Genomic DNA, 55808 nt, shown 5'->3' with positions numbered 1-55808 from the left:
GCCGGCCCCGTACGCCCCGCCGTGGTCGTCGGCGCACGGGACGCGGACGACGTCCGGAAGGCGATCGACCACGCCCGGTCGGCGGGGCTGCGGGTGGCGGTCCAGGCGACCGGCCACGGCCTGTCGGCCTCGGTGGACGGGACCCTGCTGATCAACACCCGCCGGATGACCGGCCTGTCCGTCGACCCCGCCACCCGCACCGCTCGCGTCGGGGCCGGGGTGCGCTGGGGCCAGGTCATCGACGCCGCCGCCGGACACGGCCTCGCCCCGCCGAACGGCTCCTCCCCCCTGGTCGGCGCGGTCGGCTACACGCTGGGCGGCGGCCTGCCCGTGCTCGGCCGCACGTTCGGCTGGGCCGCCGACCGGGTCAGGTCCCTGGAACTGGTCACGGCCGACGGAACCCTGCGCACGGTGAGCCCGTACCAGAACCAGGACCTCTTCTGGGCCCTGCGCGGCGGCCGTCCGGGCGTCGGCGTGGTGACCGCGATGGAGCTGGAGCTGGCCGCCGTCCCGCGCTTCCACGGCGGCATGCTGCGCTTCCCGGCCGAACGGGCGTCCGAGCTGCTGGCCGCCTGGCTGCGCTGGAGCCGCGACCTGCCGGACACGATGAACACCTCCATCGCCCTCCTCCGCCTCCCGAACGCCCGCCTCACCGCCGTCCGCCTCGCCCACGCCACCCCCTGTCCTCCACCCGCCCGCTCCCTCTCGCACCTCACCCGCTCGAACTCGGCCTCCTTGAGCCCCGCCCCCTCGTACCTCACGCCCGAGGAGCTGATCGCCCCTCTCCGCGCCCTGAACCCGGCCGAGGACACCGTCAGGGACCGCCCCTACCCCGAGATCGCCGCCGTCCACGAGGACCCCACGGAACCCGCCGCGTACCGCGAACTCTCCCTGATGCTGCACACCCTCGACGCCGATCTGTTCGACCGCGCCGACCCGGGCTTCGCGATGGTCGAGATCCGCCGCCTCGGCGGCGCGTTAGCCGCCGCCCCGGACGTCCCGAACGCGATCGACCACCGCACGGCCGCCTACAGCCTGACCACGATCGCCTTCGCGGGCACGAACCCGAAACCACCCCTGGACCTCGCCGACCCGTCCAGCACGGGCCTCCGCTTCCGCAACTTCCTGGCCGGCCCGCAGGCCCCGGCCCTGGCCGCCGAGGCGTACACCCCGTCCACCTGGACCAGACTCACCTCCCTCAAAACCACCCACGACCCGCACAACCTGTTCCTCTGATCGTCTGACGTCCGAGCGCCGGTGCCCCGCGTGCTCGCCGGCCGGCTGGTCGAACCGGCCGTCTCCTGCCTGCGGACCAGTTGGGCGAGGGATGGGTTGTCGGCGCTTCCGCCGACGTACCTTCGCAGGTATGAGCGCCGGACATGCGCATGAGGAACTGCATCACCTGGTCGATCGGCTGTCGCCCGACCAGGCGCGGCACCTCCTGCGGCTGGTCAAGACCGACCCCGAACTCGCCGATATGCCGGGCGAAGACGACAAGCCGGTACGTCGTCGGCTCACGATCGCCGGGATCGGTGCCTCCGGTGAGGGCCATCTTTCGGAACATGTCGAAGATCTGATGGTCGAGCGGTTCAACCGTTCAGTGTGACCGCTGTTCTTCTGGATAAAGGCCATTTGATCGCGGTGGTCGACCGCGACCAGCAGAGGCATCCGTTGTCACGATCGCCCGAGCGGCTCTCCATCACCCATATCGCACCCCTTGATCGACGCGACTTCTCGACGGCGCCGGAGGCGCGGGGGTGCGCCGAAGGCGCCTGGGGAAGGGCGCCTGAGCCCGGAGGGCGAAGACCGCTCGGGCCGGGCCCCGCCGCTCGGGACGGGCGGTTCCGGCCGTCCCTCACTCCACGGCGGCCGTGCTTTCCCGGACGATCAGTTCCGTAGCCAGTTCCACCCGTTTCGTGTCCGGCACCTCGCCCTTCCCCATCCCCAGCACCGTACGGGTGGCCAGCGCCGCCATCTCCTGCAACGGCTGGCGCACGGTCGTCAGCGGCGGCCAGGCCGACTTCGACAGCGGCAGGTCGTCGAACCCCACGACGCTCAGGTCCTCCGGAACGCGCAGCCCCCGCTGCCGGGCGGCCTCGAACACGCCGAACGCCATCAGGTCGCACCCGGCGAAGATGGCCGTGGGCGGCTCGTCCAGTGACAGGAGTTCGTGGCCCTGGTCGTGGCCGGAGTCGACGAGGAAGGTGCCGCGCCGGACGAGTTCGGGGGCGAGCGGCACGCCGGCCGTCTCCAGGGCGGCCCGGTAGCCGTCGACGCGGGCCTGGCTGCACAGCATGTCGGCCGGGCCGCTGATCATGCCGATCCGGCGGTGGCCGAGTTCGAGCAGGTGGCGGGTGGCGGCCAGGCCGCCGTTCCAGTTGGTGGCGCCGACCGAGACGATGCCGGGGGCCGGCTCGCCCTCGGGGTCGACCACCACGAACGGCAGCGACCGCGCGCTGAGCTGGGCCTGCACGCCGGTGGACAGGCGCGAGGCGACGATCACCACGCCGTCGGTGCGGCGGGCGGCCAGGCGTTCGAGCCAGTCGCGGCCGGGGCCGGCGTGGGTGTGCAACACCGAGATGACGACGCTGGCTCCGGCCTCGTGGGCCGCGCTCTCCGCGCCGCGCACGATCTCCATGGCCCACGGCGACTCGATCTCGGCGAACACCAGGTCGACCAGGCCGGCGGGGGTGTCGTCCTGGCTGACGCGCCGCTGGTAGCCGTGTTCCTGGAGCAGCCGTTCGACCTTGTGACGGGTCGCCGGCGCGACCTCGGGCCGGCCGTTGATGACTTTGGAGACCGTGGGGATGGAGACCCCGGCCTCTTCTGCGATCAGTGCGATCGTCACGCGCCTCTTAGCTGACACGTTCGGGAGTGTATCCGAAAGTTTCGGACTGGGATCGCTCCCAAGACGGCTATTGACGCCCTCCGCAGCACATACCTATGCTCCGATCAACGAAATTATCGGGGGCTATACGAAACTTTCATACCGCTCGTGCCCGATGAAGGGACCCCTGGATGAAACGCGGTCTGATCCTCATCGCCACCGCCGTGCTCGTCGCCGGATGCGGCAGCGGCGGGAGTGGCGAGAGCGGCGGGCAGCCCGGCGGCTCGCAGCCCGGCCAGAAGCCCGCCAAGGTGACGCTGGAATGGTGGCACCTGTCCACCGCCGAACCGCTGAAGTCCCTGTGGGCGCAGCGGGCCAAGGACTTCGAGGCCGCGCACCCGGACGTCACCATCAAGGCGACGGTGCTGGAGAACGACGCCTACAAGGCCAAGCTGACCACGATCACCCAGTCGGGCAAGGCCCCCGACGTCTTCGTCACGTGGGGCGGCGGCGTGCTCAAGCAGCAGATCGACGCCGGCCTGGTCAAGGACGTCTCCGCCGACGTCGCCCCCGTGCTGGGCACGTTCACCCCCGCGGCGCTGAGCGCGTACCAGTTCGACGGCAAGACGTACGGGCTGCCGACGGACATCGGGCTGGTCGGCTTCTGGTACAACAAGAAACTCTTCGCCAAGGCCGGCATCACGGCCCCGCCCGCCACCTGGGCGGAGTTCCTCGACGACGTCAAGAAGCTGAAGGCGTCCGGCACCACCCCGATCGCGCTGGCCGGCAAGGAGAAGTGGCCGGGCCACTACTACTGGGCCTATCTGGCGATGCGCATCGCCGGCCTGCCCGCGCTCACGCAGGCGGGCGTGGACCACGACTTCACCAAGCCCGACTTCGTGGCCGCCGGACAGCAGGTCAAGGCGCTGGCCGAGCTCCAGCCGTTCCAGAAGGGCTTCCTCGGCGCCGGGTACGGCACCCCCGACGGGCAGGCGGCCACGGTCTCCAACGGCAAGGCCGCCATGGAGCTGATGGGCCAGTGGGCGCCCGCCGTGCAGAAGGACTCCGGCAAGGGCCTCGGCGACGACCTGGGCTTCTTCCCCTTCCCCGCGGTCGAGGGCGGCAAGGGCTCGATCGGCGACGCCTTCGGCGGCGGCAACGGCCTGTCGGTGGGCGCGGACGCGCCCCCGCAGGCCGTGGAGTTCGTGAAGTTCATGACGCGGATGGACCAGCACACCAAGGCCGTGGCGGCGGGCGGCGTGCTGCCGGTGCTCAAGGGCGAGGAGAACGCGGTCAAGGACGCCAACCTCAAGCAGGTCGCGACCCTGCTGGCCGGGGCCTCCGGCTACCAGCTCTACCTGGACCAGGCCTACCCGCCGGCCGTCGGCCAGCAGGTCAACGACAGCGTGGCCGAGCTGATCGCCGGGACCAAGACGCCGGAGCAGATCGGCCAGGACATCAGCGAAGTGGCCAAGAGCGAATGACGACGCTGACCCGAGGGCCGGCGGCGGTCGCGCCGCCGGCCCCCGCCCCGCCGGGCCGGCGGCGCGGTCGCGCGGTGACGATCGCGCTGTTCCTGCTGCCCGCGCTGGTGCTCTTCCTGCTGCTGGTGGTGGCGCCGATCCTGGTGGCGGTCTACGCCAGCGCGTTCAAGTGGAACGGGTTCGGCGGGCTGCCCACCGAGTTCGTCGGGCCGGCCAACTTCACCAGGCTGCTGTCGTCCGGCATCTTCGCCACCGACCTGTGGCACCTGGCGGTCCTGGTGCTGCTGTCGGTGCTGGTCCAGCTGCCGTTCTCGCTGGCCGTGGCGATGCTGCTGAACCAGCGCATCCGGGGGCGGGCGGTCTACCGGCTGGTGTTCTTCGCCCCGTACGTGCTGTCCGAGGTGATCACCGGCGTGCTGTTCTCGCTGATCCTCGCGCCGGACGGCGGGATGGCGAACCAGCTGCTGTCGGTGTTCGGGCTGGAGTCGGAGTTCCTGGCCGATCCGGACACCGTGATGCCCGCGCTCTTCCTGGTCATGACGTGGAAGTACTTCGGCTTCCACATGATGATCTACCTGGCCGGACGGCAGGGCATCCCGAACGAGCTGATCGAGGCCGCGCAGATCGACGGCGCGACGCCCTGGAAGACGTTCCGGCACATCACGCTGCCGCTGCTCGGGCCGACGATCAGGATCAGCGTGTTCCTGTCGGTCATCTACACCATCCAGCTGTTTGACCTGGTCTGGATCCTCACCGGCGGCGGCCCGTCGCACTCCTCGGAGACGATGGCCGTCACCATGATGGAGTTCGGCTTCAAGCGCTCCCAGGTGGGTTACGCCAACGCGATCAGCGTCGTGATGTTCGCGCTCAGCCTCGTCTTCGCCCTCGTCTACCAGCGCGTGGTGATGCGCCGGGACCTGGCGGGCGCGACGACGTCCATGGGAGGCCGCCGATGAACCGCGGAAGGCCGCCCGCGCGGCGGCGCCGTCCCACCCTGCCCCTGCACGCCATCGCCTGGATCGTCGGCGCGTTCATCCTGGCGCCGATCGTGTACGCGCTGCTCGGCGGGTTCAAGAGCAACAGCCAGCTCTCCGGCAACCCCTTCGGCCTGCCCGATCCGTGGGTCACCGCGAACTACACCGACGTGCTCGGCTCGGGGTCGTTCTGGCGGCAGGTGTGGAACAGCACGTTCATCGCGGTCGCGACGACCGTGGTGATGGTCGCGCTGGCGGCGCTGGCCGCGTTCGTCTTCGCCAGGTTCGCCTTCCGCGGCAGGGAGGCGCTGTTCACGCTGTTCACCGCGGGGCTGATGTTCCCGTTCGCGGTGGCCATCCTGCCGATCTTCGTGCTGCTGCGCGCGTTCGGGCTGCTGGACGACCCGCTCGGCGTCATCCTGACGCAGGCCGCCTTCGGGCTGCCGCTGACGATCATCATCCTGCGGGGGTTCTTCCGGAGCATCCCGGGCGAGATCGAGGAGGCCGCGATCATCGACGGCTGCTCGCCGTTCGGGTTCTTCTGGCGGATCCTGCTGCCGATGGCCCGCCCGGCCATGGCGACGGTCTCCGTGCTGGCCGTCGTGGGCAGCTGGAACAACTTCATGCTGCCCCTGGTGGTCTTCAGCGACGAGTCGAGCTGGACGCTGCCGCTCGGCATCCAGCAGTTCCAGGGCCAGTACGCCACCGACACCGCCCGCGTCCTCGCCTACCTGATCCTGGCCATGGTGCCGGCGCTCGGGTTCTACGCCATCGCTGAACGTCACCTGGTCGGTGGGCTCACCGCGGGTGCGACGAAAGGGTGAACATGCTCCACGTCTCAGGAAGCCGGCTCCTCACCCCCGAAGGCACGCCCGTCCGGCTCAGGGGGGTGGGCCTCGGGGGCTGGATGAACATGGAGAACTTCATCACCGGCTATCCCGCCAATGAGACCTCGATGCGCGCGGCGGTGACCGGCGTGCTGGGCGAGGAGCGGGCCGAGCTCTTCTTCGACCGGCTGCTCACCTCGTTCTTCACCGGCAGCGACGCCGGGCTGCTGGCCGGGCTGGGCATGAACTGCGTGCGCATCCCGGTCAACTACCACCACTGGGAGTCCGACGACCGGCCCATGGAGATCGACCCGAGGGGCTTCCGGCACCTCGACCGGGTCATCGGCCTGCTGGGCGAGCGCGGTCTCTACAGCGTGATCGACCTGCACGCCCTGCCCGGCTCCCAGAACCAGCACTGGCACAGCGACAACCCGACGCACGTGGCGGCGTTCTGGCAGCACCGGCACTTCCAGGACCGGGCCGTGCACCTGTGGGAGGCGCTGGCCGACCACTACCGCGGGCATCCGTGGGTGGCGGGGTACAACGTGGTGAACGAGCCGGGCGACGTCTCGGGCAAGGTGGTCGGCCCGTTCTACGACCGGCTGGTCAAGGCCGTACGGGCCGCCGACCCGGACCACGTCCTGTTCCTGGACGGCAACACCTACGCCACCGACTTCTCGATGTTCCGGGAGATGTACGAGAACACGGTGTTCGTCATGCACGACTACGCCCTGGCCGGGTTCGCCCACGGCGGCCCGTACCCGGGGCTCACCAGGGGCGAGTGGTGCGACCGCGGCCAGTTGGAGGAGACCTTCGCCCGGCGGTCCCGGTTCCAGCGCGAGACCGGCACGCCGTTGTGGGTGGGCGAGTTCGGCCCGGTCTACACCGGCGACCCGGACCGGGACGCGCAGCGCTACCAGGTCCTGCGCGACCAGCTCGACATCTACGACGCCCACGACGCGGGCTGGTCGCTCTGGACGTACAAGGACGTGGGCCTCCAGGGTCTGGTGCACGCGTCGGGGGCGTACCTGGACCGGTTCGGCGCGTTCATCGGCAAGAAGCGGCGGCTCGGCGCCGACCGGTGGGGCTCGACCATGGAGGAGTGCGCCGACGTGCTCGCCCCGCTGCACCGGCTGGTCGAGACCGAGTTCCCGGACTGGACGCCCTACCCGTGGGGCGCCCGCTACCAGACCGACGACCTGATCAGGCACATCCTCCTCGCCCAGGCCCTGCTGCCCGAGTACGCCGGCCTGTTCAGGGGGCTCGGCGACGACGAGCTGCTGGCCCTGGCCGACTCGTTCACGCTGGAGCAGTGCGTACGGCGCGAGCCGCTGCTCGACCTGCTGGCCGCCAATCTCACCGGGTGACAAACCGCTCATACAGTCGGGTGCGTCACACCACCGGGCAAACTATCGCCATCACTGCTTGCGCTAGGTATGCTTCGGCTGCCCTAATTTAGGTAAGCCTTTCCTCAGCCAGCAGGAGTGACGGTGTTCGCCAGCTACCTCATCGGACTGCGCGAGGGACTGGAGGCGACGCTCGTCGTCTCCGTCCTCATCGCCTTCCTCGTCAAGAGCGACAGGAAGGACAAGCTTCCCCAGGTCTGGACGGGCGTCGCCGCGGCGGTCGCACTGTCCGTCGGCTTCGGCGCGCTGCTGACCTTCACCGCCGCCAACCTCGGGCACATGGGGCAGGAGCTGTTCGACGCGATCACCTCGCTGCTGGCCGTCGCGTTCGTCACCTGGATGATCTTCTGGATGCGGCGCACCGCCCGCGCGCTCTCCGGCGAGCTGCGGGGCAAGCTCTCCGACGCGCTGCAGATGGGCTCGCTCGCGGTGGTCGTGATGGCCTTCCTGGCCGTGGCCCGCGAGGGGCTTGAGACGGCGTTGCTGTTCTTCGCCGCCGTCCAGGGCGCGACCGCCACCATCGACCCCCTGCTCGGCATCGCGCTCGGCCTGCTCACGTCGGTGGTCATCGGCTGGGGGCTGTACAGGAGCGCGCTGAAGATCAACCTCACCAAGTTCTTCACCTGGACGGGCCTGCTGCTCATCCTGGTCGCCGCCGGCATCTTCAAGTACGGCGTGCACGACCTCCAGGAAGCCAACATCCTGCCCGGCCTGAGCTCCTACGCCTTCGACATCAGCGCCGTCCTGCCCGCCGATTCCTGGTACGGCGCGCTGCTTTCCGGCATGCTCAACATCACGCCGCAGCCGAGCATCGCCGAGGCCGTGGCCTGGATCGTCTACCTCGCGCCCACTCTCTTCCTCTTCCTGCTGCCACAGCGGGTGAAGACCACTCCCGCCTCCACCGCACCCGCGGCCTGAACAGGAGCATCATGCGTACCGCCATCAGCCTGTCCTTCGGCGCGCTCGCCCTCGCGGGCCTGACCGCGTGCGGCTCGGGCACCACCGCCACGGAGACCGCCAAGGGTCCGGCCGCCGCGCCCGGCAAGATCACCGTGGCCGCGTCGGACACCGAGTGCAAGGTCGCGGCCGCCGAGATCGCGGCGGGCACGAGCACGTTCACGATCACCAACGGCGGCTCCAAGGTGACCGAGTTCTACGTGTACGCCCCCGGCGACCGGGTGATGGCCGAGGTCGAGAACATCGTGCCCGGCCTGACCAGGGAGCTGGTCGCCGAGCTGCCGGCCGGCGCGTACGAGACCGTCTGCAAGCCCGGCATGGTGGGCAAGGGCATCCGCAACGCGCTGAAGGTGACCGGCGAGCACAAGGCCCTCACCTCCGACGCCCAGCTCGCCGACGCCGTCGCCAGCTACAAGCGCTACATCAAGTCGCAGAGCGACACGCTGCTGGTCAAGACGCAGGAGTTCGTGGACGCCGTCAAGGCCGGCGAGATCGACAAGGCCAAGGAGCTGTACCCGGTCTCGCGGACGTACTGGGAGCGCATCGAGCCGGTCGCGGAGATCTTCGGCGACCTCGACCCGGCCATCGACGCCCGCGAGGCCGACCTGGCCGACGGCGAGGAGTGGACCGGGTTCCACCGGATCGAGAAGGATCTGTGGATCAAGAAGGACATCAGCAAGGACGGCCCGGTCGCCGACAAGCTGATCGCCGACGTCAAGACCATCGTCCAGAAGTCCAACGCCGCCGAGCTCACCCCGCTCAACCTGGCCAACGGCGCCAAGGAGCTGCTCGACGAGGTGGCCTCCGGGAAGATCACCGGCGAGGAGGACATCTGGTCGCACACCGACCTGTGGGACTTCGACGCCAACCTCCAGGGCTCCAAGGCCGCCGTGCAGTCGCTGCGCCCGGTGCTGGAGCAGCGCTCCCCCGACCTGGTCAAGACGCTGGACGAGAAGTTCGCCGCCGCGGAGGCCGCGCTGGGCGCGCACCGGAAGGGCGACGGCTGGAAGCTGCACGACGAGCTGTCCAAGGCCGAGCTGAAGGCGCTGTCCGACGCGATCAACGCGCTGGCCGAGCCGATCAGTAAGATCGCACCGGTCATCGCCAAGTAACGGGAGGTGGGGGCGTTGTCGCAGGCCGGCGGGCGGATGAGCCGCCGCAAGCTGTTCGGGCTGGGCGCCGCGGGCGCGGCCGTGCTCGGGGCGGGGGCGGTGACGACCAGGTCGCTGCTGGAGGAGCCGCCGGTCGCGCACGCCGCATCGACGTCCGATCCGTTCCCGTTCTACGGGCAGCACCAGGCGGGCGTCGTCACGCCTGCCCAGGACCGGCTGCACTTCGTCGCCTTCGACGTCATCACCGACAAGAAGGCCGAGCTGGTCGACCTGCTCCAGGAGTGGACGGCCGCGGCGGCCCGGCTGACGCAGGGCAAGGAGGCCGGGGCGTTCGGCGCGGTGGGCGGGGCGGCCGAGGCGGCGCCCGACGACACCGGCGAGGCGCTGGGGCTGCCCGCCTCGGGGCTGACGCTGACGATCGGGTTCGGCCCGTCGCTGTTCGACGACCGGTTCGGGCTGGCGGGCAAACGACCGGCCGCACTGGCCGACCTGCCGAAGTTCCCCGGCGAACAGCTCATCCCGGAGATCTCGGGCGGGGACATCTGCGTCCAGGCGTGCGCGCACGACCCCCAGGTGGCCGTGCACGCCATCCGCAACCTGGCCAGGATCGGCTTCGGCAAGGTCTCGGTGCGCTGGTCGCAGCTCGGTTTCGGCCGTACGTCGTCCACGTCGCGGGCCCAGGCCACGCCGCGCAACCTCCTGGGCTTCAAGGACGGCACCAACAACATGAAGCTGGAGGACGCCGACCTGCTGCGCGACCACCTGTGGGCGAGCGCCTCGGACGGCCCCGCCTGGATGGCGGGCGGCACGTACATGGTCACCAGGAAGATCCGCATGACGATCGAGACCTGGGACCGCGCCTCGCTCGCCGAGCAGGAGCAGATCTTCGGCCGGGACAAGGGCGAGGGCGCGCCGCTGGGCAGGAAGGCCGAGTTCGACCCCGTGGACTTCGCCGCCAAGGGCCCCGACGGGCAGCCGCTGATCAAGGACGACTCGCACGTCAAGCTGGCGCACCCGAGCAACAACGGCAACGCCCACCTGCTGCGCCGCGGCTACAACTTCGTCGACGGCTCCGACGGCCTCGGCCGCCTGGACGCCGGGCTGTTCTTCATCGCCTACCAGCGCGACCCGCGCAAGCAGTTCGTGCCCGTGCAGATGAACCTGGCCCGGCACGACGCGCTCAACGAGTACATCAAGCACGTCTCCAGCGGCCTGTTCGCCTGCCCGCCCGGCGTCCAGGACGCGGGCGACTACTGGGGCCGCACCCTGTTCGCCTGACCCTGCTCGGCGCCCGCCGTCAGCGGTGGCGGGCGCGCGAGGCCTGGGCGTGGGCGCGGTTGGCGCAGCGGGTCGAGCAGAACTGCCGCTTGCCCGGCCGGCTGCGGTCGACGAAGGCGTCGGTGCACGGCGTGGCCGCGCACTGACGCAGCCGTTCCCAGTCGCCGGCCGCCGCGAGTTCCAGCAGCTCGGTGACGGCCCGCACGGCGAGCCGGCCCGCCGTCGTCGCATCGTCCGGCGCGACCAGCCGCAGCCGGGGCACGCCGCCCGCGTGCTCCACCGCCGCCCGCGCCGGCAGCCGGGCCACCCATTCCGCCAGGACCCCCGCCCGGCCGTCGGGCTCGGCGGCCAGCACCGCCCGCAGCCGCTCGCGCACCTCCCTGACCTCCCGCAGGTCCTCCTCGCCGAGCCCATGGTCGTTCTCAAGCGGTTCGCCCAGTTCGCGGCAGAAGCGGCGCAGCTCCGCCACGTCGGGCAGCCGCTCGGGATCGTCCAGGTACTCGTCCCACGTGTTGGCCAGATCGACGGCCACGAGACCCGTCTCGATGAACTGGCGCATCCCTCACCCTCCTGCTACCGTCACGACTATGAGCACTATAACCCCTGACAGAAAACTGACCGTCCTCGACGCGCCGTCCAACCTCGGCCTGCGTCCACTCGCCGAGGATGTCATCCCCGGCTGCTACAAGGCTCCCTGGGCGTTGCGGGACAACGGGCTGGTCGCCCGGATCGGCGCGGCCGACGCGGGCGCGCTGGTCCCGCCCCGTTACGTGGCCACCTGGAAGCCCGGCGACGGCGTGCGCAACGGCGCGGCCATCGCCGCCTACACCCGGCGGCTGGCCGACCGCGTGGCCGGGATCAGGGCGGACGGCGGCTTCCCCGTCCTGCTCGGCGGCGACTGCTCGATCCTGCTCGGCCCCGCGCTCGCCCTGCGCAGGACGGGCCGCTACGGGGTGGCCTACCTCGACGCCCACACCGACTTCCGCCACCTCGGCAACTCGCCCCACGTCGGCGCGGCGGCCGGCGAGGACCTGGCCCTGGTGACCGGCCGCGGCGACGACTACCTGACCGACATCGACGGCCTGCGCCCGTACGTCCGGGACGAGGACGTCATCGTGCTCGGCGTCCGGGACGACGACGACGTCCAGGAGCTCGCCGCCGACGGCATCGCCTTCGTCGCCGGGGACGACATCCCCCTGGAAGCCGCCGAGCGCGTGCTCGTGCGCGACGACCTGGACGGCTTCTGGATCCATGTGGACGCCGACGTGCTCGACCCGTCCGTGCTGTCGGCCGTCGACTCGCCCACCCCCGGCGGCCTGACCGGCGACCAGCTCGCCGGCCTGCTCCGCGGGCTGCTCGCGCTGCCCGGGGCGGCCGGGATCCAGTTCACCATCTTCGACCCCGACCTCGACGAGGACGGCGGCCAGGCGGCCACCCTGACCGACATCCTCGTCTCAGCCCTGACCTGACCCGTGGCCGTCCGGGGCGGAGCCGTCCGCCCGCAGGATGCGGAAGACGGGATGACCAGCCGCGATCCGGCGGAAACGGTCCAGCGGCGCCTTCGGGCCGAGGCCGAGGTGGGGCCGCGCGCCGGGCGCCACGGCGGCGTAGCGGCGCAGGATCTCGGCGCGGCGTTCGACCGGGACCTCCGCCAGCCTGACCGGCGCCGCCCGCCCGCGACGCCGCAACACGGCCCGGCCACCGGCGGCCCGGACGTTGCGCACCCAGTTCGCCTCCGGCCCGAGCATGGAGACCAGGTACTCGCCGCCGTCGTGCCTGGCGACCGCGACGGGCACCGACGTGAGCGCCCCACTGCGGCGTCCCACCACCTGGAGCACCGCCCCCTGGGGCAGTGGCAGCCACCGGGAGGCGTAGGTCAGCGCGTCGAGCCGGTTCATCGCCCGCGTGAGGGCGTTGGGCCGCCCGCCCCGGTACATCAGGCGCTTGAGCGCCCCCGGCCACCGGGCGACGTGGATCACCGCGCCCTCCTCCACAGCAGCACGACCGCCACCAGCCCCGGGACCAGCGGAAGGACCTGCAGCCAGCCGAGCAACGGCGCCAGGCCGACCTCGCCGTTGCTGTCCCGGACGGTCAGGCCCGCGAGCGCGACGCACGACGCCACCACGAACAGCCCGGCCCCCAGCCACCGGGCCCACCCCCTGCCCGCCCCGGCCGCCCGGACGGTGACGAGCCAGCCGGCCAGCCCGAGCGCCCCCACGACCGAGAGGATCACCGTGTACGCGGTGACCCCCTCGTCGATCTTCACCGGCCCCAGCTCCGGATAGCCCGCCCTGAGGTACTCGGCCAGCCCGGACCGGTAAGCGAAGGCGAAGAGGGTGACGAGCACCGTCAGCGCGGCGCCGCCGTACAGCAGGGCGGAGGCTCCGCGCGGCTTCCCTGTCATGACATGAGTCCCTTCTGGACGACATTCTTACAAAGTATGTTTTGACTATACTTACCACGTAAGAATCGAGAAAGGGCACCATGTCCCCGAAACGCACCCGCGGCCAGAACGCCGGGCTGACCCGGCAGGCCATCCTGCGGGCGGCTCTGGCGCTGGCCGACCGCGAAGGGCTGAAGGCGCTGTCCATGCGCCGCATCGGCCAGGAGCTCGGGGTCGAGGCCATGTCCCTCTACCAGCACGTCGACAGCAAGGACGCGCTGCTCGACGGCCTGGTCGAGCAGGTCGTCACGCAGGCCGCGCCGCTGCTGACCGAGGCCGCCTCATGGCAGGAGGCCCTGCGCGAGTACGCCCACGCGCTGCTGCGGGCGCTGCTCGCGCATCCGAACGTCGTCCCCCTGGTGGTCAGCCGTCCCGCGATCACGCCCGGGAACCTGCGCCTGATGGAGGAGGGGCTGCGCGTGCTGCGCGCGGCGGGGCTGCCGCCGGACCGCGCGCTGGACATGCTCTACGCCGTGACCGGTTTCGTCGTCGGCCACGTCGCCGTCCTGGCCGCCGGTGGGGTCGCCGGTGGGGCCGAACGGGCCGCGCCCGCGATGCGCGACATCCCCGAGCCGGATCTGGTGGAGACCCCGCTGCTGGCCGAGGCCACCCGGGCGCGGCGCGCCCAGCCGTCCTCGGGGACCGACCGCCGTTTCGTCTTCGCGCTCGAAGCCATGCTGCGCGGCTTCGGCGAACCCTGCGAAAACGGCGAACCCTGACGGAAGCGGCGAGCGCTAGCGGAAGACGTACCCGCTCGTGCTGGTGCGGCCGGCGGCGTTCGTGGCGGTGACCGAGGTCCACGGGCCGGGCGGGACGTAGGGGGCCCACGCCGACTCGGGGCGGCCCGGCCCGTGCCACCGCTGAGCCACGCCGACCTCGCGGCCGCCGGGCGAGGTGAAGCGCAGGGTGCCGCCGCGCAGGTTGTAGCCCTCGACGGTGATCCCGGGCCGGCCGTCCCGTTCCGCGCGGTAGGCGTTCACGATGATCGGCTCCCGGCCGCCGTTCGCGATGTCGTCGGCCAGCGAGGGGGTGGCCGGGCTCGCCTGGCAGGTGAAGAAGGGCTCCCAGCCATAGGAGATGATCTTCGCGGCGTGCCCGCCCGTCGCCATGATCTGCTGGTCGAGCCGGGCCTTGCTGGTACGTCCCCGCAACGGCAGCGGCTCGACCCGCCCGCACTCGCCGTCCGCGGGCGCGGGCTCGAAGCCCTCGACGTTGACCCACAGCTCGACCCCGGCGGGCACGCTGCCGGCCGCCGCCTCGATGTAGTCCCTGGTGGGCCCGTAGTAGCCGTCGGCGTTGCGCACCCGGCCGACCACCGGGACGAGCCGGGGGGCGACCATGGACCCGCCCTCCTCGATCCCGTGCACGGGGACCTTGCCCGTGCCCCGCCCGTCCTGCACGGCGACGGCCATGGGCGCGCCGGCGCGGGTGGCGGCGATGTCGGCCAGCCCGCCGGGCACCTGGCCGGGCGGGAAGCCGCGGCCCCTGCGGGCGTCGATGTAGGGGCTGACCAGGATCTTCCGGCCGGGCAGCGCGGCTGCGACCGCCGCGTGCTGGGCCGCGTACAGGGCGAGGACGGGGTCGCGCGGCCCCCGTTCGCGCATGGCCAGCTCGAACGACTGGTAGACCCCGCCGAAGGCGGCCGACCCGCCGAACCGCTCGCGGTAGCCGGCCAGCACCCGCGCGGTGAAGGCGTTCAGCGCGGCGAGGTGCGCGAGGTCGGGCTCCCACGGCTTGCCCCGCCGCTGCGGCGCGGCGGGCAGCCCGGGGAACACCCGCATCCCGTACGCCGCCGCCTCCTCGACCAGGTTGCCCAGCCCGTCGCCGTCGGTGGAGACCAGCACCAGGTCCTGGACGCGCGCGGCGCAGGACGCGGCCAGCGACACGCGATAGAAGACCCGCCCGCCGCTGTCGATCCGCCGGTCGAGCCCCGGGCAGCGCAGCACGGAACGCCCGAACTCCTCGCTGGTCACGTACGTGTAGACGTGCCGGATCCGTTTGCCGGGCACCCGCGCGCAGGGCCGTCCGTCCACCCGGCAGGCGGCGAACTCCGGCTCCATCGGCCCGGCGTCGAACCGCGGCCCGAACGTGACGAGCGTGTCGCCGCCGAGCGAGTGGATCGCCTCCACCGTCCGCCGCGTGACGCACACGTCGGCCCGGGGCATGACCCAGTAGCCGGTGATCGCGTACGGCGAGGTCACCCGCGGGTCCCTGGGCGAGCACCCGTCGTCGCCGACGCCGGGCCCGGCCGGGACCACGACGAGGACGGCGAGGACCGCCATCACGACCAGCCACCGTAACCGGCGCACCCATGCTCCCCTCGACGTACCGACCAGAGTAGGCATCTACCCGATCCGCGGCCGGTAGTGCCCCGGTGCCGGCCGGCCGCGGGGCGGCACGGACAATGGAGTCATGGTGAGCATCGACCTCAGTGGCAGGACGGCGCTGGTCACGGGCTCGACCCAGGGCATCGGGGCGGCCATCGCGACCGGTCTGGCGCGGGCGGGGGCGCGCGTCGGCGTCAACGGCCGCAGCGAACGCTCGGTGGCCGCGGCCATCGAGCGCATGGACCACCGCGGCCTGGTCGCCGCGCCCGGCGACGTCGCCACCGACGAAGGGCTCCAGCGGGTGCTCGGCTCGCTGCCGCAGGTGGACATCCTCGTCAACAACCTGGGCATCTTCGAGGCCAGGCCGGCGCTGGAGATCGACGACGCGGAGTGGCGGCGCTTCTTCGAGGTCAACGTCCTGTCGGCGGTGCGCCTCACGCGCGCCTACCTGCCCGGCATGATCGAGCGCGGCTGGGGCCGGATCCAGTACATCGCCAGCGACTCGGCCATCGTCACGCCCACCGAGATGATCCACTACGGCATGAGCAAGACGGCGCTGCTGGCCGTCTCGCGCGGGTTCGCCAAGGAGGCCGCCGGCAGCGGGGTGACGGTCAACTCGGTGATCGCCGGGCCCACGCACACCGGCGGCGTGGAGGAGTTCGTCTACCAGCTCGTGGACCGGGAGCTGCCGTGGGAGGAGGCGCAGCGGGCGTTCATGCGCGAGCACCGTCCGCAGTCGCTGCTCCAGCGGCTGATCGAGCCCGAGGAGATCGCCAACATGGTCGTCTACCTCAGCTCGCCGCTGGCCTCGGCGACCACCGGCGGCGCCCTGCGCGTGGACGGCGGCTACGTGGACGCCATCCTGCCCTGACCGCCCGCCCGCGCTCAGTACGACTGGAGCTCGATCAGGTTGCCCTCCGGGTCGCGCAGGTGGGCGGTACGCAGGCCGGGCCCCCAGGCGGGCCGGTCCTGCGGCGGCGCGGCGACGGTGGCGCCCAGCCCGACGAGCCGGTCGGCCTCGCCGTCGACGTCGTCGACCCGCATCACCAGCATCACGGTGTCCTGGGCGCCCGCCGCCGGCAGCCCGGACGTGCCGACGACCTCGGCGACGCGGTCGCGGCCGAAGAGCACGAGACCGGCCTGGCCGTCGATGTCCCAGTTGGCGTACGTCGCCTCCGTCAGCACCTTCACCGGCTCCAGCCCGAGGGCGGCCCGGTAGAAGGCGACGCTCGCCGGGAAGTCGCGCACCAGCAGCCGAGGGTAGAGAGCGTCCATCCTGATCCTCCGAAATTAGTGGGTAGTCACCAACTATTGGGAACAACCTACACTTCTCGACGAGATGGAACTGCCACCCACCCTGCTCGGGACGACCACCTTCGTGCTGCACAAGGTCGGCGTCGCGGGCCGGCGCGCCCTGGCCGCGCGACTCACCGCCGACACGGGGCTGAGCCTGTGGGAGTTCGCGGCGCTGGCCACGCTCGACGACTTCGGCCCGGCCGCCCAGCGGGAGGTCGGCGACCGGCTGGGCCTCGACCCGAGCGACATGGTCCGCCTGATGGACGGCCTCATGGCCGAAGGACTGGCCGCCCGGGAGCGCGACCCCGCCGACCGCCGCCGCTACCGGATCTCGCCGACCGCCGCCGGCCGGGACGTCCTGGAACGGGCCCGCGCGGTGGTCGCGGACGTCGAACGCGAGACGCTCGCCCCGCTGACCGACGCCGAGCGCCGCGACCTCCACAGCCTGGTGATGAAACTCTTCTCACCCTGACAAATGCCATAACTCACGTCAACTGGCGAACAACTGTCACAACAACTGCCCTCTTTGCACAAAGAATCAGATCATGTTAGATGGAGGGCAAGCTCCGGGAGAGAGGACCGGGCATTGTGACGCTGATCCTCGATGGCGTCCGCGTACGGCAGCGCGGGGAGACCTGGCTCGACGACATCCACCTGGAACTACCTCACGGACTGACCACCCTCGTCGGCCCGATGAACTCGGGAAAGACCACGCTCATGCGGGTCGCCGCCGGTTTGCAGCCGCCCGATTCGGGGCGGGTGCTGGTCAACGGAAATGACGTCACCTCGATTTCCGTGCGAAAGCGCTCGATCGCCTTCGTCTATCAGCAATTCATCAATTACCCGTCCCTCACCGTTTACGAGAACATCGCCTCGCCGTTGCGGCTGGACCGGTCGTACCGCAAGGACGGCATCGACCGGCGGGTGCGGGAGGTGGCCGCGGTCATGGGCCTCGGCGACCTGCTGGGCCGCAGGCCCGCGGAGCTGTCGGGCGGCCAGCAGCAGCGCACGGCGATCGCCCGCGCGCTGGCCCGGCCCGTGGACGTGCTGCTGCTCGACGAGCCGCTGGCCAACCTCGACTTCAAGCTCCGCGAGCAGTTGCGCGAGGACCTCAGGCGCATGTTCACCGGCTCGCCGGGCGTCGTCCTCTACTCCACCGCCGACCCGAACGAGGCCCTGACCTTCGCCGCGCCCGCCGTGGTGCTCGGCGAGGGCCGGGTGCGGCACGTCGGCGACCCGGCCACCATGTACGCCGAGCCGCCCACGCTCGCCGTCGCGGCCACGCTCAGCGACCCGCCGCTGAACCTGCTGCCCGGCACGGTCAGGGACGGCCGGATCGAGGTCATGGGCACCTCCTTCCCCGCGCCGGGCGCCGCCGCCTCCGGCCAGGCGGTCCTGCTGGGCATCCGCCCCCACCAGGTGACGATCACCAGGACCGGCCCCGGCCTGCTGGAGCTGCCCGCCGAGATCAGGCTGGCCGAGGTGACCGGCGGCGCGACGTTCCTGCACCTGCTGCTGGCGGGACGCCGGCACCTGGTGGCCCACCTGCCGGGCACCCGCCCGTTCACGCCGGGCCAGGCGGCCACCGCGTACGTGGACCCGCGGCACGTCTTCGTGTTCGACGAGGCCGGCGGCCGATTACCGGTCGCCCCGGCGGCGAGGGCGGGGCGGCATGGCTGACATCCGCCTGGAGGGCGTGGGCCACAGCTACGACGGCGGCCGCACGTGGGCGCTCAGGCCGACGACCTGGACCTGGCGCGGCGGCCGGGCCTACGCCCTGCTCGGCCCGAGCGGCTGCGGCAAGACGACGCTGCTGAACATCGTCTCGGGGCTGCTAAAGCCCACGGCGGGCCGGATCTGGTTCGACGACCGCGAGGTCACCGGGGTCCCCACGGCCGGCCGCGACATCGCGCAGGTCTTCCAGTTCCCCGTCCTGTACGAGGAGATGTCCGTCTACGACAACCTGGCCTTCCCGCTGCGCAACAGGAAGGTCCCGGCCGAGGAGGTCCGCCGGCGCGTGCTGCGCGTCTCGGCCATGCTGGGCCTGGACGACGTGCTGCGCCGCCGGGCGCGCCGGCTCGACCCGGGCCGCAAGCAGATCGTCAGCCTGGGCCGCGGCCTGGTGCGCGAGCAGGTGGCGGCCGTGCTGCTCGACGAGCCGCTGACCGTGGTGGACCCGGCGCTGAAGTGGACGTTGCGCAGCAAGCTCAAGGAGATCCACCGCGACACCGGCCACACCCTGGTCTACGTCACCCACGACCAGACCGAGGCGCTGACCTTCGCCGACGAGGTGGTCGTGCTCAACGACGGCGAGATCGTGCAGGCCGGGGAGCCGGCCGAGCTGTTCCTGTCGCCCGCGCACGAGTTCGTCGGGCACTTCATCGGCTCCCCCGGCATGAACGTGCTGCCCGCCGAGATCGACGGCGACGTGGTCAGGATCGGGGACTCGGAGGTCGGCGCGGTGGTCGGCGCGGTGGCCGGCGCGCTGCCCCCTGGGCCGGTGCGGATCGGCGTGCGGCCCGAGTTCGTCCGGGTCGGCGGGCCGCCCGCCGGGCCCGGCGTGGCGGCCAGGGTGACCCGGATCGACCGCATGGGCTCGCACGACCTGGTGCGCGCCGAGGTCGGCGGCCATCCGGTGATCGCCAGGACCGAGGCGGGCTCGTCCTGGACGCCGGGCGCGGTCGAGTTCCTGCATTTCCCCGCGGACCGGACGTTCCTGTTCCGCGACGAGGTCAGGTGCGGCTCGCTCGCACCCCTGGACGGAAGGGGGCAGGCGTGAGCGACCGGACCGCCGTCGCGGGCGGCCAGGCGGGTGGCGAGGTCGTACCGGCCGCCGCCGCGCCTGCCGCCGCGGAGGCCGCCGGTGCCGCCGGGTCGCGCGCCGATCCCCGTCCGCGGAACAACCGGGCCTGGCTGCTGGTGCTGCCGGTCGTGGTGTCGGTGGCCTTCACCGCGGTGATCCCGCTGATGACCGTCGTGAACTTCTCCGTCCAGGACGTCTTCAGCCCGGTGGACCGGGTGTTCGTCGGCCTGGACTGGTTCCGGCAGATCGCCCGCGACCCCGAGGTGCGCGCGGCGCTCGTGCGCACGCTGCTGTTCTCCGCGCAGGTTCTGCTGGTGGAGGTCCCGCTCGGGGTGGCCATCGCGGTCTGCATGCCGCGCCGCGGGTTCTGGGTGTCGGTGGCGCTGGTGCTGGTGGCGCTGCCGCTGCTCATCCCGTGGAACGTCGTGGGCACGATCTGGCAGATCTTCGCCCGCGGCGACATCGGGCTCGGCGGCTGGGCGGTCAACAACCTGCTGCACGTCAACTTCAACTACACGCTCGACTCGGCCGACGCCTGGATCACCGTCCTGGTCATGGACGTGTGGCACTGGACGCCGCTGGTGGCGCTGCTGGCCTACGCGGGGCTGCGGTCGATCCCCGAGCCGTACTTCCAGGCGGCGCAGATCGACGGCGCGTCGGCGTGGGCGACGTTCCGGCACATCCAGTTGCCGAGGCTGCGCGGGGTGCTGACGATCGCGATCCTGCTGCGGTTCATGGACAGCTTCATGATCTACACCGAGCCGTTCGTGGTGACCGGCGGCGGGCCGGGGAACGCGACCTCGTTCCTGAGCATCCTGCTGTCGAAGATCGCCGTCGGCCAGTTCGACCTGGGCCCGGCGGGGGCGTTCTCGCTGCTGTACTTCCTGCTCGTGCAGATCGCCTGTTACGTCTTCTTCACCGTGCTGACCAGGTCGGGGAGGTGAGTCCCACGCGCCACCGGCTGCCGTGGGCGCGCACGGTCTTCTGGCTGTACGCCGCCACGCTGATGTTGCCGCTGCTGTGGATGTTCGGCATGTCCATCCGCCCGAACGAGGACATCCTGGGCAGCTTCTCGCTGATCCCGCAGCGGGTGACCTTCGACAACTACGTCACGTTCTTCACCGACCCGTCGTGGTATTCGAGCTACCTCAACTCCATCGTCTACACCTCGATGAACGCGGTCATGTCGCTCGTCGTGGCGCTGCCGGCGGCGTACGCGTTCTCGCGGTTCCGCTTCGCCGGGGACAAGCACCTGTTCTTCTGGCTGCTGACGAACCGGATGGCGCCGCCGGCGGTGTTCCTGCTGCCGTTCTTCCAGATCTACCAGGCGGTCGGGCTGTTCGACACGCATCTGGGCGTGGCGATCGCGCACATGCTGTTCAACGTGCCGCTGGCGGTCTGGATCCTGGAAGGCTTCATGTCCGGGATCCCCCGGGAGATCGACGAGACCGCGGCGATCGACGGATACTCGCTGCCGCGCTTCTTCGTCCGGATCTTCCTGCCGATGATCCGGTCCGCGCTCGGCGTCACCGCGTTCTTCTGCTTCATGTTCAGCTGGGTGGAGCTGCTGATCGCCAGGACGATCACGTCGGTGGACGCCAAGCCCATCGCGGCCACCATGACGCGGACGGTGAGCGCGGCGGGCGTGGACTGGGGGCTGCTGGCCGCGGCCGGCGTGCTGACCATCGTCCCCGGGGCGGTCGTCATCTGGTTCGTGCGCAACTACATAGCCAAGGGGTTCGCCCTGGGGAGGGTCTGACCGTGCAGTGGATGGTGTGGACCGCCCCCACGGCCCTGGTGTTCGCCGGGCTGGCGCTGCTCCTGTGCGTGATGGCCGTCTGGGCCCGGATCTCGCCCCCGGTGGCCAGGCGCGGGTTCCTGCGGATCGAGACCGACCGGGGCGACCGGCTGTACATCGGCCTGATCAGCGCGGCCGTCGTGCTGGCCCTGTGGATTGCAGTCACCGACCTGTCCATGTGGGCGGCGCTCGGCGTCGCGCTGCTGGTCATGGTCGTGATCGGGATATGGGGCTGAGAGGAAGGGGAGCCAGGCGATGAGGCATGCGGTGGGTGTCGCGGCGGCGGTCGTGGCGGCGCTGGCCCTGGTGGCGGCCGGTTGCACGGGCGGCGGCGAGGAGAAGCCGAAGAGCGACTTCAAGGAGGCCGACGGCAGGGCCGCGGCACAGCGGTGGGTGTCGGAGGAGTTCACGCCGAGCACCCTGTCCAAGGACCGGCAACTGGCGGAGATGGACTGGTTCATCAAGGCGGCGGCGCCGTACCGGGGCATGCAGATCAACGTGGTGTCCGAGACGATCACCACGCACGAGTACGAGTCGCAGAAGCTGGCCAGGGCGTTCACCGAGATCACCGGGATCAGGGTCAAGCACGACCTGATCCAGGAGGGCGACGTCATCGAGAAGCTCCAGACGCAGATCCAGGGCGACCAGAACATCTACGACGCCTACGTCAACGACTCCGACCTCATCGGCACGCACTCGCGCGGCACGTACGTGTTCCCGCTGTCGGACTACATGGCCGGAGAGGGCAGGAACGTCACCTCCCCCACCCTCGACCTGGACGACTTCATCGGCATCAGCTTCACCACCGGCCCCGACAAGAAGATCTACCAGCTCCCCGACCAGCAGTTCGCGAACCTCTACTGGTTCCGCTACGACTGGTTCACCGACCCGGCGATCAAGAAGCAGTTCAAGGACGCCTACGGCTACGACCTGGGCGTGCCGGTCAACTGGGCGGCCTACGAGGACATCGCCGACTTCTTCAGCAACAAGGTCAACGGCAACGGGACCGTCGACGGCCGGAAGGTCTACGGCCACATGGACTACGGCCGCAAGGACCCCTCGCTGGGCTGGCGCTTCACCGACGCCTGGCTGTCCATGGCGGGCAACGGCGACCCCGGCATCCCCAACGGCCTGCCGGTGGACGACTGGGGCATCCGGGTGGAGAACTGCCGTCCGGTGGGCTCGTCGGTCACCCGCGGCGGCGACACCAACGGCCCGGCCTCGGTGTACGCGCTCACCAAGTACGTGGACTGGCTGAAGAAGTACGCGCCCCGCGAGGCCGCCGGCATGAACTTCAGCGAGGCGGGCCCGGTCCCGGCGCAGGGGAACATCGCCCAGCAGATCTTCTGGTACACCACGTTCACGGCCGACATGACCAAGAAGGGCCTGCCGGTCGTCAACGACGACGGCACCCCCAAGTGGCGCATCGCGCCCAGCCCGCACGGCGTCTACTGGAAGGACGGCAACAAGCTCGGCTACCAGGACGCGGGCTCGTGGACGCTGCTCAACAACACCCCGAAGGACCGCAGGGCCGCGGCCTGGCTCTATGCCCAGTTCGTCACGTCCAAGACGGTGTCGCTGAAGAAGTCGATCACCGGGCTGACGTTCATCCGCGACTCCGACATCAAGAGCGACTACTTCAGGGACAACGCCGCCAAGTACGGCGGCCTGATCGAGTTCTACAACTCCCCCGCCCGCAAGCAGTGGACCCCGACCGGCACGAACGTGCCCGACTACCCCAAGCTGGCGCAGCTCTGGTGGCAGAACGTGGCCACCGCCGTCACCGGCGAGACCACCCCGCAGCAGTCGATGGACAACCTGGCCAGGCAGCAGGACGAGATCCTGGCCCGGCTGGAACGCCTGTCGCGCGAACGCCAGGGCTACGGCGGCCAGTGCGCGCCCAAGCTGAACCCCGAGCGTCCGGCCCAGTACTGGTTCGACCAGCCGGGCGCGCCCGCGCCGAAGCTGGCCGACGAGCGCGGCGAGCCGGCCACGCTCGACTACGACAAGCTCATCGCCCGGTGGAAGGCGGGCGGCTGACCAGCTCCCGCGCCAGCCAGTCGAAGGCGCGCTCCTGCATGGGCACGTCGAAGCAGTGCGGGGACGGCGCGAACACGGCCTCGTAGCGGCCGGGGGCGTCGCGGTAGCGCTCGCCGATGCGGGCGTGCGCGCGGCGCATCCCGGCCTGCGGGAACAGGTCGTCGCGCAGGGCGTACTGGACCATGAGGGGGCGGGGGCGCGGGCGGCCACCAGGTCGGGCCAGTCGCCCAGCCGCGACAGGCCCGGCGGGTGGAACATCCAGGTGTGCCGCTCGAAGCGGCGGCTGCCCCAGGTCAGCACGTCGTGGGCGAGCACGGCGAAGCCGCGGCGGGCCGGGCAGCGGTCCGTCGTGGTCGCGCGGTCTCAGCAGGTACGCCCGGGTCCGCGGCCCGAACCCGACCGTCCACGACAGTTCCTCGCCGTGCAGGTCGCCGTCGGTCCACGTGCGCTCGACCCGCACGTCCGCGGCGGTCAGGGCGGGCACCCCGATCGCCTGCCGGGCCGCCGCCCGCAACCGCATCCCCGGCAGGGACGGGAACAGCTCCCACTGCCCGCCGACGACCTCGGCCAGCTCCCCGAACACCGCCGGGGCGGATCCGTCAGGCAAGGCTGGTGCCGGTGTCCGCCAGCTGCACGGGGGCGCCCGAGGCGGCCGACAGGTTGGCCGCGACGCCGGTCAGGACGCTGCGGATGCCGTCCAGGTAGCCCGCCTGCCGGGCCAGCGGGTCGCCGGTCGGGCCGCGGAACACGTCGTCCAGCAGCAGCCGGTCGCCGCCGCCGTGGCCGCCCGCGCCCGCCTCGATCGGCACCTCGCGCGGCTCGGCCCAGTGGGGGCGCAGGGTGAGCCGCTCCCACGCACCGGCGGCGTGCTCCTTGGACGCGGCGCTCGGGTCGATCGCCGCATGCGGCGGCGTCCAGGCCCGCTCGACCACCTCCAGCTCCAGCCGTCCGGCCGTGCCGTTGAAGGCCACCCGGTAGCCCTCGAAGGGCGCGTGGGCGTTCAGCGAGTACGTCAGCAGCGCCCCGTTGTCGTACCGGACCAGCACCGCCATGTTGTCGTCGATGGTCACGCCGTCGCCGAAGACGTCCTGGTCCCGGACGTAGCCGTCCTCGTGCTCGGCGTCCAGGTAGAGGCGCTTGAGCCGGGGATCGGCGGCGATGTCCAGGATGAACGGGTCGCTGCCGAGGCCGGGCGCGCCCCGGCCGCGTCCGGGACGGTCGGCCAGCCCCCGCGACCGCGCGTTGGCCGAGCCGTAGAACCGCAGCGAGGTCTGCGCGAAGACGGTCTCCGGCGCCGCCCCGAGCCACCAGTTGACCAGGTCGAAGTGGTGGGTGGACTTGTGCACGAGCAGGCCGCCGGAGCTGGCCCGGTCGCGGTGCCAGCGGCGGAAGTAGTCCGCGCCGTGGATGGTGTCGAGCGTCCACTCGAAGTGCGCGGACGTCACCTCGCCGATCGCGCCGTCCATGAGCAGGCGGCGCACGGCCGAGTTGCGCGGCGAGTACCGGTAGTTGAAGGTGACGATCAGCCTGCCGGTGCTGCGCCGGGCCGACTCGGCGATGGCCGCGCAGCTCCCGGCGTCCACGGTGAGCGGTTTCTCCACGATGACGTCGCGGTCCGCGTCCAGGGCCGCGCACACGTAGCGGGCGTGCGCGGCGTCCACGGTCGCGACCACGACCGCGTCGGCGAGTTCGAGCACCTTGCCGAACTCGGCGGGGGCGAAGCACGGCACCTCGTGGCCGATCCGCTCGGCGTAGTAGTCCATGCGGGTCCGGTTGGTGTCGCACAGGGCGACGATCGTGCCGGTGTCGCGCCACTCGCCGAGCAGCGCGTCGACGTACAGCTGCGCGCGGTGCCCGAGCCCGACGAACGCGTACCTCATGGTCGTCCTCTCAGCCGCCGAGGGCGGCGTTGGCCTCGGTCAGGAACTTCTGGGCGGCGACGTCGGGGGCCATCCGGCCGAAGATGACCTCCTCGGTGTACCGCTTGAGCATGTCCTCCAGGGCGCTGGCGCCCTTCGGCGGCGCGGCGGGCGGGTCGGCCAGCTCGCCCTTGATGGAGTCGACGAACTGCAGCGTCTTCTGGTCCGCGGGCGGCAGCTTGTCCTTGACCGCGGCCAGGACCTTCGAGCTGGCGGGCAGGCCGCGGTCGCTGAGGATGATCCCGCCGACCTCGGCGTCGTTGATCATGAAGTCGATGAACTTGGCGGCCTCGGCGGCGTGCTCGCTCTTGGCGGAGGCGGTGTAGAACATCGCCGGCTGGAGGAACATGCCGCCGGTGGTCGCGCCCTCCGCCTTGGGCAGGCGCAGCAGGCTCATCTCCTTGCCCGACGCCTTGGCGACCGCGCCGAGCTGGTTGCTCCACCACATGCCGGACGCGCCGGTGTTGGTGGCCAGCAGCGACTGGTCCACGCTGGTCGCGCCGACCTCGGCGGTCTTGGCGGCGTCGGGGCTGCCCTTGGCCTTGATCGTGTCCAGCATGACCTGCCACCAGGCCACGATCGTCTCCGGCGTGACGGCGATCTTGTTGCCCTGGTAGAAGGGCTCGCCGCGCTGGGCGGCGAAGATCTGCAGGAAGGCGGGGTTCCAGTTGAGCTGGGTGCCGTAGACCGTGCCGCCGCCCTTGGCGGTGATCTTCGAGCTGAGGTCGACGTAGTCCTTCCACGTCCACTTCGTGTCGTCGGGCACCTTCTGCCCGGCCGACTCCACCAGGGCCGGGTTGAGCACCACCGAGAAGACGTTCGCGCCGGTGGGCACGGCGAACTGCTTGCTGTCGATGCCGCCGGTGCCGAGCAGCTTGGGGTCGATGTCGGCGGTCTGGACCTTGCCGGTCAGGTCGGCCAGCGTGCCGCGGTCGGCGTACTCGCGAAGGCCGCGGATCTCCAGGGTGATGACGTCCGGGGCGTCGCTCGCGGCGACCTTCGTGGACAGCGTCTCGTAGTAGTTGGCGAAGTCGGAGAACTCGCCCTCGACGTCGATGCCCGGGTTCTTGGCCTCGAACTTCTTGATGGCCTCCTCGGTCATCTTCTGCCGCGCGTCGCTGCCCCAGTAGGAGAAGCGCAGCTTGACCTTTCCGCCGTCGTCGCCGCCGCTGCCGCAGGCCGCGGTGACCGCCAGCACGGCGGTGGCGAGCAGGGCCGCCGACCACGTCTTCTTGCCAGAGCTCACGGCTCTACCTCCTGTGGGATTCGTCTGTGTCGGGGGGTGGGGGAACTACTTCAGTCCCGTGGTGGCCACACCACGGATCAGGTACTTCTGGCCGGCCAGGAAGAAGCCGAAGATGGGCCCGAGCGCGACGATCGACATGGCGAACATCGGGCCCCACGACGAGTCGCTGCTGGCGTCGAGGAAGGTGCGCAGCGCCACCGGAGCGGTGAAGTTGTCCGGGTTGTTGAGGTAGAGGAGCTGGCTGAGGAAGTCGTTCCACGTCCAGATGAAGGTGAAGATCGCCGTCGTGGCCAGCGCCGGGGTGCAGAGCGGGATGATCACCCTGATGAACGTGCGCCAGTAGCCGGCGCCGTCGATCTCGGCGGCCTCGTCCAGCTCCCTGGGGAGCGAGCGGATGAACTGCACCATCAGGAACACGAAGAACGCGTCCGTGGCCAGCACCTTCGGCATGACCAGCGGCCAGATCGTGTTGATCAGCCCGAGCTTGGAGAACATGACGTACTGCGGCACGATCAGCACGTGGTGCGGCAGCATGATCGTGCCCAGCATGAGGGTGAACCACAGCTTCTTGAGCGGGAAGTTCAGCCGGGCGAAGGCGTAGGCGGCCAGCGAGCAGGCCACCAGGTTCGCCACCACCGACAGCACGGTGATCACCGCGGAGTTCCACAGGTAGTAGCCGAAGGGGTGCTTCAGCGCGGTCCAGCCCTCGGTGTAGTTCTCCAGCGTGACCTCGCTCGGCCACAGGCCGGGCTGCCGGAAGATCAGCTCCTCGGGCTTGAGCGAGCTGGAGATCATCCACAGCAGTGGATAGAGCATGACCAGGCCGAACCCGATCAGCAGCACGTGCTTGACCACCCGGCCGCCCCTGAGCGGGCGGAACAGGACGGGCAGCGGCCTACTTGGTGTCGCCATAGAAGACCCAATACTTGGACGCGAGGAAGTTCACCCCGGTGAGGCCGGCGATGATGAGCAGCAGGACCCACGCCATGGCGGCCGCGTAGCCCATGTCGAAGCTCTTGAAGCCCTTGAGGTAGAGGTAGAGCGTGTTGAACATCGTGGAGTCGGCCGGCCCGCCCGAGCCGCCGCTCACGATGAACGACTGCGTGAACGACTGGAACGACTTGATGATCTCCAGCACCAGGTTGAAGAAGATGATCGGCGTCAGCAGCGGCAGCGTGATCGACCGGAACTGGCGGAAGACGCCGGCGCCGTCCACCGCGGCGGCCTCGTAGTAGCTGGCGGGGATCTGCCGCAGCCCGGCCAGGAAGATGATCATCGGGGCGCCGAACGTCCAGACGTGCAGGATGATCAGCGTGCCGAGGGCGGTGTCGGGGTCGCTGACCCAGCCGGGCCCCTGGATCCCGAAGACCGCCAGCACGGCGTTGACCAGGCCCTCGGCCCCGAAGACCTTGCGCCACAGGATCGCGATCGCCACGCTGCCGCCCAGCAGCGAGGGCAGGTAGAAGATCGACCGGTAGAGCGACAGGCCGCGCAGCCCGCGGTCGAGCACCAGGGCCAGCGCGAGCGCGAAGGCCAGTTGCAGCGGCACGGAGACGACCACGTAGATCGTCGTCACCTTCAGCGAGTTCAGGTAACGGGCATCCTCGGTGAACATCTTGACGTAGTTGTCGAACCCGACCCACTTGGCCTCCTCCAGGAGGTTGTAGTCGGTGAACGACAGGTAGAGCGAGGCGACGATGGGACCGATCGTGATGACGAGCAGACCGGCGAACCAGGGTGCCAGGAACAGGTAGGCGGCCCGCGCCTCGCGGCGGGAACGTCTGGACGCGCGACGGTCTCCCCGCTCGGGCGGGGTCGCGGCGTCCGGGAGTCTCACCGCCACCGAGTCAGCCATGACGGAACTCATTCGTCATCACGGACCTTCCGGCGAGATGTGAATGGATAGCGCTTTCCTATAGCTGCCGGGAAAGTTCCGTCAACCCTTTGCAGGCGTTACATCGCCGTTATCGATATATCGACACCGTGTTTTCCCTGGTGACAAGCGCTTACCGCGCAGAGGTAGGACGAATATTGCTGCGATTTAGTACAACCGTTTGCAGGTCATCGGGGCGGCGCCGTCGACTCCCGCACCACCAGCCGGGTCTCCAGCGAGGTCGTGGCGCTCACCTCCTGGATCAGCAGGTCGACCGCCAGCCGCCCGGCCGCCGCGGTGGGCATCGCGACCGTGGTGAGCTTGGGCCGGTTCAGTCGCCCCGGCACGATGTCGTCGATGCCCACCACGCTGACGTCCTCCGGCACGCTCAGCCCGAGCTCGCCCAGCCCCTCGATTAGGCCGATCGCCATGAGGTCGTTGTAGGCGAGCACCCCGGTCACCCCGGCCTCGCGCACCGCGGACGCGGCGGCCAGTCCGCCCTGCTCGGTGGGCGAGTTCGGCCCGAGGACGACCAGCTCGACGCCCGGCACCCGCTCGGCGGCCGTCCGGATCTCGCCGCTCGTCCAGGAACCCGCCGGGCCGGACAGCAGCGCCACGCCGCGGTGCCCGAGCCCGGCCAGGTGCTCGACCGCCAGTCGCGCGCCGTGCCCGACGTCCATCAGCACCGTGGCCGCGCCGCGCAGCCGCCGGTTGACCACCACGAGCGGCACCCGCTCGGCCAGCCGCTCCAGCACCTTGTTCGACGAGCGCGGGCTGCACAGGACCACGCCGTCCACCTGCTTGGAGAACGCCTGGACCAGCTCCTCCTCGGCGGCCGGCTCCTCGTCGGTGTCGGCCACGAACAGGTGGTAGTCGCGCTGCCGGGCCGCGGCGTGCGCGGCCTTGATCAGCGGCGGGAAGAACGGGTTGGCGATGTCGGCCACGATCAGGCCCAGGTTGTGGGTACGCCCGGTCGTGAGCGCCCTGGCCGCCCTGTTGGGCCGGTATCCCAGCTCCTCGGCCACCGTCAGCACTCTGGTCCGGGTCGCGGCGTTCACCATGTGCGGCGCGGAGAACGTCCGCGACACGGTCGATACGTGCACACCGGAAGCGCGGGCCACATCACGAATCGTCACTGTCACAGCCACCCACCCTAACGCAACCGCTTGCAGGCATGATGGTCACGATGAAAGCGCTTGCCGATCGATCGGCCATGGACCGCTCATATGTTTGCCCAGCTAGATGGCATGGTCGAAAATCGGCTCTTGACGCCTCGCCCTGCCTGGCCCATAGGTTTGGTGCAACTGTTTGCAGTCCTGAAGGAGTCCCCCACGGTGAGCAGAGTGCTCGTCACCGGCAGCGCCGGACGCCTCGGCCGCAGCGTCGTCACCACGCTCGCCGCCGCCGGGCACGAGGTGATCGGCGTGGACCAGGCCCCCGGCACGCCGGTCGAGGCCGCCGCGACGTCACCGGCCGACCTCACCGACACCGGCCAGGCGTACGAGGTCGTCGCCCGCTTCCGGCCGGAGTCGGTGATCCATCTGGCGGCCATCGCGACGCCGTTCAGCCGGCCGGAGTCAGTGATCTTCCAGGTGAACACCCGGCTCGCGTTCAACGTCTGCGCGGCCTCGGTGGACCTGGGCGTGTCCGGCGTGGTGGTGGCCAGCAGCCCCACGGTGATCGGGTACGGCGCGCCCGGCGGCTGGCGGCCGTCGTACCTGCCGATCGACGAGGAGCACCCGGCGCTGCCCTGGAACGCCTACAACCTGTCCAAACTGGTGGCCGAGCAGACCATGCGGACGTTCGCGCGGGCGGGCCGGACGAGGATGGCGGCCGTCCGGCCGTGCTTCGTCATCCCGCCCGAGGAGTGGGCGGGCGCGCCCACGCAGTCGGGGCACACCGTCAGGGAGCGGCTCGACCAGCCGGAGATCGGCGGTGTCTCGCTGTTCAACTACCTCGACGCGCGCGACGCGGGCGAGCTGTTCGCCGTGCTGGTCGCGGCGCTGCCCGAGCTGCCGGTCGGCGAGGTCTTCTTCGCCGGCGCGGCCGACGCCCTGGCCAGGGAGCCGCTGGCCGACCTGCTCCCGCAGGCCGTGCCGGGCACCGAGGAGCTGGCGGCGGCCCTCACCGGCACCGCTCCCGCCTTCTCCACGGACAAGGCCCGCCGCCTGCTCGGCTGGGAGCCCAAGCGAAGCTGGCGAACCGAACTCAAGGAATCCGAATGAATCTCAGCGGTGTGCTGTTCTTCCCCGTCACCCCCTTCGACGCCGACGGCGCGCTCGCCGAGCAGGTGCTGGCCGAGCACATCCGGCGCGGCATGGCGCACCGCCCCGGCGGCGTGTTCGTGGCCTGCGGCACCGGCGAGTTCTCCGCGCTGTCGGAGGCGGAGCACGCGCGGGCCGTCCGGGTGGCGGCCGAGGTGGTGGACGGGCGGGTGCCGGTGTTCGCCGGGGCGGGCGGCCCGATCGGCGCGGCGTTGAACCAGGCGCGGGCGGCCCGCGCGGCCGGCGCCGACGGCCTGCTGCTCATGCCTCCGTACCTGACGCAGGGTCCGGCGAGCGGCTTCGCCGCGTACGTGGCCGCCGTCGCCGCCGAGCTGCCGGTGATCGTCTACCAGCGCGGCCCGGTCGTCCTCGACCCGGACGCCGTGGTCGAGCTGGCCGGCGTGCCCGGCGTGATCGGGCTCAAGGACGGGCTCGGCGACATCGACCGGATGCAGCGGACCGTCCTCGCGGTCCGCGAGAAGCACCCGGCCTTCCTGTTCTTCAACGGCCTGCCGACCGCCGAACTGACCATGCCCGCCTACCGCGGCATCGGCGTCGACCTGTACTCCAGCGCGGTCTTCGCCTTCGCCCCCGAGATCGCCGTGGCGTACCTGAACGGCGACGAGCGGCTGCTGACCGAGTTCTACGCGCCGCTGGTCCGCCTGCGCGACAAGGCCCCCGGCTACCCGGTGGCCCTGGTCAAGGCCGGCGTACGGCTGCGCGGCCTCGACGTCGGCCCGGTGCGCCCGCCGCTGGTCGACGTGGCCGAGGACCACCTGGCCGAGCTCGACGCGCTGATCAGGTCCGGGCTCGCCCTGGCGGCCTCGTGATCACCGGCCTGCGCACCGAGCTGCGGACGGTCCCCCTGCCCCGCCCGTGGGGCCCGGACGTGCCCGCCAATCACGTGATCGTCTGCCACGTGACGCTGGCGGACGGCCGCACCGGCACCGGGTTCTCCTGGACGCCGCAGATCGGCGCGCACGCCGTGCACGCCCTGCTGGAGCACGACCTGCGCGAGGCGCTGATCGGCCTGCCCGCCCATCCCGAGCTGGTCTGGGACCGGTTGTGGCGGCACCTGCGCGAGGCCGGTCCCGGCGGGATCACCACGGTCGCGCTGGCCGGGATCGACCTGGCGCTGTGGGACCTGCGCTGCGGCGCGAGCGGCCTGGCCGACGTGCTGGGCCGGCGCCGGGAGCAGGTCCCGGCCTACGGCAGCGGCGTCAACCTGCACTACTCCCTGGAGGAGCTGACCGATCAGGCACGGCGCTGGGTGGCCGCCGGATACCGCGGCGTCAAGATCAAGGTCGGCCGTCCCGACCTGGCCGACGACGTGGCCCGGGTGGCGGCCGTACGCGAGGTGATCGGGCCCGACCGGCTGCTGATGATCGACGCGAACCAGCGGTGGGACCTGCACCGGGCCCGGCGCGCCCTGTCCGCGCTGCGCGAGTTCGACCTCCACTGGATCGAGGAGCCGCTGCCGGCCGACGACGTGGCCGCGCACGTCGAGCTGCGCCGCTCGACCGACGTGCCGGTCGCGGTGGGCGAGAACGTCTACACCGTCTACGGCTTCCGCGACCTGCTCACCGCGGGGGCCTGCGACGTCGTCCAGCCGAACGTGGTGCGCGTCGGCGGCGTCACGCCGTTCCTGCGGATCGCGGAGCTGGCCAGGGCGTTCGACGTGCCGGTCCATCCGCACCTGCTCGGCGAGGTGTCCGGGCAGCTCGCCCTGGCGCTGCCGCTGCCGCCGCTGGCCGAGGACGTCGAGGACGCCTCGTTCGCCCGCCTGGGGCTGCTGGCCGAGCCGTACCCGGTGCGGATCGAGGACGGCGTGCTGCGCGTCGGCGGCCACGCGGGACTGGGGTTGCGATGGGCGTGAGCACGGACCCCGTGAAGGTCGTCCTGGCGGGGGCGACCGGGCACGGGCGGCATCACCTGGACAACCTGCGCAGGCTCGCGGCCACCGGGCTGGTCGAGCCGGCCGGAATCTGCGACGTGCGGCAGGTGCAGCTCGACGGCGACCCCCTGCCGCAGTCGGCGGACCTGGGCGAGCTCATCGCCGCCACCGGCGCGGAGATCACGATCGTCTGCACGCCGATCCACACGCACGCCGACCTCGCGGTCACGGCGTTGCGCGCCGGGTCGCACGTGCTGCTGGAGAAGCCGCCCGCGGCGAGCCCCGAGGCGCACGCGCGGATCGCCGCGGCGGTGGCCGAGACCGGGCTGGCCTGCCAGGTCGGCTTCCAGAGCCTCGGCTCGCGGGCGGTCCCGGCGCTGCGGGACCTGATGGCGAGCGGCGCGCTCGGCCGCGTCCGCGGCATCGGCGGCGCGGGCGCGTGGGAGCGGCCCGCGTCGTACTTCACCCGCTCGTCCTGGGCCGGACGGCGCAGGCTGCACGGCGCGGACGTGGTGGACGGCGCGCTCACCAACCCCTTCGCGCACGCCGTCGCGACCGCGCTGGCCCTGGTGGACGGCCCGGTCGAGGCGGTCGAGACCGAGCTGTACCACGCCCATCCGATCGAGGCCGACGACACCTCCTGCCTGCGCGTCCGGATCGCGGGCGGGCCGGTGATCACGATCGCGGTGTCGCTGTGCGCGACCGGCCGCAGCGAGCCGTACCTGGTGGTGCACGGGGAGGCGGGGCGGGCGAGGCTCACGTACACGCTGGACGAGCTGCGGGTCGAGCGGGCCGACGGCTCGGTGGAGACCACCGTGCACGAGCGCGACGGGCTGCTGGAGAACCTCGTCGCGCACATCCGCACGGGGGCGGAGCTGCTCGTCCCGCTCTCCCGCACCGAGATGTTCACCCAGGTCCTGGACGCGGTGCGGCTGGCCCCCGAGCCGCGGCCCATCGCCGAACGGCACCAGGTCGTGGAGCGCGACGGCGGCGGCGAGGTCACCCACCGGTACCTGCCCGGCATCGCCGAGCTGACCGCGCGCAGCGCCGCGGAGCTGGCGCTCTACTCCGAGCTCGGCGCGCCGTGGACGAAGGTGGAGCTGCGGGTGGCGGGCGCGCCGGTCGCGGCCTACGAGTGGCGGCCCGACCTGCCCGTCACCGACTCGCCGCGGCCGTACCTGCATCCGGTGCGCACCCTGGGCGGCGTCACCGTCACCGAGGTGCGGCCCGACGACCACGAGCACCACCTCGGCGCCGGCGTGGCGATCGCCGACCTGGGCGGCGCGAACTTCTGGGGCGGCCGCACCTACGTCAGGGGCCGGGGACCGGCCTGGCTGGACGACCACGGCAGGCAACGGCACGTCGCGTTCACCCGGCTGGCCGACGACGGCTTCACCGAGGAGCTGGAGTGGATCGGCCCCGCCGACCGGCTGATCGCCCGCGAGCGGCGCACGGTCACCGCCCGGCCGGTCGGCGACGCGTGGGCGCTCGATCTCGCGTTCACGCTGACCAACCTCACCGGCTCGCCGCTGGAGGTCAACAGCTCGGCCACCAAGGGCCGGCCCGGCGCGGGCTACGGCGGGTTCTTCTGGCGCGCGCCCGGCGCCTCGACCGGCCGGGTGACCTTTCCCGGGGACGAGGAGGCCGTGCACGGCAGCCGGGGCCGCTGGGTGGCCATGGCCGGGACCGGCCGGGACGGGCGGGACTGGACGCTGGTGTTCGTGCAGGCCGGCGACGACCCCTGGTTCGTGCGGGTGGCGGAGTATCCCGGGGTCGGGCAGGCGCTCGCGTGGGACCGTCCGCTCGTCGTAGAGGACACGCTGACCCGGCGGGTCGTGACGGTCGTGGCCGACGGGCGGCTCGACGGGCCGGCGGTCTCGGCGCTGGCCGCCGCCGTGGAGGCGACGATCGGGGAGACGGCGATCGGGGAGACGACGATCGGGGAGCGCGCGTGTGACACCCGGTCTTCGGTAAGCCCTCATTCCCGGTTTCCCGGCGGTTCGGCGGGCCGCGGCTAGGGTGCGGAGTCTGTGAACGCACCCGTCATCGCCCGGCCCGCCACCGCCAGGGACCCCTTCTTCGACAACGCGAAGTACCTGGCCATCGTGCTGGTCGTGTGCGGTCACCTGATCGAGGACCAGCGCGACGCGCCGCTCGCCCACGCCCTGTACTTCTACGTGTACGTCTTCCACATGCCGCTGTTCATCGTGCTTAGCGGCTATTTGTCCCGAAATTTCACGTTTTCGGGGGGCAAGGCGCGCAAACTCCTCTCTACCCTCGCCGTCCCCTACCTGATCTTCGAGCTGGCCTACTCGCTCCCCCGCCCGATCCTGTACGGCGAGTTCGAGCTGAGCCTGCTCGACCCGTACTACCTCACCTGGTTCCTGCTCTCGCTGTTCCTGTGGCGGTTGTCCACGCCGGTGTGGCAGCAGCTCAAGTGGCCGCTCGCGGTCGCGGTCGCGCTGTCGCTGCTGACCGGGCTCGACCGGTTGCCCGGCGAGCTGGCCATGAACCGCACGTTCGCGCTGCTGCCCTTCTACGTGCTCGGCCTGATGGTGCGGCCCGAGCACTTCGCCCTGCTGCGGCGGCCCTCCATGCGGCTGGCCGGGTTCTGCGTGCTGGGGCTGGGGCTCGCGGTCGCGCTGCTGGTGCACGAGCGGGTGCCGACCGAGTGGATCAGGTGGCGGCACTCCAACGCGGCCATCGGCGTGGACGACCTCACCGGCACCGCGATCAGGCTGGGGCTGCTGGCGGCGGGTGCGGTGCTGGTGGCCGCGTTCCTGGCGGTCACCCCGGCCCGGCGCACCTGGTTCAGCGGGCTGGGCTCGGCCACCATGTACGCGTACCTGCTGCACGGGTTCGTGGTGAAGGGCGCCGAGCGGCTCGGCCTGGGGCTGCCGCTGTCACTCCTGCTGGGCGTCCTGACCGCCACCCTGCTGTGCACGCCCTGGGTGCGCGGGCTGTTCCGCTGGGCCGTCGAGCCCCGGATGACCTGGGCCTTCACCCCGCTCCGCCGTCCCGCCTGACTCGTGCCTGAGCAGCCGCAGCGCGCCCCTGGACAGCGCGACCAGGATGTCGGCGCACTCGTCCAGGTCGGGGTATCGGCCTTCCAGGTGGCCCATGGCCAGGGCGTTCGTGGCCGCGTTGACGCCCTCGGCGATCATCTCCAGGCGGCGCCGGTCCCGTTCGTCGCCGGCCGTGTAGCCGAGCGCGGCCAGGTCGGCCGCGTGGTGCTCGCGGTAGGCCGCGGCCGTACGGGCGGCGAAGTCGCGCAGCGAGGAGGACGGGTCGTGCCGCGCGCGCAGCTGGATGCGCAGCAGCTCGGGGTGGCGGCAGATCGCCTCCAGCGGGATGCGGAAGGTGTCGCGGTGGCGTTCGAGGTCGCCGGGCGCCTCGCGGGCCCTGCGCCGGGCCTCCCGCATCGCGCCGCGCAGCCGGTCGCCGCCCTCCTCCGCGAGCACCAGCAGCAGCTCCTGCATGTCCTTGAAGTGCACGTAGAAGCTGGACTGCGCGATGCCGGCGGCCTTGGCGACCTTGCCGGTCGTCAGGCCGGTCTCGCCCTCCTCGTCGAGGATGGTCAGGGCGGCCTCGATCAGCCTGCGCCGGGTCAGGTCCTTCGCCTCGCTCCTGCTGAGCGGTGTGCTGGTCACGATCGCCTCACGGGACTTGTGTCTGATTTCACCGATAGTACTATCGGTGAAATTGCCGAAGGAGAGTCATGGCCATCGATTTCACTCTCGCCCCCGAGCACGAGGAGATCCGCAAGCGGGTCAGGTCCTTCGTCCAGGAGACCGTGATCCCCGCGATGTCCGGCGTGGAGGAGGGCGACCGGGACGCCTACCTCCGCACGATCTTCGAGCTCCGCCGCCGGGCCAAGGCCGAGGGCCTGTGGCTGCCGCACATGCCGAAGGAGTGGGGCGGCATGGGCCTCGGCCACGTCGAGCTGGCCATGGTGCAGTCGGAGGCGGCCAAGACCCGCATCGGCCCGTGGGTGCTCAACTGCCAGGCCCCCGACGAGGGCAACATGCACACGCTCCTCCACTGGGCGGACGACGAGCAGAAGGAGAAGTACCTGCGGCCGCTGCTGGACGGCGTCCAGATGTCGTGCTTCGCGATGACCGAGCCCGAGGTCGCCGGGTCCGACCCCACCCTGATCCGCACCGAGGCGGTCAAGGACGGCGACGAGTGGGTGATCAACGGCCACAAGTGGTTCATCTCCAACGCCCGCCGGGCGAGCTTCGCCATCCTCATCGCGCGCACCGAGCAGGACGTGCCCGAGGGCTCGCGCGGCGCGAACACGGCCTTCCTGGTGGACCTGCCGAACCCGGGCTGGAAGGACGTGCGCGAGGTCGAGACGATGCACGGCTCGACCGGCCACAGCGAGATCGTGATCGAGGACCTGCGGGTGCCCGACAGCGCGATCCTCGGCGGCCGGGGCAACGGCCACCGGCTGGGCCAGTACCGGCTGGGCCCGGCGCGGCTCGCCCACTGCATGCGGTGGATCTCGCAGGCCGAGACGGCGCTGGACATGATGGTGGACCGGGCGCTCAACCGCTACAGCCACGGCTCGCTGCTGGCCGAGAAGCAGGGCGTGCAGTGGCTGATCGCCGACTCGGCCATGGAGCTCTACCAGTGCAAGCTCATGGTCCTGCACGCCGCCTCGAAGATCGACCGGGGCGAGGACTTCCGTACGGAGGTGTCGATGGCCAAGCATTTCGTGGCGAACAGCCTCAACCGCATCGTCGACCGGGCGATCCAGGTGCACGGCGCGCTGGGCTACTCCACCGACACGCCGCTGGCGAGCATGTTCCAGCACGCCCGCTGGGCCCGCTTCGCCGACGGCGCCGACGAGATCCACCAGATGCGCATCGCCGAGCGCACGATCGCGGCCTACCAGGCGACCGGTTCGACGAGCGCGGCGACCGGCGGCCTGCCGCTATAGCGCAAGATATCCCCGCATGACGGGCTGCCAGCGGTTGGCCGGGACGCCCCGGAGCGCGGCCACCGCCAGGCAGTACTTGCTGACGCTGACCGGCCGCACCCCCAGCCCGCGCAGCACCCGGTCCACCAGCGCCCGCCCGTCGGCCGACTTCGACTCCAGCAGCACCCGGTCGCGGCGGGCGGGCACCCGTCGGCCGCCGTCGTGGCAGAGCAGGCCGGTGTCGCAGGTCAGCCGGGCCTGCCCGGTTCGGTCGACGAGCGTGACCCGCCGGTAGTCGGTGGACAGCACGGGCCCGAGCGCGTCGGGCACGACGACGCTCAGCTCGCTGCTCAGCGTGTCGCCGACGAACTCCATGGCCTCGCTGGTCAGCTCGCCGGCCGCCGCGGCGTCGTACGGGATGCGGTGTTTGTCGGTGTTGCCGCGGGTGCCGTTCAGCTTCAGCTCCAGCCATCGCCCGCCCCCGTCCAGGTACGTGCGGGTGCGCAGCTTGAAGCGGCGCCGCCGGTCCTGCCGGTGCTGGCGGAAGGTCAGCAGATCGGGCGTGTCGAAGTAGGTCGAGGTGTAGCGGAACTGGCGCAACGCCCCGATCCGCAGCACCGAGAGCCGGTCGCCCAGCTCGGCCACCAGCTGGGCCATGGCCGGGACGCTGACCACGTACTTGCGGTCCACCCGGCTCATCAGCTCCGGCACGTCGTCCAGCCCGACCGGCGGCAACCCGGCCGCGACGCCCGCCATCAGCGCGCCCGCGTCCCTCATCGGGCCACCTCGGCGATCTGGAAGCGCACGTCCACCACGGTCACGTCGCGCACGTAGTCCACCTGGGTGACGACGCAGTGCAGGACGCGGCCCCGCAACCGGCTCTCCAGGTCGGCCCTGAGCAGCTCGGGGTCGGCGTGCACGACGTCCAGCGTCACGACCTGCTGCCTGGTGCGGCCCAGCAGGCGAGGGTGGTCGGCGACGTGCACGACGGCCAGCAGCACGCCGTCCAGGAGCAGCGCGGTCAGCGGGAGCTGGGAGGCGATGCCGTTCACCAGCCCGAGGACGATCGCCACGAAGTAGTAGGCGATCTCCTGCTGGGTGATCTCGCTGGACCGCAGCCGGATGATCGACAACACCCCGAACAGCCCGAACCCGACCGCCAGGTCCACCCGCTGGACCAGCAGCAGGGAGACCACCGCGAAGATGCCCACGTTCAGCGCCACGTAGGCGAACAGCAGGTCGCGCCGGTGATGTCGCCGGTAGTACAGGCCGTAGGCGAGGACGGTGATCGCCGCCAGGTCCATCGCCAGTCCGGCCGTCACGGTGTCTTGCCCCTCGTTCTCATGTCCACCAGCCTGCGGCTCGCCGGTGAGGGAGCCGTGAGGCGCCCATTAGGCGGCTCTCATCCGGTAGCCGGTGCCGCGCACGGTCTCGATGCGGTCGGGCCCGATCTTCCTGCGCAGGTAGCGGACGTAGACGTCCACGACGTTCGAGCCCGGGTCGAAGTCGAAGCCCCAGACGTGGCTGAGCAGCTGCTCGCGGGTCAGCACCTGGTCGGGATGCCGGCAGAAGATCTCCGCCAGCGCGAACTCCCTGGTGGACAGGTCCACCACGCGGTCGCCGACGTGCGCCCGGCGGGTCCGCAGGTCGAGCGCCAGGTCGCCGACGCGCAGCACGGTCGGCTCGGGCGCGCGGTCGGCCCGCAGCCGCAGCCTGACCCGGGCCAGCAGCTCCTCGAAGGCGAAGGGCTTGGCGATGTAGTCGTCGGCTCCCCCTTCGAGCCCGGCGACCGTGTCGGTCACGCCGCCCCGGGCGGTCAGGATGATCACCGGGATGGCCACCTTCGCCTCCCGCAGCCGCCGCAGCACGGTGAACCCGTCGCTGAGCGGCAGCCCGATGTCGAGCAGTAACAGGTCGAACCCGCCCGAACCGGCCAGGTCGTAGGCCGCGACGCCGTCCGTGACCACGGCCGTGACGAAGCCGTTGCCGCGCAGGCCCTTCTCCAGGAAGGCCGCGATCCTGCTCTCGTCCTCGGCGATCAGGATCCGGTTCATGCCCTGGCCAGCGGCAACGTCATCACGAAACAAGCGCCCCCCGCCGGGACGTCCGCCACTCTCACACCGCCTCCGTGCGCCTCGGCGATCGACCTGACGATCGCCAGCCCCAGTCCTGCCCCGTCGTGCCCGCCCGTACGTCCCGCGCCCCTGACGAACCGGCGGAAGATGCGCTCCCGGTCGGCGGGCGCGACGCCCGGCCCGCTGTCGCGCACCCACAGCTCGGCCCGCCCGTCCCGCACGGCCGATCCGACCGCGATGAGATCGTCGTCCATGGTGTGGCGGACGGCGTTCACCACCAGCTGCATGAGCGCCTGCGTGAGCCGTTGCCGGTCGGCCGGGATCCGCGCCTCGGCCACCTGGTCGACCCGCCACCGCCGGTCGCCCAGCGGCCGGGCCTTGGCCACCACGCTCACCGTCAGGTCGGCCAGCTCGACCTCCTCGACCGCGAGGAAGCCGGGCTGCTCGGCCTTGGCCAGGGTGAGCAGGTCGTCCACGATCCGGTTCATCCGGTCCAGCTCGTCGGTGACCAGGGCGAGGGTCTCCGCCCGTTCGGCCGGGTCGTCCCCCATCAGCTCCAGGTGCCCGCGGATGACCGTGATGGGGGTGCGCAGCTCGTGCCCCGCGTCGTCCACGAACGTGCGCTGGACGGCGAAGGAACGTTCCAAACGGTCGAGCATGTGGTTGAACGTGGCGGCCAGCGCGGCCACGTCGTCGTCGCCGGTCACCTTGAGCCTGCGGGTGAGGTCGGCCGAGTCGCTGATCTGCTCGGCCGTCTGGCTCACCAGCCGCACCGGCGCCAGCACCCGCCCCGCCACGAACCAGCCCGCCGCCCCCGCCAGAGCCAGCGCGGCCAGCGCCGACAGCCCGAGCACGCCGACCGCGTCCACGATCTCGCCCCGATGGCGGTCGTAGAAGACGGCGGCGACGAAATGGCCGGGACGGGGGTCGGCCGCCACCCTGACCGGGATGACGGCGTACCTGACCGTGCCCTCGACGCTCTCGGTGTCGCCGTAGGCGGGCCTGGTGGCCGCGGCCAGCACTTTGACCAGCTTCTCGTCGGTGTCGAGCCGGGCCGGGGGCGTGACGGCGGTGATCCGGTCGGCCCTGCCGCCCACCATGGTGAAGAAGGTCTCCCAGCGGTCGGGCGCGTTGATCGCCAGGTAGCCGGTGAGCAGTTCCCGCACGTCGGAGACCGGCCGGCCGGTACGGGGGTCGTGGGCGGTGGCGGCATACCTGCGCAGTTTCTCGGCCTCGTTGGTGAACTCCAGGTTCATCCGGTCGTCCAGGCGGGCGAGCAGGACGGTCCAGGTCGCGAAGATCGAGACCGCCAGGGCCAGGCCGACGACGGCGAGCATCCAGCCCACGATCCGGGCGCGGGCACTCACCCGCATCCGGCTCCCCGCTCAGTCGTCGCCATCGTCTTCGTCGTCATCGTCATCGCCGTCATCGTCTTCGCGGTCGTCATCGTCGTCGTCTCCGCCGGTCCAGGCGCGATGGTGGTCGTCGTCGCCATCATCATCGCCGCCTCCGGGCTTCGGCGCGGGCGGCTTGACGGGTTCCGCCTCGGTTCCCGGCGACGTGAACGGCCGTACGTCGCCGGCCGACGTCCCCGGAGAGGTCGAGACCGTGACGGACTCCCCCAGATCGGGCCCGTCGCCGGCCGCCCGTACCCAGCCGGCCGAGAGGAACCCCGCCGCCGTCAGCGCCACGAGAATGAGCATCACGCGTTTCATGAGGTAGAGCGTCTGCCGCGCGGAGGAGACCATCCTGAGGCCAGGATGAGGAACCTCTCATCCCTTCCCATCCAGCCCGTCGTCATTAGAATCATGTTCTGATACCGGCTGGTCGGTCAGGAGGTTTTCATGAGGGTGCGGGACAAGGTGATCGTCGTGACGGGCGCGGCCGGCGGCATCGGACGGGCGATGGCCCTGCGCTTCGCCGCCGAGGGAGCCGCCGGGATCGTGCTGGCCGACCTGGACGAGTCCGGCGCGAGGGCCGTGGCCGACGAGATCGGCGACCGGGCGGTGGCCGTCCGCGCGGACGTCTCGGTCGAGTCCGACGTGGCCGCGCTGGCCGAGCCCACCCCCTTCGGACCGGTGGACGTGTTCTGCTCCAACGCCGGCATCATCGGCGGCTCCGGCCTCGACGCCCCCCTCCAGGAATGGACCTCCCTGTACGCGGTCAACGTCCTGGCCCACGTGCACGCCGCCCGCGCCGTCATCCCCGGCATGGTCGCCCGCGGCGGCGGCTACCTGCTGAACACCTGCTCGGCGGCCGGGCTGGTGAGCTGCCCCGGCGACGCGCCGTACGCCGTCACCAAGGCCGCGGCCATCGCCTTCGCCGAGTGGGTGGCCATCCACTACGCCGCGCAGGGCATCAAGGTCAGCGTGCTGTGCCCGCAGGGCGTGCGTACCGGGATGCTGGAACGCGGCGTCGAGGAGGACCACCTGACGGCGCGCGCGGTGGGGGCGTCGGGCGCGATCCTCGACCCCGCCGACGTGGCGACCGCCGTGATCGACGGCCTGGCGCCGAACGGTTCCACATCCTGCCCCACCCCGAGGTGGCCGACTTCTACCGCCGCAAGGCCGAAGCCCCGGACAGATGGCTAGCCGGAATGTCCACCTTCATCACCACCCTCCAATCCCCACCAACCGACTGACCACGAGCCGCCTCCCGCCTCCCGCCAAGCCGACCGACCACGGGCGGACCCCCTCAAACCGACGGACCACGAGCCGCCCCCTCCCCCGCAAGCGTCCCCACAAGGGGCTCCCCCTCGCCGTCGCCCTTCGCGAAAGGCCCGACCTGACCATGGACCAGCAGCTCACCCGGACCGCCCGCCAAGCCTGGCGCCGCCTGGAACCCGTCCACGGGATGATCTACTTCGTCCCCGAGGCCACCACCCGCTACGCCGCCCTCGGCCTCACCGGCATGTCCGGATATTTCACCTCACGCTCCGCCCCCTTGGGCCCCGCCCCCGCCGACCTCGTCATCGCCACGTTCTACAACTTCAACCCCGACCTCGTACGCCGCTCCCTCCCCTGGGACAAGGTCACCCCCGCCCAGGTCCTGCAAGCCCGCCTCGAAGCCGCCGCCGAAGCGCTCCGCCGGGCCGCCGTCCACGAACTGCCCGACCTCGTCCCCGTACTCACCCTGGCCAGGCGCGCCGCCGAGGCCGCCTGCGACCACCCCCAGGGCCGCCCCCTGTTCGCCGCCCACGCCGCCCTCCCCTGGCCCGACGACCCCGTCCTCCAGCTCTGGCACGCCCAGACCCTCCTGCGCGAGTTCCGCGGCGACGGCCACGTGGCGACACTGCTGGCCGAGGGCATCACCGGCCTCGAAGCCCTCGTCCTGCACGCGGCCAGCGGCGAGGTCGCCAAGCCGTTCCTCACCATGAGCCGTGCCTGGCCCCCCGACCAGTGGGCCCACGCCGAGACCACCCTCCGCACCCGCGGCCTCCTGACCGCCGACAACGACCTGACCCCCGAAGGCAAGTCCCTGCGCCACCACCTCGAAACCCGCACCGACACCCTGGCCATGCCCGCCTACGGCGCCCTGGGCGAACCCGACTGCGAACGCCTCGCCACCCTGGCCCGCCCCTTCGGCCGCCGCGTGGTGGACGCCGGCCTCCTCAAGCTCACCTGATCACCTGCGCCCCCGCCGGCGCCCGATCTACGCTGATCCTCCCGATCCAGGATCAAGGCCCAGGCGCCAGGAAACAGGAGGCAGCGACCCGTGCCCGACACCCCCGTCCCCGGCCTGTACGACTCGCTGCTCACCCGCAGACTCCAGGAGCGCGCGGCCGGCTGGCGGGACGCGGATCACCTCGTCGAGATCTCCCCCGTCGACAAGGAGGAGGTCAGCCACCTGCTGGGCCGGTTCCTCGGCGAGACGGCCACCCGGGCGTTCGCCGCGCTCAAGGACCCGGAGGAGCAGGTGCGGCTGGCCAACCGGCTGCTCGCCCTGCTCGCTGACGCTGAGGCGGAGGTCGTCTCCGACGGGCCCGCCCGCCTGCTGTCCGTCGTCCGGAACGAACCCGGCGCGGCCGCCCCCGCCAGGCCGCTGACGTCGCTCTCCGAGGCGGCCCTGCTCACCAACGCCCGCGAGGATCCCAACCTGGCCCACGAGCTGGCCACGGAGCTGGCCAGCGCCGACCGGGTCGACCTGCTGTGCGCGTTCGTCAAGTGGTCGGGGCTGCGCATCCTCGAACGTCCGCTGGCCGAGCTGGGGCGGCGCGGCGTGCCGGTGCGGGTCATCACCACGACCTACCTGGGCGCGACCGAACGCCGGGCGCTCGACCGGCTGGTCCGCGACTTCGGCGCCGAGGTCCGCGTCAGTTACGAGCAGAACTCGACCCGGCTGCACGCCAAGGCGTGGCTGTTGCGCCGCCGTACGGGCTTCGACACCGCGTACGTCGGCAGCTCGAACCTGTCCCGGGCGGCCCTGCTCGACGGGCTGGAATGGAACGTGCGTCTGTCGTCGGTGACGACGCCCCGGCTGCTGGACAAGTTCGAGGCGACCTTCGACTCCTACTGGAACCGTCCCGAGTTCGAGCCGTACGACCCGGAGACGGACGGCGGCCGGCTGGACGAGGCGCTGTCCCGGTCGCAGAGCGGTGAACGGATCTTCGACATCCCGGCCCTGGTCCCGCATCCCTTCCCGCACCAGCGGGAGATGCTGGAGGACCTCGATGTCGAACGGACCGTCCACGACCGGCACCGGAACCTGCTGGTGGCCGCGACCGGCACGGGCAAGACCGTCGTCGCCGCGTTCGACTACCGCAACCTGCAACGGCGTCTCGGTCGCCGGCCGACCCTGCTGTTCGTGGCGCACCGCCGGGAGATCCTGGCCCAGGCCATGCACACCTACCGGCAGGTTCTGGCCGTGCCGGACTTCGGCGAGCTGCACGTCGGCGACGAACGTTCCCGGCAGTGGCAGCACGTCTTCGCCTCGGTCCAGTCCCTCAGCAGGATCATCGACACCTTCGCCCCCGACCGTTTCGACGTGGTCGTCATCGACGAGTTCCATCATGCGGCTGCCCGCACGTACCGCCAGGTCATCGGCCGTCTCCGGCCCAAGGAGCTCCTGGGCCTGACCGCCACCCCCGAACGCGCGGACGGCACCTGGGTGCAGGACGAGTTCTTCGACGGGCGCATCGCCTCGGAGCTGCGCCTGTGGGACGCCCTCGACGCCGACCTGCTCTGCCCGTTCCACTATTTCGGCATCAACGACGAGACCGACCTCAGCACGGTGAAGTGGTCGCGCGGCTCCTACGACCTGGCGTCGCTGGACAACGTCCTCACCGGCGACACCGCGCGGGCGCGGCTGGTGTTCAACGCGCTCCTGGACAAGGTCAGCGACCTGGCGGCGGTGCGCGGACTCGGATTCTGCGTCTCGGTGGGACACGCGCGCTTCATGGCCGACTTCTTCACCAAGGCGGGGCTGCCCTCGCGGGCGGTGGACAGCGGCACCGACGACCTGTCGCGCAAGGACGCGCTGAAGGCCCTGCGCGAGGGGAGGGTCGCCTTCCTGTTCGCCGTGGACCTGTTCAACGAGGGCCTCGACGTGCCCGACGTCAACACCCTGCTCCTGCTGCGCCCGACCGAGAGCGCCACCGTCTTCCTGCAGCAGCTCGGCCGCGGCCTGCGCCGCACGCCCGACAAGGACGTGCTGACCGTCCTCGACTTCGTCGGCCAGCACCGCAAGGAGTACCGCTTCGGCAACCGGTTCCAGGCGCTCACCGGCTTCGTCCGAGGGCGGCTGGAGACACAGGTCAAGAACGACTTCCCGCTCCTGCCGTCGGGCTCGCAGATCGTCCTGGACCGGGTCACCAAAGACCGCCTGCTCGACGAGCTGCGGATCCATCTGAGCGCGACGGTCACCATGGTCACGCAGGAGATCCGGTCGCTCGCCGAGACATCGCTCGTGAAGTACCTGGAGGTGAGTGGCCGCGACATCGACGACCTGTACCGCAACCGCCGCTACTGGACCGACCTGCTGCGCCGCTCCGGCCTGGTCACCGCCCCCGCCTCCCCGCTGGAGAACGCGCTGGGCCGCCGGATCCGCGCGCTGCTCCACGTCGACGACCGCCCGCGGGCCGCGGCCTACGCCGGCCTGCTGCGTCCCGACGGGCCCCGCTACGACGACTGCCCGCCGACCACACAGGCGTTCGCCCGCATGTTGTTCTTCTCCTTCTGGCGGGACGGCGGCGGCTTCGCCACCTACGACGAGGGCCTGGACCGGTTGCGGGCCGAGCCGGACCTGTGCGGGGAGATCCTGGATGTCCTCGCCCACGGCGTGGAGCGCCCGCGCCATGTGACCAAGCCGCTTCCCGCGACGCTCGCCGGCGTGCCGCTGGTCCTCAACGGCCACTACTCGGCCGACGAGGTCCTGGCCGCTCTGGGCTGGGCGAGCCTCGGCGGTTCCGTGCCCGCCACCATGCGGGAGGGCGTGGCGTGGTGCCCGGCCACCCGCTGCGACGCTCTCTTCGTCACCCTGCGCAAGAACGAGAAGGAGTTCTCCCCGCAGACCATGTACCGGGACTACGCCCTGACCCCGGAGCTGTTTCACTGGGAGTCCCAGAACCGGACCGGTGCAGCGTCGGCCACCGGCCTGCGCTACCAGAGGCACGAGCACACCGGCAGCCACGTCCTGCTGTTCACCAGGGAACGCACGGAGAACGACCTTCGCCACCCCGAGCCGTACGTCTTCCACGGCACCGCCCGCTACGTCGAGCACAAGGGCGAACGCCCGATGGCCGTCACCTGGAGGCTGGACGAGGAGATGCCCGCGGACCTGTTCCGGCGCGCGGCCATCGCCGGCTGACCGCCGCGGCTCTTCGGGCAGGGGTGATCTGGGCGAAGCATGACGTTACCGATACCCCGTCAGGGGAAGATCGCCGGACATGTCGGAGACACCACCACCCCAGAGCCAGCGGTACCCGGGCCGTACGGACGAGATGTCCCCCGAGCCGCGTGACGAGATGCGCGGCTACGAGGGCAGGGACCTGCTGGCGGGCAAGAAGGCGCTGATCACCGGTGGCGACTCGGGCATCGGCCGGGCGGTGGCGGTGGCGTTCGCCAAGGAGGGCGCGGACGTCGCCATCGCCTACCTCGACGAGCACGACGACGCCAACCACACCCGCGGCCTGGTCGAGCAGGAGGGACGGCGGTGCGTGCTGCTGCCCGGCGACCTGGGCGACCGCGACCACTGCGCGACGGTCGTGGAGCAGGCGGTCTCCGAGCTGGGCGGCCTGGACGTCCTGGTCAACAACGTGGCCTACCAGGCGCCGGTCGACTCCCTGGAGGAGCTGACGGACGAGCAGTGGGAGCACACGTTCGCGGTCAACATCCACAGCTACTACCGCGTCACCAAGGCCGCGCTGCCGCACCTGCGGGAGGGCAGCGCGATCGTGAACACCTCCTCGATCAACGGCCTGCGCGGCAACAAGACCCTCATCGACTACGCCGCGACGAAGGGCGCGATCAACGCCTTCACCTACTCGATGGCCCAGAACCTGGTCGAGCGCGGCATCAGGATCAACGCCGTCGCCCCCGGCCCGGTCTGGACGCCGCTGATCCCGGCCACGATGCCGGAGGAGAAGGTGGCGAAGTTCGGCGCGCAGGTGCCGATGAAGCGGGCCGCCGACCCCGACGAGATCGCCCCTTCGTACGTGTTCTTCGCCGCCGACCGGCTGTCCTCGTACTACACGGGCGAGGTGCTGGCCCCGATCGGCGGCGAGACGCTCCCTGGCTGACCGCGCAGGTCAGAGGTAGATCGAGCCGCCCTTCCCGAGGAACTCGGCCGCCTTGTCGGCCATGCCCGCCCGCACCTCGTGGCTGAGCTTCATCGAGCAGAACTTCGGGCCGCACATCGAGCAGAAGTGCGCGGTCTTGGCGGGCGCGGCCGGCAGGGTCTCGTCGTGGAAGGCGCGGGCGGTGTCCGGGTCGAGCGACAGGTCGAACTGGTCCTCCCAGCGGAACTCGAACCGGGCGTCCGACAGGGCGTCGTCCCACGCCTGGGCCTGCGGGTGTCCTTTGGCCAGGTCCGCCGCGTGCGCCGCGATCTTGTAGGTGATCACGCCGGTCTTGACGTCGTCGCGGTTGGGCAGGCCGAGGTGCTCCTTGGGGGTGACGTAGCAGAGCATGGCGGTGCCGTACCAGGCGATCATGGCGGCGCCGATGCCCGAGGTGATGTGGTCGTAGCCAGGGGCGATGTCGGTGACGAGCGGGCCGAGGGTGTAGAAGGGCACGTCGTCGCAGAGCTCGCGCTGCAGGTCGACGTTCTCCTTGATCTTGTGCATGGGCACGTGGCCGGGGCCCTCGATCATGACCTGCACGTCGTGCGCGTGCGCGATCTTGGTCAGTTCGCCCAGGGTGCGCAGCTCGGCGAACTGGGCCTCGTCGTTGGCGTCCGCGATCGAGCCGGGGCGCAGCCCGTCGCCCAGCGAGAACGTCACGTCGTAGCGGGCCAGCAGGGCGCACATCTCGTCGAAGTGCTCGTACAGGAAGCTCTCGCGGTGGTGGGCCAGGCACCAGGCGGCCATGATCGAGCCCCCGCGCGAGACGATCCCGGTCTTGCGGCGGGCGGTCAGCGGGACGTGCGCCAGCCGCACGCCCGCGTGCACCGTCACGTAGTCGACGCCCTGCTCGCACTGCTCGATCAGGGTGTCGCGGTAGACCTCCCACGACAGCGCCTCGGGCCGCCCGCCCACCTTCTCCAGCGCCTGGTAGATGGGCACGGTCCCGACCGGGACGGGCGAGCTGCGGATGATCTGCTCGCGGGTCTCGTGGATGTTCGGCCCGGTGGACAGGTCCATGACGGTGTCGGCGCCCCACCGGGTGGCCCAGGTCATCTTCTCGACCTCCTCCTCGATCGAGGAGGTGACGGCGGAGTTGCCGATGTTGGCGTTGATCTTGACCAGGAAGTTCCGGCCGATCGCCATCGGCTCGGACTCCGGATGGTTGACGTTGGCGGGGATGACCGCCCGCCCGGCCGCGACCTCCTGCCGGACGAACTCGGGCGTCATCCCCTCCCGGACGGCCACGAACTCCATCTCCTTGGTCACCACGCCGCGCCGCGCCGCGCCGAGCTGGGTGACCGGCGACCCCCACGCCGAGCGGTCGGTACGCGACGGCCCCGAGGTGTCGTAGAGCCGCACCGACGTGCCGTTCGACAGCCTGACCTCGCGCATCGGCACCTGAAGGTCACCGATGTAGATCTTGGAAAAGCGCGCGTCGCTCATCGCGCAAACTCCCTTCGCCGGCATTATCCGGAGCAGGTTCTGGCGGTCGGCGGCTGACAGCCGTCCTCTCAGCCCGGTCCGCACCGGGCTCCCGCGTTGGTCATCGCGATCATAACCCCGCGCGTGGCAGGATCAAGGGGATGTCCGATCCCATTGCGCACACGACCGCCACCTACGACCGCATCGCGCGCCAGTTCGACGAGCAGTTCACCGAACCGCCCCCCTCGTTCGCGGCCTTCCGCGACCGGTTCGCCTCAGCCCTGCCCGCCGGAGCCACGGTCGCCGACCTGGGATGCGGCCCGGGGCGCGAGTCGGCCTGGTTCGCCGGACGCGGCCTGACCACCGTGGGCGTGGACCTGTCGATCGAGATGGCCAGGCTCGCCGCCGGGCACGGCGTGCCCACCGTCCTGGGCGATCTGCGACGCCCGCCGCTGTCGCCGGCGTCCCTGGACGGCGTCTGGTCGGCCGCGGCCCTCGTGCACGTGCCGTCCGAGCAGACCGAGGCGACGCTGCGCGCCTGGCACGCGGCGCTGCGCCCCGGCGGGGTGCTCGCGCTGACCACCGCCCTGGGCGACGGCGAGGGCTGGGAGCCGGTGCCGTACCGGACGGAGTACGAGCGCTGGTTCGTCCACCGCGACGCGGGCGACCTGCTCGCGGTGCTGGACGCGGCCGGGTTCGCGGTCGCCTGGCACGAGACGAACGTCACCCACCGCACGTGGTTCAGCGTGCTGGCGACAGCGCGCAGCTCTCCCCAGCCCTAGTCTCCAGGTCGAGCGCGAACCCGGGGCCGCGCAGCCGGGCGGTCCCGCCGCGCGCCGACGACAGCCTGACCTCGACCGGCACGCCGTCCGCCCAGGTCACCCCGACGGTGAAGCCGCCGCGGGCGCGCAGCCCGTCGAACGAGCCCGCGCGCCAGGCGGCCGGCAGCGCGGGCAGCAGCTCGATGACGCCGGCGTGGCTCTGGAGCAGCATCTCGGCCACCCCGGCGGTCGCGCCGAGGTTCCCGTCGATCTGGAACGGCGGATGCGTGTCCCACAGGTTGGGCAGCGTGCTGGCGCGCAGTTGCCCGCTCAGCATGGTCAGGGCGCGGTCGCCGTCCTTGAGCCGGGCCCAGAAGTTGACCTTCCAGGCCATGCTCCAGCCCGTGCCGCCGTCGCCGCGCGCTTCGAGGGTGGTGCGCGCCGCGGCCAGGTGCTCGGGGGCGGTGAGCTGCGTCCCGGGGTGCAGGGCGTAGAGCTGGGAGACGTGCCGGTGCCGGTCGGACGGGTCGTCGAGGTCGGCCTTCCACTCCTGGAGCTGCCCCCAGGAGCCGACCCGCAGCCCGGGATCGAGCCGGTCGGCCGCCGCGCGCAGCCGTCCGGCGAACTCGGCGTCCACGCCGAGCGTGCGCGCGGCCGCGGCCGTGCAGGCGAACAGTTCCCGGACGATCTGCTGCGGCATGGCCGCGCCCGCGGTGAAGTCACCGTGCTCGGGCGAGTACGCGGGCGAGACGACGAGGCTGCCGTCGCGCGCGTCGGGACACAGGTTGGCCAGCCAGAACTCGGCGGCCTCGCGCATCGCCGGATAGGCGTGCCCGCGCAGGTAGCGCTCGTCCCCGTCGAACAGGTAACGCTCGTAGAGCTGGCGCACCAGCCAGCCGGCGGCGTCCGGCATCCAGAACGACGTGGGCCAGTCGTGCACCCCCGTGAACCCGAACGGGTTGGTGTTGGAGTGCACCGCCCACCCCGCGGAGCCGAACATCGTTCGCGCGGTCTCGCGTCCGGGCGCGCGCAGCCCCGCCACGAACTCCTGGTACGGCACCGCCGTCTCGGCCAGGTTCGCCGGCTCGGCCGGCCAGTAGTTCATCTGCAGGTTGATGTTGGTGTGGTAGTCGGACTCCCACGGCGGCGAGTTGGACGCGTTCCACACCCCCTGGAGGTTGGCCGGCAGCGAGCCGGGGCGGGAGGAGGCGATCAGCAGGTACCGGCCGTACTGGAAGTACAGCGTCTCCAGGGCTCTGTCGGACGGGGTGCCGGCGCCTTCGTAGGCGGCCAGCAGGCGGTCGGTCGGCAGGTCGGGCGTGCGCTGGCCGAGGTCGAGGCGGACCCGGCCGAACAGCGCCCGGTGGTCGGCCTCGTGCTCGGCCCGCAGCTCGGCGTACGGCCGGCGCGCCGCCGCGTCCACCGCCGCCGTGACCCGCGCCGCCGCGTCCGGGCCGCGGTAGCCGGGGTGGACGGGCGCGTAGTCGGTGGCCGCCGAGAAGACGAACACCGCGCTGTCGGCGCCCGTCACCACGACGCGGTCGCCCTCGTCCGTACGGGTGCCGCCCTCGGTCAGCACCTGGACCTGGCCCTCGTACACCAGGCCGTTGTCGGCGAGCACGCCACGGACGCGCAGCCGTCCGGACTCGGCGGTCACTTCCTCCCCGCCGTCATGCGCGGTGCCGAAGCGCAACGTGAACCCCACCCGTCCCGGAAGTCCCGCCGTCACCCTGCCGACGCTGACGTGCGCCGGGTACGAGGCGAAATATTCCCTGGTGAGCACCACGCCGTCGGCGTCCTCGTACGTCACGGCGGCCACCGCCGTCTCCAGGTCGAGCGTGCGCCGGTAGCCGCCGGAGAAACCGCCGGTCACGTCGAGCAGCAGCTCGCCGAAGTTCTGGTACGCCCCGAAGCCGGGAATGTGCCCCACCGTGCGGTAGGACGGGTTCCCCAGGATCGCGGCCACCTCCTCCGGCGCCATCGAACCCCGCTCGTCGATGACCCGTCGCACCGCCTCCAGAGCGCCGGGACGGTCCGCCGGCCAGTTGCCTGATCCACCGGGCTCCGCGCTACCCGGACCGCCGGTCCACAACGACTTCTCGTTGAGCTGGACGCGCTCGGTCTCAAGCGTCCCGAACACGCAGGCGCCGAGCGCTCCGTTGCCGATCGGAAGGACGTGTCCTTCCCAACGGGGGGCGGGCTCGTCGTACCGGAGCGTCAGCATGGCGATCAGCCTAAGGTTTGGCGATCGCCCCTGGCGGTACGGACTCCCTCAGGGGAACTATGATGAAGATCGCCGCTGTGGCCGCGATCGTGGCTCTCGCCACGATCGGACCGGCTGCCGCCTCTGGGGACGGCATCGAGCAGCAGGAAGTGAGCAAGCAGCAATACCGGACGCTGACCGCCCAGTGCCGCTACGCCGACACACCGGCCCTGCGCCAGAAGTGCAGGCAGGCGGTCAAGGACAACTACCGAATCGGCCGGCGCAACCGTTCACTCGACTGCCGGACGTACTCCGGCGTGACGGTCTGCGGCGAACTGCTCCTCAGCAAGACCGAGCGCGCGTGCATCGACGAGTCCACCAGACAGGGCTTGGCCTATCGCCGCGCCGAAGTGGAATGTTACGTGGCCTGACCATGATCGTCGCAGGTGTCGACGGCTCGCCGACCGGACTGCTGTCCGTCGACTGGGCCGCCAAGGAGGCAGTGCTGCGCGGGGTGTCGCTGACCGTGGCCCACGTGGTGCCCGACTGGGTCTGCCGCCCGATCTCCGGCCGGTACGCGGAGGTGGGCAAGTGGATGCGCGACGGCGCCAAGGAGGTGCTCGCGGCCGCCGAACGGCGGGCCCGCGAACTGGGCGCCGAGGTGACCACGGAACTCGTGCCCGGCGATCCCCGCGCCGCGCTGATCAAGACCGCCGAGCAGGCCGACCTGCTCGTCGTCGGCAGTCGTGGCCTGGGCGGCGTACGCGGGCTGCTGCTCGGCTCGGTCGCCCACGGGGTGGCCGCGCACGCCCAGACGGACGTCGTCCTGGTCCGCGATCCGCCCGCCGTTCCGCGCGGTGAGCTGGTGGTCGGCGTCGACCGTTCCGAGGGCAGCCTCCGCGCGCTGAAGTTCGCCTTCGCCGAGGCCGAGCTGCGCGGCGCCAGGCTGCGCGCGGTGGAGGCGTTCGCCTGGCCGCGTCCCTCGGGCTTCGGGCCCGCCGATCCGGAGGTCGAACGCGAGACCCGCGAGGCCCTGCGGACCTTCCTCGCCATACCCCGCCAATGCCATCCCGGCGTGGAGGTGATCGAGGACGTCGTGCACGGCCATCCCGTCGAGGTGCTGCGCGAGGTGGCGGCCGGGGCCGACCTGCTGGTCGTCGGCAGCCGGGGGCACGGCACGCTGAAGGGCATGCTCATCGGCTCGGTCAGCCAGGCCATGCTGCACCACGCGCCCGGCCCGCTCGCGATCGTGAAAGCCACCTCCGCCTAGGGGACGTTCCCGCAGGCCACCGCCTTCACCGTCCCCTCCTGCCCCCGGCCGCCCTGCCACGGACGCCCGCCGGCCTCCAGCCGCCCTGCCACGGACGCCCGCCGGTGGCTAACCGGCGGCCGGCACCGCCGCCGCCACGATGGCGGCCACGCGCGGCGCGGCCAGCCGTACGTAGTCGTCGGTGGCGAGCGCCAGTGAGCGGTCGAGGCGCGCGGCGTTGAAGTAGATCTCCGGCAGTTCCAGCAGCGAAGGATCGACGACCAGCTCAAGGCGGGGGTCATGGCTGAACGGCAACACCGTCCCGCTGACGCTGCCCGCCAGTTCCTCCGCCCGGTCCTTGTCGGCGAAGGCGACGTACGTGCCCTCCAGCAGCCCCTTGACCGCCTGCAGATCCAGCCGCGCGTCGCCCGGCACGACGGCCAGCACGTGCCGGGTGCGCTTCTTGCCGATCTTGACCATCACGATCAGGCACTTGGCCGCCTGCTCGACGCCGTGCCCGCGCAGGGCGCTCACCTGCTCGGTACGCCCCTCCGCCGGATGGTCGATCACCCGGTACCGCGCCCCGCCGGCATCGAGATCGGCGATCAGCCGCGCATAGGCGTCCGGCCGCCGGTCGGCCTCGGGACCTTCTCCGGCCTCACGGCCTTCTCCGACCTCGGGACCTTCTCCGCCATCGGGACCTCCGTGGGCTCCGGGGCCTTCTCCGGCATCAGCGCCTTCAGAGCCGTCGGGACCTTCGTAGGCGTCACCAGTCACTGCTCAACATCTCCTTGGCCTTGGCGATCCGACCCTCGTCGCGCTGGTAGAACACCCACTGCTTGATCTTCGTGCCCCGGATCAGCCCCGCCTGGGCCAGCACCTTGAGATGCTCGCCGCACGTGGGCCGGCTCACGCCCAGTTTCTCGGCGATGAACAACGAACAGACGCCGTCGCGTACGAGATCGCCGTCGCGCTGCGGGCCGAAGTGCCGCTCGGGGTCGCGCAGCCACTCAAGGATGAGCAGCCGTTTGTCACTGGCCAGCGCCTTGACCAGATCCACATCCACCGAGCCAGTATGGCAATAAGCTAATTACCTGTCCACGCCCGGCCCCCTGAACCGCATGGCCCCCGCCCGTACGACCTCAGGACACCTGCACCACCGGCCGCACGCCCTCAGGACGCCTGCACCACCGGCGCACCTTCGCTGGCCTGCACCAGGACGAACCCCTGCCCCCGGAACGCCAGCTGCATGGCCTCGCCGCTGCCGCGCCCGATCAACGCCCCGACCTTCATCGTGCGGTTGACCCCGACCTGCAGCCCCGTGCTCCAGCACACCGCCGCCTGCCCGTCCACGAACGTCGGCATCCGCGCCACGTCCAGCAACACCGGCGTGCCGTGCGTGGTCACCGCCACCCACCCCGTGCCCGTCACCGTGGTGTTGAACAGCCCACCGGCCGCGACCCCGGCCCCCTGCACCCGCTGGATGTCCCACCTGAGCTCCGGCCCGAACGCCAGCAGGTTCCGCCCGTTGACCGTCAGCCCCTCGTTCTCCAGGTAGAAGAGGTGGATGTCGTCAGCGTTGTCGGCCAGATAGAGCTGCCCCTGGCCGCGTACCCGCATCAGGGAGGCCCCCTCCCCCGTCACGGCCTTCTTCAGCAGCCTGCCGAGCCCGCCACCCTCGTAGTCGAAGTCCATCTGCCCCTGGAAGGCGACCATGGACCCCTGCTTGGCAAGCACCTCGTGCGGCAACTGGACCCGCAGCATCTTGCTGTTCTCCAGCGCGAACCCGCCGGGAAGCGGCTGGCCGGCCAGGTTGCCGAAGATCGAACTACGCACGTCGCGCCTCTCACGTCGATGGTCGTCGCCGCCGACGTGCATCCGGAGCCGGCCCGAGCGGCGTCATCTCCGCCGCTCCCACCACCTCCGGCACACCACTCCGGCGCCGTTCTACAACCCCATCAACTCGGCGCCCCGGACGCGAGTTCCCGCACCACCTGAATGAGCTCGGCCGGATCGAACGGCTTGGTCAGGTACGCGTCGACCCCGATCCCCAGCCCCCGCCTCCGGTCGTCGTCCTGCGCCCGCGCGGTGATCAGGACGACCTTGATGTGACTGGTCGCCTCCTCCGTACGCAACTTCTCCGCCGTCGCCCACCCGTCGAGGCAGGGCATCATCACGTCCAGCGTGATCACATCCGGCATGACGTCCATCACGCGATCCAGACAGTCCTGCCCATCGGTGGCGGTCGACACCTCGAACCCCTCAAGGTTCAGGTTGACCGCGATGAGCTGCCGGATGACCTCGTCGTCATCCACGACCAGTACTTTGCCGAGAACGTCGCTCACGGGCGCAAAGCTAGCCCGTAGCGGGCCGGTCACGTGGGGTTTTCGCGGGATGCGTTCAAGGAGCGTTATCTGGTGCCGAGTGGTCCCCAGATGCTGATAGCCTTATCACTCGTCGCCCCCTTAGCTCAGGGGATAGAGCACCGGCCTCCGGAGCCGGGTGCGTAGGTTCGAATCCTACAGGGGGCACACTGTGATGTCTCGGGACATCGGAAACCCTCGAACCTACGGGTTCGGGGGTTTCGTCTTGTTCGGGTTTGCCTGGGGCTGGTAGTCGCGGGTGGGGT

At 71.3% G+C, this 55808-nt stretch carries 55 protein-coding genes, 1 tRNA gene, 1 pseudogene and 1 riboswitch (1 of these 58 running past the window's edge); of the genes and pseudogenes, 33 read left to right on the top strand and 24 right to left on the bottom strand.

Going from position 1 to position 55808, the window contains the following annotated elements:
• Both ACIBK9_RS31560 and ACIBK9_RS31555 read left to right on the top strand, forming a co-directional pair.
• A protein-coding gene (locus ACIBK9_RS31560) for an FAD-binding oxidoreductase (RefSeq protein WP_397162392.1) crosses the window boundary here: on the top strand, window positions 1-1236 show its 3' portion. Its footprint begins 81 nt before the window's first position; the window shows 1236 of its 1317 coding nt (coding positions 82-1317); its start codon lies beyond the left edge, outside the window; it ends in the stop codon at window positions 1234-1236.
• Between the two features lie 130 nt (window positions 1237-1366).
• Complete coding sequence (locus ACIBK9_RS31555; RefSeq protein WP_397162391.1) at window positions 1367-1606, top strand: hypothetical protein; 240 nt, start codon at window positions 1367-1369, stop codon at window positions 1604-1606.
• Window positions 1607-1855: 249 nt separating this feature from the next.
• Here ACIBK9_RS31555 and ACIBK9_RS31550 read toward each other — a convergent pair whose 3' ends face one another.
• Window positions 1856-2866, bottom strand: a complete 1011-nt coding sequence (locus ACIBK9_RS31550) for a LacI family DNA-binding transcriptional regulator (RefSeq protein ID WP_358283246.1) — start codon at window positions 2864-2866, stop codon at window positions 1856-1858.
• Between the two features lie 152 nt (window positions 2867-3018).
• Between ACIBK9_RS31550 and ACIBK9_RS31545 the strand changes: the two genes are divergently transcribed.
• From ACIBK9_RS31545 to efeB, 7 genes are all read left to right on the top strand, one after another.
• Window positions 3019-4311, top strand: coding sequence for an extracellular solute-binding protein (locus tag ACIBK9_RS31545; RefSeq protein WP_397162390.1), 1293 nt, complete (start codon window positions 3019-3021; stop codon window positions 4309-4311).
• The gene (locus ACIBK9_RS31540; protein WP_397162389.1) at window positions 4308-5267 is read left to right on the top strand and encodes a carbohydrate ABC transporter permease; all 960 of its coding nucleotides are present in this window, start codon (window positions 4308-4310) and stop codon (window positions 5265-5267) included. The genes ACIBK9_RS31545 and ACIBK9_RS31540 overlap by 4 nt, the downstream gene beginning before the upstream one ends.
• Window positions 5264-6109, top strand: a complete 846-nt coding sequence (locus tag ACIBK9_RS31535; protein WP_397162388.1) for a carbohydrate ABC transporter permease — start codon at window positions 5264-5266, stop codon at window positions 6107-6109. Before ACIBK9_RS31540 ends, ACIBK9_RS31535 begins: the two co-directional genes overlap by 4 nt.
• Window positions 6110-6111: 2 nt before the next feature.
• Window positions 6112-7479: a glycoside hydrolase family 5 protein gene (locus tag ACIBK9_RS31530; protein ID WP_387668240.1), complete on the top strand. Its 1368-nt coding sequence runs from the start codon at window positions 6112-6114 to the stop codon at window positions 7477-7479.
• A gap of 123 nt (window positions 7480-7602) precedes the next feature.
• Window positions 7603-8436 carry an iron uptake transporter permease EfeU gene (efeU, locus tag ACIBK9_RS31525; RefSeq protein ID WP_397162387.1) on the top strand — a complete coding sequence of 278 codons (834 nt, stop codon included), beginning with the start codon at window positions 7603-7605 and terminating at the stop codon, window positions 8434-8436.
• Between the two features lie 11 nt (window positions 8437-8447).
• Window positions 8448-9587: an iron uptake system protein EfeO gene (gene efeO, locus ACIBK9_RS31520; RefSeq protein WP_397162386.1), complete on the top strand. Its 1140-nt coding sequence runs from the start codon at window positions 8448-8450 to the stop codon at window positions 9585-9587.
• A 15-nt stretch (window positions 9588-9602) separates the two neighbouring features.
• Complete coding sequence (gene efeB / locus ACIBK9_RS31515) at window positions 9603-10865, top strand: iron uptake transporter deferrochelatase/peroxidase subunit (protein WP_397162385.1); 1263 nt, start codon at window positions 9603-9605, stop codon at window positions 10863-10865.
• A 19-nt stretch (window positions 10866-10884) separates the two neighbouring features.
• Here the strand turns inward: efeB and ACIBK9_RS31510 are convergent, their stop codons facing one another.
• Window positions 10885-11424 (bottom strand): CGNR zinc finger domain-containing protein, encoded by a 540-nt coding sequence (locus tag ACIBK9_RS31510; protein WP_397162384.1) that lies wholly within the window; start codon window positions 11422-11424, stop codon window positions 10885-10887.
• Between the two features lie 28 nt (window positions 11425-11452).
• On the opposite strand from ACIBK9_RS31510, the gene ACIBK9_RS31505 reads away from it, so the two are divergent.
• Window positions 11453-12334: an arginase family protein gene (locus tag ACIBK9_RS31505; protein WP_397162383.1), complete on the top strand. Its 882-nt coding sequence runs from the start codon at window positions 11453-11455 to the stop codon at window positions 12332-12334.
• Here ACIBK9_RS31505 and ACIBK9_RS31500 read toward each other — a convergent pair.
• Both ACIBK9_RS31500 and ACIBK9_RS31495 read right to left on the bottom strand, forming a co-directional pair.
• The gene (locus tag ACIBK9_RS31500; RefSeq protein ID WP_397162382.1) at window positions 12320-12844 is read right to left on the bottom strand and encodes a nitroreductase family deazaflavin-dependent oxidoreductase; all 525 of its coding nucleotides are present in this window, start codon (window positions 12842-12844) and stop codon (window positions 12320-12322) included. The genes ACIBK9_RS31505 and ACIBK9_RS31500 overlap by 15 nt on opposite strands.
• A complete protein-coding gene (locus tag ACIBK9_RS31495; RefSeq protein WP_397162381.1) occupies window positions 12841-13269 on the bottom strand; it encodes a hypothetical protein in 429 nt (142 codons plus the stop codon). The genes ACIBK9_RS31500 and ACIBK9_RS31495 overlap by 4 nt, the downstream gene beginning before the upstream one ends.
• Window positions 13270-13349: 80 nt before the next feature.
• Here ACIBK9_RS31495 and ACIBK9_RS31490 point away from each other — a divergent pair, with 80 nt between their 5' ends.
• Window positions 13350-14027 (top strand): TetR/AcrR family transcriptional regulator, encoded by a 678-nt coding sequence (locus ACIBK9_RS31490; RefSeq protein ID WP_397162380.1) that lies wholly within the window; start codon window positions 13350-13352, stop codon window positions 14025-14027.
• 15 nt (window positions 14028-14042) lie between these two features.
• Here the strand turns inward: ACIBK9_RS31490 and ACIBK9_RS31485 are convergent, their stop codons facing one another.
• The gene (locus tag ACIBK9_RS31485) at window positions 14043-15617 is read right to left on the bottom strand and encodes a hypothetical protein (protein ID WP_397162379.1); all 1575 of its coding nucleotides are present in this window, start codon (window positions 15615-15617) and stop codon (window positions 14043-14045) included.
• Between the two features lie 106 nt (window positions 15618-15723).
• Here ACIBK9_RS31485 and ACIBK9_RS31480 point away from each other — a divergent pair, with 106 nt between their 5' ends.
• Window positions 15724-16506, top strand: a complete 783-nt coding sequence (locus tag ACIBK9_RS31480; protein ID WP_364326151.1) for an SDR family oxidoreductase — start codon at window positions 15724-15726, stop codon at window positions 16504-16506.
• A 14-nt stretch (window positions 16507-16520) separates the two neighbouring features.
• Here the strand turns inward: ACIBK9_RS31480 and ACIBK9_RS31475 are convergent, their stop codons facing one another.
• Window positions 16521-16910, bottom strand: a complete 390-nt coding sequence (locus ACIBK9_RS31475; protein WP_358283220.1) for a VOC family protein — start codon at window positions 16908-16910, stop codon at window positions 16521-16523.
• Window positions 16911-16974: 64 nt separating this feature from the next.
• Between ACIBK9_RS31475 and ACIBK9_RS31470 the strand changes: the two genes are divergently transcribed.
• From ACIBK9_RS31470 to ACIBK9_RS31440, 7 genes are all read left to right on the top strand, one after another.
• Window positions 16975-17403: a MarR family winged helix-turn-helix transcriptional regulator gene (locus ACIBK9_RS31470; RefSeq protein WP_397162378.1), complete on the top strand. Its 429-nt coding sequence runs from the start codon at window positions 16975-16977 to the stop codon at window positions 17401-17403.
• Window positions 17404-17519: 116 nt separating this feature from the next.
• Entirely contained in the window at window positions 17520-18611 is a 1092-nt protein-coding gene (locus tag ACIBK9_RS31465; RefSeq protein WP_397162377.1) for an ABC transporter ATP-binding protein, read from the top strand.
• On the top strand, window positions 18604-19710 hold the full coding sequence (locus ACIBK9_RS31460) for an ABC transporter ATP-binding protein (RefSeq protein WP_397162376.1): 1107 nt from the start codon (window positions 18604-18606) through the stop codon (window positions 19708-19710). Before ACIBK9_RS31465 ends, ACIBK9_RS31460 begins: the two co-directional genes overlap by 8 nt.
• Complete coding sequence (locus ACIBK9_RS31455; protein ID WP_397162375.1) at window positions 19707-20678, top strand: carbohydrate ABC transporter permease; 972 nt, start codon at window positions 19707-19709, stop codon at window positions 20676-20678. Before ACIBK9_RS31460 ends, ACIBK9_RS31455 begins: the two co-directional genes overlap by 4 nt.
• Before the next feature lie 62 nt (window positions 20679-20740).
• Complete coding sequence (locus ACIBK9_RS31450; RefSeq protein WP_364326154.1) at window positions 20741-21493, top strand: carbohydrate ABC transporter permease; 753 nt, start codon at window positions 20741-20743, stop codon at window positions 21491-21493.
• Between the two features lie 11 nt (window positions 21494-21504).
• Window positions 21505-21768, top strand: a complete 264-nt coding sequence (locus ACIBK9_RS31445) for a DUF2160 family membrane protein (protein WP_357991604.1) — start codon at window positions 21505-21507, stop codon at window positions 21766-21768.
• A 19-nt stretch (window positions 21769-21787) separates the two neighbouring features.
• Window positions 21788-23572 carry an ABC transporter substrate-binding protein gene (locus ACIBK9_RS31440; protein WP_397162374.1) on the top strand — a complete coding sequence of 595 codons (1785 nt, stop codon included), beginning with the start codon at window positions 21788-21790 and terminating at the stop codon, window positions 23570-23572.
• Here the strand turns inward: ACIBK9_RS31440 and ACIBK9_RS31435 are convergent.
• The 6 genes from ACIBK9_RS31435 to ACIBK9_RS31410 form a co-directional block, all read right to left on the bottom strand.
• Entirely contained in the window at window positions 23544-24179 is a 636-nt protein-coding gene (locus ACIBK9_RS31435; RefSeq protein ID WP_397162373.1) for a hypothetical protein, read from the bottom strand. The two genes, ACIBK9_RS31440 and ACIBK9_RS31435, sit on opposite strands and share 29 nt — an antisense overlap.
• Entirely contained in the window at window positions 24172-25452 is a 1281-nt protein-coding gene (locus ACIBK9_RS31430; RefSeq protein ID WP_397162372.1) for a Gfo/Idh/MocA family protein, read from the bottom strand. The genes ACIBK9_RS31435 and ACIBK9_RS31430 overlap by 8 nt, the downstream gene beginning before the upstream one ends.
• A gap of 10 nt (window positions 25453-25462) precedes the next feature.
• Window positions 25463-26737 (bottom strand): ABC transporter substrate-binding protein, encoded by a 1275-nt coding sequence (locus ACIBK9_RS31425; RefSeq protein WP_397162371.1) that lies wholly within the window; start codon window positions 26735-26737, stop codon window positions 25463-25465.
• A 45-nt stretch (window positions 26738-26782) separates the two neighbouring features.
• Window positions 26783-27649 (bottom strand): carbohydrate ABC transporter permease, encoded by an 867-nt coding sequence (locus ACIBK9_RS31420; protein ID WP_352319678.1) that lies wholly within the window; start codon window positions 27647-27649, stop codon window positions 26783-26785.
• Entirely contained in the window at window positions 27633-28592 is a 960-nt protein-coding gene (locus ACIBK9_RS31415) for a sugar ABC transporter permease (protein ID WP_358283207.1), read from the bottom strand. The genes ACIBK9_RS31420 and ACIBK9_RS31415 overlap by 17 nt, the downstream gene beginning before the upstream one ends.
• A gap of 206 nt (window positions 28593-28798) precedes the next feature.
• Window positions 28799-29752, bottom strand: coding sequence for a LacI family DNA-binding transcriptional regulator (locus ACIBK9_RS31410; RefSeq protein WP_397162370.1), 954 nt, complete (start codon window positions 29750-29752; stop codon window positions 28799-28801).
• A 192-nt stretch (window positions 29753-29944) separates the two neighbouring features.
• Here ACIBK9_RS31410 and ACIBK9_RS31405 point away from each other — a divergent pair, with 192 nt between their 5' ends.
• From ACIBK9_RS31405 to ACIBK9_RS31385, 5 genes are read left to right on the top strand one after another with little or no spacing between them, the layout of a single operon-like run.
• The gene (locus tag ACIBK9_RS31405; RefSeq protein WP_397162369.1) at window positions 29945-30835 is read left to right on the top strand and encodes an NAD-dependent epimerase/dehydratase family protein; all 891 of its coding nucleotides are present in this window, start codon (window positions 29945-29947) and stop codon (window positions 30833-30835) included.
• Entirely contained in the window at window positions 30832-31704 is an 873-nt protein-coding gene (locus ACIBK9_RS31400) for a 5-dehydro-4-deoxyglucarate dehydratase (protein ID WP_397162368.1), read from the top strand. Before ACIBK9_RS31405 ends, ACIBK9_RS31400 begins: the two co-directional genes overlap by 4 nt.
• The gene (locus ACIBK9_RS31395; protein ID WP_397162367.1) at window positions 31701-32750 is read left to right on the top strand and encodes a mandelate racemase/muconate lactonizing enzyme family protein; all 1050 of its coding nucleotides are present in this window, start codon (window positions 31701-31703) and stop codon (window positions 32748-32750) included. Before ACIBK9_RS31400 ends, ACIBK9_RS31395 begins: the two co-directional genes overlap by 4 nt.
• Window positions 32741-34786: a DUF6807 family protein gene (locus ACIBK9_RS31390; RefSeq protein WP_397162366.1), complete on the top strand. Its 2046-nt coding sequence runs from the start codon at window positions 32741-32743 to the stop codon at window positions 34784-34786. Before ACIBK9_RS31395 ends, ACIBK9_RS31390 begins: the two co-directional genes overlap by 10 nt.
• A 12-nt stretch (window positions 34787-34798) precedes the next feature.
• The gene (locus ACIBK9_RS31385; RefSeq protein WP_397162365.1) at window positions 34799-35794 is read left to right on the top strand and encodes an acyltransferase family protein; all 996 of its coding nucleotides are present in this window, start codon (window positions 34799-34801) and stop codon (window positions 35792-35794) included.
• Window positions 35795-36241: 447 nt separating this feature from the next.
• On the opposite strand, the pseudogene ACIBK9_RS31380 reads toward ACIBK9_RS31385, so the two are convergent.
• Window positions 36242-36418 (bottom strand): annotated as a pseudogene (locus ACIBK9_RS31380) (TetR family transcriptional regulator); the annotation flags it as partial.
• 68 nt (window positions 36419-36486) lie between these two features.
• Between ACIBK9_RS31380 and ACIBK9_RS31375 the strand changes: the two are divergent.
• On the top strand, window positions 36487-37710 hold the full coding sequence (locus ACIBK9_RS31375; protein WP_397162364.1) for an acyl-CoA dehydrogenase family protein: 1224 nt from the start codon (window positions 36487-36489) through the stop codon (window positions 37708-37710).
• Here ACIBK9_RS31375 and ACIBK9_RS31370 read toward each other — a convergent pair.
• The 5 genes from ACIBK9_RS31370 to ACIBK9_RS31350 form a co-directional block, all read right to left on the bottom strand.
• A complete protein-coding gene (locus ACIBK9_RS31370) occupies window positions 37705-38466 on the bottom strand; it encodes a polyphosphate polymerase domain-containing protein (RefSeq protein ID WP_397162363.1) in 762 nt (253 codons plus the stop codon). The two genes, ACIBK9_RS31375 and ACIBK9_RS31370, sit on opposite strands and share 6 nt — an antisense overlap.
• The gene (locus ACIBK9_RS31365) at window positions 38463-38993 is read right to left on the bottom strand and encodes a DUF4956 domain-containing protein (protein ID WP_357991601.1); all 531 of its coding nucleotides are present in this window, start codon (window positions 38991-38993) and stop codon (window positions 38463-38465) included. Before ACIBK9_RS31365 ends, ACIBK9_RS31370 begins: the two co-directional genes overlap by 4 nt.
• 87 nt (window positions 38994-39080) lie before the next feature.
• The gene (locus ACIBK9_RS31360; RefSeq protein WP_387668312.1) at window positions 39081-39743 is read right to left on the bottom strand and encodes a response regulator transcription factor; all 663 of its coding nucleotides are present in this window, start codon (window positions 39741-39743) and stop codon (window positions 39081-39083) included.
• Window positions 39740-41131, bottom strand: a complete 1392-nt coding sequence (locus tag ACIBK9_RS31355; protein WP_397162362.1) for an ATP-binding protein — start codon at window positions 41129-41131, stop codon at window positions 39740-39742. Before ACIBK9_RS31355 ends, ACIBK9_RS31360 begins: the two co-directional genes overlap by 4 nt.
• Before the next feature lie 18 nt (window positions 41132-41149).
• A complete protein-coding gene (locus ACIBK9_RS31350; protein WP_397162361.1) occupies window positions 41150-41479 on the bottom strand; it encodes a hypothetical protein in 330 nt (109 codons plus the stop codon).
• Window positions 41480-41608: 129 nt separating this feature from the next.
• Here ACIBK9_RS31350 and ACIBK9_RS31345 point away from each other — a divergent pair, with 129 nt between their 5' ends.
• The 4 genes from ACIBK9_RS31345 to ACIBK9_RS31330 all read left to right on the top strand — a co-directional run bounded on the left by ACIBK9_RS31345 (window position 41609) and on the right by ACIBK9_RS31330 (window position 47499).
• On the top strand, window positions 41609-42355 hold the full coding sequence (locus tag ACIBK9_RS31345) for an SDR family oxidoreductase (protein ID WP_397162360.1): 747 nt from the start codon (window positions 41609-41611) through the stop codon (window positions 42353-42355).
• Between the two features lie 199 nt (window positions 42356-42554).
• Window positions 42555-43388 (top strand): hypothetical protein, encoded by an 834-nt coding sequence (locus tag ACIBK9_RS31340; protein WP_397162359.1) that lies wholly within the window; start codon window positions 42555-42557, stop codon window positions 43386-43388.
• A gap of 90 nt (window positions 43389-43478) precedes the next feature.
• Window positions 43479-46568: a DUF3427 domain-containing protein gene (locus ACIBK9_RS31335; protein ID WP_397162358.1), complete on the top strand. Its 3090-nt coding sequence runs from the start codon at window positions 43479-43481 to the stop codon at window positions 46566-46568.
• Between the two features lie 79 nt (window positions 46569-46647).
• Window positions 46648-47499: an SDR family oxidoreductase gene (locus ACIBK9_RS31330; RefSeq protein ID WP_397162357.1), complete on the top strand. Its 852-nt coding sequence runs from the start codon at window positions 46648-46650 to the stop codon at window positions 47497-47499.
• Between the two features lie 9 nt (window positions 47500-47508).
• Here the strand turns inward: ACIBK9_RS31330 and thiC are convergent, their stop codons facing one another.
• Complete coding sequence (thiC, locus tag ACIBK9_RS31325; RefSeq protein WP_387668328.1) at window positions 47509-48987, bottom strand: phosphomethylpyrimidine synthase ThiC; 1479 nt, start codon at window positions 48985-48987, stop codon at window positions 47509-47511.
• Window positions 48980-49092: riboswitch (TPP riboswitch) on the bottom strand. Its footprint overlaps the gene before it by 8 nt.
• Window positions 49093-49127: 35 nt before the next feature.
• Between thiC and ACIBK9_RS31320 the strand changes: the two genes are divergently transcribed.
• Entirely contained in the window at window positions 49128-49748 is a 621-nt protein-coding gene (locus ACIBK9_RS31320; RefSeq protein ID WP_397162356.1) for a class I SAM-dependent methyltransferase, read from the top strand.
• Here ACIBK9_RS31320 and ACIBK9_RS31315 read toward each other — a convergent pair.
• A complete protein-coding gene (locus ACIBK9_RS31315; RefSeq protein WP_397162355.1) occupies window positions 49708-51951 on the bottom strand; it encodes a glycosyl hydrolase family 95 catalytic domain-containing protein in 2244 nt (747 codons plus the stop codon). The genes ACIBK9_RS31320 and ACIBK9_RS31315 overlap by 41 nt on opposite strands.
• 59 nt (window positions 51952-52010) lie before the next feature.
• Here ACIBK9_RS31315 and ACIBK9_RS31310 point away from each other — a divergent pair, with 59 nt between their 5' ends.
• Together ACIBK9_RS31310 and ACIBK9_RS31305 are read left to right on the top strand one after the other, a co-directional pair.
• Window positions 52011-52361: a hypothetical protein gene (locus tag ACIBK9_RS31310; protein ID WP_352349714.1), complete on the top strand. Its 351-nt coding sequence runs from the start codon at window positions 52011-52013 to the stop codon at window positions 52359-52361.
• Between the two features lie 2 nt (window positions 52362-52363).
• Window positions 52364-53200, top strand: coding sequence for a universal stress protein (locus tag ACIBK9_RS31305; RefSeq protein ID WP_397162354.1), 837 nt, complete (start codon window positions 52364-52366; stop codon window positions 53198-53200).
• 108 nt (window positions 53201-53308) lie between these two features.
• On the opposite strand, the gene ACIBK9_RS31300 is transcribed toward ACIBK9_RS31305, so the two are convergent.
• From ACIBK9_RS31300 to ACIBK9_RS31285, 4 genes are all read right to left on the bottom strand, one after another.
• A complete protein-coding gene (locus ACIBK9_RS31300; protein WP_397162353.1) occupies window positions 53309-53749 on the bottom strand; it encodes a YbaK/EbsC family protein in 441 nt (146 codons plus the stop codon).
• 196 nt (window positions 53750-53945) lie between these two features.
• Window positions 53946-54245, bottom strand: coding sequence for a winged helix-turn-helix domain-containing protein (locus ACIBK9_RS31295; protein ID WP_352349708.1), 300 nt, complete (start codon window positions 54243-54245; stop codon window positions 53946-53948).
• A 107-nt stretch (window positions 54246-54352) separates the two neighbouring features.
• On the bottom strand, window positions 54353-55015 hold the full coding sequence (locus ACIBK9_RS31290) for an AIM24 family protein (protein ID WP_358283169.1): 663 nt from the start codon (window positions 55013-55015) through the stop codon (window positions 54353-54355).
• A gap of 122 nt (window positions 55016-55137) precedes the next feature.
• Entirely contained in the window at window positions 55138-55524 is a 387-nt protein-coding gene (locus ACIBK9_RS31285) for a response regulator (RefSeq protein WP_352349704.1), read from the bottom strand.
• Between the two features lie 114 nt (window positions 55525-55638).
• On the opposite strand from ACIBK9_RS31285, the gene ACIBK9_RS31280 reads away from it, so the two are divergent.
• A tRNA-Arg gene (locus ACIBK9_RS31280) sits at window positions 55639-55710 on the top strand.
• Window positions 55711-55808: the final 98 nt, after the last annotated feature.

Origin of the sequence: Nonomuraea sp. NPDC050227, from assembly GCF_044459705.1 — a bacterium.
Lineage (GTDB): Bacteria > Actinomycetota > Actinomycetes > Streptosporangiales > Streptosporangiaceae > Nonomuraea.
The sequence above is the reverse complement of the archived record's forward strand: the minus strand, read 5'-3'. Positions and strand labels throughout refer to the sequence as shown.

Bases quoted from the DNA above. Each gene is read 5' to 3' on its own strand.
- ACIBK9_RS31555 (WP_397162391.1), top strand. From the start codon at position 1,367: ATGAGCGCCGGACATGCGCATGAGGAACTGCATCACCTGGTCGATCGG.
- ACIBK9_RS31545 (WP_397162390.1), top strand. From the start codon at position 3,019: ATGAAACGCGGTCTGATCCTCATCGCCACCGCCGTGCTCGTCGCCGGA.
- ACIBK9_RS31540 (WP_397162389.1), top strand. From the start codon at position 4,308: ATGACGACGCTGACCCGAGGGCCGGCGGCGGTCGCGCCGCCGGCCCCC.
- ACIBK9_RS31535 (WP_397162388.1), top strand. From the start codon at position 5,264: ATGAACCGCGGAAGGCCGCCCGCGCGGCGGCGCCGTCCCACCCTGCCC.
- ACIBK9_RS31530 (WP_387668240.1), top strand. From the start codon at position 6,112: ATGCTCCACGTCTCAGGAAGCCGGCTCCTCACCCCCGAAGGCACGCCC.
- efeO (WP_397162386.1), top strand. From the start codon at position 8,448: ATGCGTACCGCCATCAGCCTGTCCTTCGGCGCGCTCGCCCTCGCGGGC.
- ACIBK9_RS31510 (WP_397162384.1), bottom strand. From the start codon at position 11,424: ATGCGCCAGTTCATCGAGACGGGTCTCGTGGCCGTCGATCTGGCCAAC.
- ACIBK9_RS31505 (WP_397162383.1), top strand. From the start codon at position 11,453: ATGAGCACTATAACCCCTGACAGAAAACTGACCGTCCTCGACGCGCCG.
- ACIBK9_RS31495 (WP_397162381.1), bottom strand. From the start codon at position 13,269: ATGACAGGGAAGCCGCGCGGAGCCTCCGCCCTGCTGTACGGCGGCGCC.
- ACIBK9_RS31490 (WP_397162380.1), top strand. From the start codon at position 13,350: ATGTCCCCGAAACGCACCCGCGGCCAGAACGCCGGGCTGACCCGGCAG.
- ACIBK9_RS31475 (WP_358283220.1), bottom strand. From the start codon at position 16,910: ATGGACGCTCTCTACCCTCGGCTGCTGGTGCGCGACTTCCCGGCGAGC.
- ACIBK9_RS31470 (WP_397162378.1), top strand. From the start codon at position 16,975: ATGGAACTGCCACCCACCCTGCTCGGGACGACCACCTTCGTGCTGCAC.
- ACIBK9_RS31460 (WP_397162376.1), top strand. From the start codon at position 18,604: ATGGCTGACATCCGCCTGGAGGGCGTGGGCCACAGCTACGACGGCGGC.
- ACIBK9_RS31450 (WP_364326154.1), top strand. From the start codon at position 20,741: ATGTTGCCGCTGCTGTGGATGTTCGGCATGTCCATCCGCCCGAACGAG.
- ACIBK9_RS31445 (WP_357991604.1), top strand. From the start codon at position 21,505: ATGGTGTGGACCGCCCCCACGGCCCTGGTGTTCGCCGGGCTGGCGCTG.
- ACIBK9_RS31440 (WP_397162374.1), top strand. From the start codon at position 21,788: ATGAGGCATGCGGTGGGTGTCGCGGCGGCGGTCGTGGCGGCGCTGGCC.
- ACIBK9_RS31430 (WP_397162372.1), bottom strand. From the start codon at position 25,452: ATGAGGTACGCGTTCGTCGGGCTCGGGCACCGCGCGCAGCTGTACGTC.
- ACIBK9_RS31420 (WP_352319678.1), bottom strand. From the start codon at position 27,649: ATGGCGACACCAAGTAGGCCGCTGCCCGTCCTGTTCCGCCCGCTCAGG.
- ACIBK9_RS31415 (WP_358283207.1), bottom strand. From the start codon at position 28,592: ATGGCTGACTCGGTGGCGGTGAGACTCCCGGACGCCGCGACCCCGCCC.
- ACIBK9_RS31400 (WP_397162368.1), top strand. From the start codon at position 30,832: ATGAATCTCAGCGGTGTGCTGTTCTTCCCCGTCACCCCCTTCGACGCC.
- ACIBK9_RS31390 (WP_397162366.1), top strand. From the start codon at position 32,741: ATGGGCGTGAGCACGGACCCCGTGAAGGTCGTCCTGGCGGGGGCGACC.
- ACIBK9_RS31375 (WP_397162364.1), top strand. From the start codon at position 36,487: ATGGCCATCGATTTCACTCTCGCCCCCGAGCACGAGGAGATCCGCAAG.
- ACIBK9_RS31370 (WP_397162363.1), bottom strand. From the start codon at position 38,466: ATGAGGGACGCGGGCGCGCTGATGGCGGGCGTCGCGGCCGGGTTGCCG.
- ACIBK9_RS31365 (WP_357991601.1), bottom strand. From the start codon at position 38,993: ATGGACCTGGCGGCGATCACCGTCCTCGCCTACGGCCTGTACTACCGG.
- ACIBK9_RS31360 (WP_387668312.1), bottom strand. From the start codon at position 39,743: ATGAACCGGATCCTGATCGCCGAGGACGAGAGCAGGATCGCGGCCTTC.
- ACIBK9_RS31350 (WP_397162361.1), bottom strand. From the start codon at position 41,479: ATGAAACGCGTGATGCTCATTCTCGTGGCGCTGACGGCGGCGGGGTTC.
- ACIBK9_RS31345 (WP_397162360.1), top strand. From the start codon at position 41,609: ATGAGGGTGCGGGACAAGGTGATCGTCGTGACGGGCGCGGCCGGCGGC.
- ACIBK9_RS31340 (WP_397162359.1), top strand. From the start codon at position 42,555: ATGGACCAGCAGCTCACCCGGACCGCCCGCCAAGCCTGGCGCCGCCTG.
- ACIBK9_RS31330 (WP_397162357.1), top strand. From the start codon at position 46,648: ATGTCGGAGACACCACCACCCCAGAGCCAGCGGTACCCGGGCCGTACG.
- thiC (WP_387668328.1), bottom strand. From the start codon at position 48,987: ATGAGCGACGCGCGCTTTTCCAAGATCTACATCGGTGACCTTCAGGTG.
- ACIBK9_RS31320 (WP_397162356.1), top strand. From the start codon at position 49,128: ATGTCCGATCCCATTGCGCACACGACCGCCACCTACGACCGCATCGCG.
- ACIBK9_RS31315 (WP_397162355.1), bottom strand. From the start codon at position 51,951: ATGCTGACGCTCCGGTACGACGAGCCCGCCCCCCGTTGGGAAGGACAC.
- ACIBK9_RS31310 (WP_352349714.1), top strand. From the start codon at position 52,011: ATGATGAAGATCGCCGCTGTGGCCGCGATCGTGGCTCTCGCCACGATC.
- ACIBK9_RS31305 (WP_397162354.1), top strand. From the start codon at position 52,364: ATGATCGTCGCAGGTGTCGACGGCTCGCCGACCGGACTGCTGTCCGTC.